Consider the following 40926-nt stretch of genomic DNA (forward strand, 5'->3'; position numbering starts at 1 on the left):
CACAATAACAATTAAAATTGTAAGTTATTTAATTCGCGCTCCTAAATCAGCGTCAATCCATTGTCCGGGGCGGTGAATAAATTCTCTTTTTTTTACCGCAGATGAGGGCAGATAAACACTGATTAACGCAGATGAATTAGATATATTTCGGTGGCGCTGGTGGTGATTGTTGACCTGCTGCGAAGCTGAATGGGCATCGCGGTTGCAGGAATTCATACAATAATTTAGTGAGAAAGTTTCCAGCTTTCTCGCGCAATTTCCCAATCCTCCTGTGTGTGAATTACCAAAATTCTCACCGCAGAATCCACTGCTGCAATATCTCGATCGATCGATGAATGTTGATTTTTCTCCTCATCCAATTTTAACCCGATAAATCCAAAAGCTTCGCAAGCTGCAGCCCGTACAAGAGCAGAATTTTCCCCAACTCCCGCCGTAAAAATTAAAGCATCCAACCCTCCCAAACTCGCCAGCATGGCACCAATTCCGGCACGCAAACGGTGGATGTAAATATCCAAAGCAAGTTGAGCTCTCTGATTACCTTGGGCGATCGCATCTCCAATCTGCCGCAGATCGCTAGACACCCCTGAAATCCCTTTTAAACCTGAATTTCGATTGAGAATACCATCAAGTTTCTCAGCAGTAAAATCGGATTGTTTTAACAGATGAATGAGGATGCCTGGATCGATCGAACCCGATCGACTTCCCATCATCAAACCTTCCAAAGGCGTAAATCCCATCGTCGTGTCAACACTCCAGCCACCGCGAATGGCCGCCAGAGAACATCCGTTGCCCAAATGACAGCTAATCAACCGCAAATCTGCCAAATCTTGACCCAGAATTTCGGCGGCCCGACGCGCGCAATATTGATGGCTAATCCCGTGAAAACCGTAGCGCCGAATCCCATTTTCCAGCCATTCATAGGGGCCGGGATAAACAAAGGCTGCGGGCGGCAATTGTGCGTGAAAAGCTGTATCAAATACTGCTACTTGTGGCACATTTGGGAGGATTTTTTCAACCGCTTCGATACCTTCGAGGTTAACCGGATTGTGAACGGGGGCGAAAACAGATAAACGGGCGATCGCCTTTTTAACATCCGGCGAAATTAACGTACTTTGCTGATAATCTTGTCCGCCGTGTACGACGCGGTGGCCGACAATATCAATCTCTTTTAAATCATTAATTGTTTGAGTTCTTCCCCTCCAAAGACTCTGCAGCATTCGAGAAATAGCATCTTCGCGAGACTCGGATGCAAATTCCTCCTCAAGCCGATCGCCTTTTGCTGTTTTGACTTTCAACTCTGCTATACCCTGCTGGTGAGTCCAATCAATTTGAGCCTCCCAGAGGGGTTGCAAAGGTCGATCGGGGAGGACATCGTTTAACTCGTAAAGACAGCTCTTTTGACTGCTAGAACCCGCATTTAACACCAGTATTTTCATGCTTTATTATGTCCTGTTGATTCGTTCTTTCGATCGCTAGGCGATTGAAATCGCGTCTTGTCAAACTTTCATCCGCCTGCACAGACTAAGAAACCTTGAGATCCTGGGAAAATTATTAAGAAAAATGTCGAAAAATTAACTATTAATGCAATGTGTAGCTAACAGTTGCATTTTTTTGATATATCTTCTATGCACATTTTCATTGACTAAAGTATAAGGAGTCGATCGATGTTTACACCAATTTTACTTGCCGTTGCCCCCAGAACCATAGAGTGGAGCCCCACGATCGGTTTGATTATGATTCTTTGCAATATTTTAGCTATTGCGATCGGCAAATCAACGATCAAGAATCCTAGCACAGGCCCAGCAATGCCCTCATCGAGTATGTTCGGCGGTTTGAGTTTGGGTGCAGTTTTGGGAACTACTGCCTTTGGTCATATTTTAGGAGCAGGTGCTATTTTAGGATTGTCTAACATAGGCGCGATTTAGTTGCAGAATGTAGGTGCGCTCCCGCACCTTACCCGCAATTTCAAGTACCGGGTAAATTGCGGAGAGTTTCATCCATGTACGATCGATCGCCCAAAACTTCCAGCAGCGGCCCGCGAACATCAAACTTGACAATACTGACAGAAGCTGCTAAAGCGGCAATGCGATCGCGATAACGTCCCAAATCAATCCCCAACAGACTGCACAGAATAATCCTAATAGTTGCTTTGTGCGAGACAACCAACACATTTCCATTCTTATATTTTTCCTCAATTTCTGCAATAACTAAGGAAGCTCTACTGGCAATTTGCACCGAAGTCTCGCCGCCGTTTGGTGCATTCCAAGCAGGTTCAGTCAGCCAATTAATATAATCTTCTTCGTATTCTTCTTTGACCTCTTCTACTGTTTTGCCTTCCCACTCACCGTACTTAATTTCCCTCAGTCCGTCGCGAAGCTGCATTTCAATTCCCACAGCATCGCACAAAGGTTTTGCAGTAGCAATTGTGCGTTTCATCGGACTGACATAAACAGCATTCCAAGGCAATTTTGCGTAAGTAGCAGCAAATTGTTCTGCCATTTGAGAACCTACGGGCGTTAATTCTGGATCGATAGCGCCACAGAAGCCACCTGTTTGGCTGTAAGTCGTTTCACCGTGTCGTACAAAGTAGATTTTTAAGCTCATGAGTTAATTGTGTGTGAATTTTACTATGTTAGCAAAAGAGTGTAAAAAACTCCTTCAAATCATTGAGAGCAGGATTATCCCAATCCCAAATATCTTTTTTGTGTTTCATAACATAATCAAACCCAGACATAGTGCATTTTCTGCCAGCTTGTTGCTGTTCGTTATCTGAGCAAGTATCATACCTGAGATAGATGCTCACCCAGAATTTATCAAAACCTTTCTGGTTAATTTGCTGTCCCTGGCTTTCTATGCAAGTTTTCCAGCTATCCAAACAATCAGCATGAGGAGATTCTCTAGCCTTGATTGCCTTTAAAAGCGTTTCCAGTTCGCCTTGACCTTCAAAATTTGTAAAGTAACAAGCCAATTTTGCCTTTGTTCCATTATCTCCACAAATATCGATAAATTGTTTAGTGCTTGACAATGTTTCTTCTGATTCAAACACCTGTTGTATACATTCATTTACGAATTCCAGCCGCTCTGCTTCTGAATAGTTATCAATATCAATAATAATCCCAATTTTTTCTATATCTCTTTTTTGAATGTCTGCTTCTAAAGCTTTTAAAGTAGTGATTAACTTTGTTTCGCTCAAGCCTTCCAAACGTTCATAATCATCTATATAAATAGGTTTTTCTACCTGGACATCGCAGTTTAGTTTCTTAACCATTGCCTGCATAAAAATTGCATCATTTTTACTTTCTACTATGACAATATTACTCACCTCTCACTCCTTTTTGATGCTCTAGTGCGTAATTCAAGGTTTCCAAATCGCGCCGGATGCCGATTATTTGAGCGGTTTTCGGTTTCTTGGCTAGTTCAAAATATGCGCTGCTACATTCCTGATTTGGTTCTAAACCAACATCAGCAAATGCTTGCAGCATCTCTAAACTGTGAGTTGTCGCAAAAATCTGGGTATCCAGTTCAACCGCTAACCGAAATAACACTCTCCAAAACTCCCGCTGGCTTGTATAATGTATGCCATTTTCTATCTCATCGATTAGCAAGATTTTGTATTCACTGTTTACCAGTTTAAGGATTATTTCTGCAACTCTGTTAATGGCATCTCCAAACAATGATAAAGGCAAACGCTTTTCGCCCTTTCTTCTTAAGTATAGCGTGGGTTCCCCAATCGAAAAACTCTCTACTGATTCGATTGTAGGATCGAGAATTTGAAAAGCTTTCAAAACTTCGCTATCTTTGTCATCCAAACGCGCGTTATCGTATGCTTCTGTGAGTTTTTTTCCCGAAATCCTGAGCCAGGAGGGAATGATTGGTACTTCGTCAAGAGAAATGCGAAAATTGAGTAAACCTCCGGCAGCAACCGGTGATAATGACCAAGTAGATTGGTCTTCGTTTCTCATGAACTCAAAATTTATCTTATTTTTAATTGAATTGATTTCTACTTTAATTTCTAATCGATCGGTGTTATTGTTGTCGTCTTTGCCAATAATTACTATAAATCTATCTTTTTTTAGTGCATAAAATAAGTTGTCCCAGGCTCTATCAGGCATAGCTTCTAGGGCTTTTGATGGCTCTCTTCTTAGATCTCTTAGGATTACGAGACTGCTAGCATCGGGAGCAAAATTGAGAAAAATTGCTTCTAGCAAGGCTGTCTTGCCAGCATTATTTTTACCGCCGATTAAATTGACTCTTTCAAACCCAGAAATTTTGATTTGCTCAAAACACCTAAAATTTTGGATTTCTATTTCTTTCAGCATTACAGCTCCTGTTGAATTAATCTAACTCATCTGCGTTAATCTGTGTTAATCTGCCTGTATCTACGGTTAAAAAAAGAGAATTTGTTAACCGCAGATGACAATAGATTAACGCAGATTCACGCAGAGGTCGAGAAGCGATCGCACCTACCCAGGAGCACCCGATCGCACGGCTTGATCTCCTGTCGTTGTCGGATCTTTCGTTTCCTTCGGCGCTTCCGACGAAACCGCGCCCGCGTGCGGCCACTGCCAGTCACGGATTTCCGGCATATCGTCGCCGTGTTCGTTGATATAGTGCCTGTGTTCGATCAGCTTGTCACGGATAGCTTGTTTGCCGTAAGCTGCGACAGAACTCAGTTTGGGAACGCGATCGAGTACATCTCCAACTAAATGGAATCGATCGAGGTCATTAATCACCACCATATCAAACGGCGTCGTAGTCGTTCCCTCTTCCTTGTAACCCCGAACGTGAATATTCGAGTGATTTGTCCGGCGATAAGTCAAGCGGTGAATCAGCCAAGGATAGCCGTGAAAAGCAAAAATCACCGGCTTATCTTTCGTGAACAAAGTATCAAAATCCTTGTCAGACAAACCGTGGGGATGTTCGCTAGCAGGTTGCAGCGTCATCAAATCCACCACATTCACCACCCGTACTTTTAAATCAGGATAATCTCGGCGGAGAATGTCAACCGCAGCCAAAGTTTCCAGCGTCGGAACATCACCCGCGCAAGCCATCACCACATCCGGTTCGCCGCCTTTATCATTGCTAGCCCACTCCCAAATGCCGATGCCGGCGGTACAGTGTTTAATCGCAGAATCCATATCCAAATACTGCAATGCCGGCTGCTTCCCTGCAATAATCACGTTGACATAGTTGCGACTGCGGAGACAGTGATCCGTTACTGACAGCAAAGTATTCGCATCTGGCGGCAAATAAATCCGCACCACTTCCGCTTTCTTGTTAATTACGTGGTCGATAAAACCCGGATCTTGGTGAGAAAAACCGTTGTGGTCTTGTCGCCAAACGTGAGAAGTTAGTAAGTAATTCAGAGATGCGATCGGTCGGCGCCAAGGAATGTGACGAGTAGTTTTCAACCACTTGGCGTGTTGGTTGAACATCGAATCGATGATGTGAATAAACGCCTCGTAACAAGAGAAAAAGCCGTGGCGTCCCGTCAGCAAATAGCCTTCCAGCCATCCCTGACATAGATGTTCGCTGAGGACTTCCATCACCCGGCCGTCGGGGGAGATGTGATCGTCTTCGGGCAAAATTTCCCCCGCCCACACCCGGTTCGTCACTTCAAACACCGGATCGAGGCGGTTTGAGGCCGTCTCGTCAGGCCCGACAATGCGGAAATTGGCGTTTTCCTGATTCAGTGTCATCACGTCTCGCAGGAAGCGGCCGGAAACGCGGGTTGCTTCTGCCATTACAGTGCCCGGTTTTTGCACGTCAACGGCGTAGTCTTCAAATTTCGGCATTTTCAAGTCTCGCAGCAGCAGGCCGCCGTTAGCGTGGGGATTGGCCCCCATGCGTCGAGATCCCTTGGGTGCGAGTTCTGCTAATTCGGGAAGTAACTTGCCGTTTTCGTCGAAGAGTTCTTCCGGCTTGTAGCTTTTCATCCAATCTTCGAGGAGTTGGACGTGTCCGGGCTTAGAAGCCATTTCCGAAAGTGGGACTTGGTGCGATCGCCAATAATCCTCAGTTTTCTTACCGTCAACTTCCTTCGGCCCCGTCCAGCCTTTGGGAGTTTTCATCACAATCATCGGCCATTGGGGACGACCCGAATAGCCCTCTGTCCGGGCTTTTTCCTGAATCGCCTTAATTTCGCCGATCGCGGTATCGAGAGTTGCAGCCATCAACTGGTGCATGGTTTCCGGGTCTGAACCTTCCACCCAATAAGGTTTGTAGCCATAACCGACCATCAAACTTTCCAATTCCTCCTGCGGAATGCGGGCCAACAGCGTTGGATTGGCAATTTTGTAGCCATTCAAGTGCAAAATCGGCAACACAGCCCCGTCCCGAACCGGGTTGAGAAACTTGTTAGAATGCCAGCTAGCAGCCAAGGGGCCGCTTTCGGCTTCCCCGTCACCGACAACAGCCGCCACAATCAAATCGGGATTGTCGAAGACGGCACCGTAAGCGTGGACGAGGGCGTAGCCGAGTTCGCCACCTTCGTGAATCGAACCGGGGGTTTCCGGGGCGACGTGGCTGGGGATACCGCCGGGAAAGGAGAACTGTTTGAATAGCCGTTTGATACCCTCTTCATCTTCGGAAATGTTCGAGTAATATTCGCTGTAAGTGCCTTCGAGATAGGTGTTGGCGACCAAGCCCGGCCCGCCGTGTCCAGGGCCTGCGATGTAGATGGCGTTGAGGTCTTGGGCTTTGATGATCCGGTTGAGGTGAACGTAGATGAAATTGAGGCCTGGAGTAGTGCCCCAATGTCCGAGGAGTCTCGGTTTGACGTGTTCGATTTTGAGGGGTTCTTTGAGTAGGGGGTTGTCGAGGAGATAGATTTGTCCGACGGATAGGTAGTTTGCCGCCCGCCAGTAGGCGTTCATTTTGTGTAGTTCTGAGTCGGAAAGCGGCTTTAATTGCGGGAGATCGGTTGTTCCTAGCATCATCAGCGATTGACTCCTAAGTTGTGGTTGTTTTGTAAAGTGCGATCGAGAAGTGCGATCGATATTAATTTGTTATAGCAGACTTTTTGTATTTAACCTCCATGTCTTCCACGCAAACTATTGAATTCTAGCTCGTTTATGCCTAAATAAAAGTTTAAATCAATGTTAATTTCTGGCTAAATATCGCACGCTTTTGATGGAAGAAAGATGAAAATTTTCGGGGATCAAGGAATTCAGTAATATAAAATAGGATTTACACAAGAGTTTGCGGAGAGTGTGCACTGTGCACCTGATACGTATGTGCAGCGGGTCGCCGGATGTGCTGTGCAAGTCCCCAAAAAGATACTTCTCAAGGTAGAACTCGTAATGATTTATATGTGAATTAAATTTTATTTATGCAGGCGAATTGTCTGCTGACTCCTTTTCTGGTAGAGTTCTGTATGTTTGTCTAGGCTCAGGGTAAAAGGGTGAGCAATTTTTCTAATTTAGAGATTTATCAAGAAATTAAAAAGATAGTACGTCAATTCAAGATTCTTGAATGCGATCGCTGTGCTGTAGCTGTTATGGAATGGCTAGAACAACAAGGCATTCAGGGAAAGATTCTGAGACTGAGAACAAGATATCAGGAGGAAGATTACATTATCAGCGAACGTCTAGAACGTCTGGGAGTTGAAGAATCGATTACAGTGAACGGTAAACATTATGGCGTTGAAGTGGCAGGTCTAGTCTTTGACAACCTGTCAACAGATGGGATGTTAAGGGAAGAATGGGTTAAGGATTTTCACTGTCAGAGTGAGCAATTTGTTGTCGAAGAGTTAGAAAGTTTGTAAAATGGAAGTGTCAAGCTCAAACAAGAGGTAAGGATGAGTGGATTGCTTGAGATTATACAAAAAATAAAAGCTAGACCGGGGATGTATATTGGAAAACATTCGGTTAGCGATTTGTTTATGTTTTTGGCGGGTTATAAAACAGCGAGGCGAGAATTAGGAATTGAGTCAAGCGAACAGGAAAATGAGTTTTTCGGGGAGTTTCAGCCTTGGTTGCAGAGACGGTTTAAGGTACTGTCGGTGAATTCTTGGGCAAAAATTATCATGCTTTACTCAGTGGATGAAAAGGAGGGGTTTGAGTATTTTTTTAAGTTGCTGGATGAGTTTTGGCAGCGGGATAAAACTTTAAAGGTTGATGAGGTTGAGGCTAAAGGGGAGACAGTTATCAGTCACAGATAGATATGACCCATAGATTTTGGCGATCGCACTTTCATCGAGATGTTGAAAAAAGTGCGATCGCCTTTCAATGTTCTTACTTACTTCCTTACCTGCACCAACAGCTAGAAAGTCTGACTGACTCTTTTTAACCATTCATTGCTATTTGGTGTTTTTCCAGTCACACCAAATTCATCTGTTATTTCAGTAGTATCAGTCATGAAAGTACCATCTGGCTTGAGCCTGATGCGGTAAAATTTCCTATACTCGTCGCGCCATAGATTGGCATTTGGTGTCGTTCCTGTGGCATCAAATTGCTCCGTTACAGGAGTCTTTGATTGAGCATTAGCTGGCAGAGATATACTCAATATTAAGAGCGCGATACTACCAACAAAAACTTGATACTTCCGAAGACTGCTAATTCCTTTCTCAAGATATTGACAAACAGACTTTGACTGGTGGGAAATTTGTACTGGGTACTTGATGATGATTCGAGCTTTACAAGATTATATTGAGTAATACTATTTTATCTTGTGGAGCTTTGTCAACAAAATTTATAGGATTTTCTGGTAAATACACGATTATCCGATATTCAGACATGGCATTTTCACGCTTGCCAGCGTCTCCGCGCAACCCGTGAACTCCTTGGCCTGACTCAAGAGCAGGTCACTGAGCAGTTAGAGATCAACTACGACATCACCATGAGCCAGCAGACGCTCTCTACTATCGAAAACGGCAAGCGCAAAGTAGACGCCGAGAGGGAGTTACCCGCCTTCGCCGCCGTCTACAGCAAACCTATCGATTATTTCTACGAAACCCTGGAATTGCCCGCCGCCGCACCCCCAGCCGCACCCGCACCCAAGCGCCGCTCAGTCGTCACCGTTGACATGGAAGCCCTGACTCAGCGCGATAAGTTAGAACTAGCAGCAGAATTAATTCACAACGTTTTGCAAGAAACCTAACTAATAGGGCGATCGCCCTACAATATCAAATATCTATATAATTCCTAAATCCCAAAAATTCTATGACTATCAAAGAATTAGAAGCGCAACTTCTGGCTTTAACGCCAACCGAGAAAGCTCAAATCATCCAATTATTAACCCAGAACTTAGCCAACACCTGGCAAGGAATTAGCAAGACTCCCGGTGTCTGCGGCGGTGATGCTTGTATCAGAAACACTCGCATTCCTGTTTGGGTACTGGAAAGTTTTCGTCGCTTGGGTATGAACGAGTCTCGACTCTTAGATAACTATCCCACACTAACCGCTACTGATTTAGCAAATGCCTGGACTTATGCGGCAGCTTTTCCCGATGAAATTGAAATAGCTATCCGCGAAAATGACGAGGATTGAAATGATGGCGCGTCTTTATGGTGACGAACAATTTCCCAGAGAGGTTGTAGAATTGCTGCGCCAGATGGGGCACAATATTCTGACAGTGCAAGAAGCCGGAAAAGATAACCAAAAAATTCCTGACGAAGAAGTGTTAGCTTTTGCAGTCAATGAAAATCGAGCTGTTTTAACTCTCAATCGCCGTCATTTTATTAGACTGCACAGCTCACAGCCTGACCATGCTGGTATTATTGTCTGTAAGGCCGATGATGACTTAGCAAGAATGGCGACTAACATTAATGAAGCTATTTCCTCACTTGCAACATTAACAGGTCAATTGATTCGCGTCTATCGTTCTGGGTCGCCATCTATATCTTAAGCGATCGCCAAAAAGTAAACTACAGCAATCTCAATCCGAAAATCACTGCATCGGTTTGATTGCTGGCTAAATGCCATCGCCGATATTTCCCGCTGAAAAAACCTAGGAGGCGACTAAAACAGGGCACTCTGAAATCCGGCAAATATTGGACACAGTTGGCTGGTGGGAAACGACTCGCAGTTCGTGAGAATACCGGGGACGCGGGTCATTTTCTAACCAGATGGGCGGTACCATCATCACTTCATAGTAAGCGATCGTATGCAAAACCCCGGGCTGGGACTTCAACTCCACTGTCAAGCCCGCTCGGTACTCAAATGCTTCTTCCCAGTCTAGATTTTCATTCATACCCATAGCGATCGCGCCTCTTAATCTTGTTTCTTTTGTCCATTGTAGAGCGGTACATAAAAGATTGGGTACTTTCTGTTGCTTATGATACAATTTTTAACCTTATATGTTCGATCCATGACAATCTAACAGATAGCCACAATTGTCAATAAGTAAATAGGATGATTTTGCTGACGGGTGACAAGTCAACTGAAAAGGTAGGCTTGACAAGAGTTTGAGTTGAGATGTCTCAAAAAAAATAGGGGCGATGGAACCGCGCAGACGTTTATGAGACAAAGGAAGATCAGAGAATTTTAAGGATTGAAGTACAAACCTATTTTTGCCCTCTTGTCTAGTGTTTTACAAATAAAGAAACCCGGTTTCTTAAAGAAACCGGGTTTCTGGGATGAGTGAAAACTAAACTAATTTCACTTGGTTTTCTACTTTGTCGCAGTCGCCGTATTTTTAGCAAGCGAGATCCTGCTTCATTTCTTTTTGGCAGATGTCTAATACTCAAAGTAAAATATGGCATAATATAAATATTAGTTTCATAGCTTTGCACCTATGACCGCCCAAATCACCCTAAATCTGCCAGATGAAGTCTATCACCAAGCAGAATTGCTAGCGCAGCAACGCCACCGCACCGTGAGTGAGATTCTAGTAGAAACTCTGGAAAATTTTCTCTTACCAACCGCTAAACCAGTATCAGCACTGTCTGATTCAGAAGTAATCACTCAGACTCAACTCCGGCTGCAACCACTCCAAGAACAACGATTGAGTGAATTGCTAGACCGCCAACAATCCGGTACTATCGCATCTGTAGAACGTGATGAATTGCAGGCATTAATCCACATATATGAAACTCGACTATTGCGACAAGCTCAAGCCTTAAATGAAGCTGTGCGGCGCGGCTTGCTGGAACCATTAAAAGGATAAGCAAAATGGCGATTTCCGAACAAGTTCGAGCCAGAGTTCGCGCACAAGCTCAAAACCGATGCGGTTATTGTCGCAGTTTACAAATGTATGTTTTGGGAATACTGGAAATTGACCATATTATTCCTAAAGCGATTGGCGGTACTGACGAGGAAGAAAATCTCTGGCCAGCTTGTAGTCTGTGCAATAATTACAAAGGAACCCAAACTGACGCATTAGATCGGGTCACGCAAAAGCACGTTAAGTTGTTTAATCCGCGCACTCAACAATGGTCACAAAATTTTGCTTGGAGTGAAGACGCTACAGAAATTATTGGACTTACAGATTGCGGTCGCGCAACAGTCACAGCACTACAACTAAACAATAATATTGCTGTTACTGTCAGGCGTCAGTGGGTTAGTGCTGGATGGCATCCGCCCACAGATTCAAGTATTTCATAACAGATATTATTGTCAATATAAAACCGCTGCGGCCGCTCAATGGTCAACTTTCCACTTGATGTATTTGCCAAACTGAGATGCACCCGAATAATTTATATTAGATATCCAGATGTTTAATTGTGGAGCTATAATGGAAAGGTTCAACATTAAATCTGAAGGGGGCATTAATGCTACCAGTTAAGAAAGAAAAGAGTAAGAGTCATAGCAAGAATTTCCTATTTTGAACAGGCAAGATGCCTGTTGCACAATAATTATTGGAGATGTCTAATGATCATTATTAATCAGCCCAATCGTAATACTGAGGTATACCATCCCAAAGAGAATAACCATCTAGATTTCCCCAAAGATAAAGTTCACCATCATCTTTGTACTTCTTTTTTGCTCTGAACACCTTTTCTGCCTTTAAATAGGAAAGAGCAGCAATCCCTGTATCTGGTATCTCGTATCCTCGAAGAGGATCACCAACTATACTGACCTTAGTCGTTGGGAGTTCCATGAGTAAAGCAGCTCCTTTTGACTCTCGAAGAACTATCGCAAAACAGTTCAGAATCATCCCATAGTATTTAGTAGCATGAAAAATCTTACCTTCCAGCCCATCTGTTAAACCATTTAAATTGAGTAAATATTTCAAGTGGTCAGGTTTTACTAGACTAGATTTATCACGAATAATACGCTCGGCGGCGTAAAAAGACCAGCGACTCACCTCATCTGAAGTTGCTAATTTTATCCGTGTCTTTTGTCTAGCGGCGAAGCGTTGAGCACAAGGCAAGTATCGTGAAGTTGTTACAAAGAGTCCTTGATTTGCTCGTTCGTCTTCAACAACAGCACTTAAAGCTTGTACTGCTTGAAGATCGATTGGATTGGATGTGGCGTATCTCTTAGCTTGCACTAGAGTCACAACTTCACCAATCACATCGTTAGAATACAGGCGAATATCTACACCACCGTCAGATCGACCAGAACCAAGTTTAGTGTGATACCCGTTATTACGAAATATCCCATCAAGTAAAACCTCAAACTTCCTGGGATCGAGGTGGTATAAATCATCAGGAGATTTATGAAACCGTTCATAAACCTCTTCATACAGATCCGAAAAATCTGGTTGTACTAAATCGCAAATCCATCGCCATTCAAAGTAGTTACGATATGCTTCTTCTAACTCTTCATCATCAATAACCCAAAATGTAAATACTCGCCATCCCTCATTCTCGAAGTAGAACCCAGTATTCCGAGTTAGTTCGTCAAATTCATCGTATAGTTCATTACATAAGTCATTTAGAATTGCGCCAAGTTGCCCAGAAGCACAGAGAACTAAAACGCATGGATTTTCTGGTGGTTCATCATCAAAATATTCATTCCATGACTTAAATTCGCAATCGTCCCATAATTCTTTTTGTTGCGCCCACGAACGGATAACTGATTTGAGGTCTTCAATATTTTTCTCAAGGCGAACGTCTTGCATATGATTAAAATCAACTGTTCTTATCAATATTATGAATTTTGGCGAGGATCGCCAGAGGGAGGATGCCACCCTGCCCTAACCCATAAACGACGAGCTCTGATAATCGCTCCTTCATTATGATATAGATCGTTAAGGTCTAATCGCTCGCAGGTTCCCCTACCTGTTGGAGTAATACCCCTTATTTCTAAACCATCCGCAGACCAGTTAAAATGCTCAGACCATTGCTGTTGACGGGGGTTAAACAAAGTTACTTCTTGTTCTGTTTCTGGGTCAGTACCAGTGACAAAATTATAGCGATTATTATTACAGCGATGACAAGCTAAAGCTAAGTTTTCAAGCTCATCGCTACCACCAATCGAGCGAGGTAAAATATGATCTATCGTAAATAGAGTAGAGCTACTTTCTTCCGCTGAATGGCAATATTCACAAAGAAAATTAGCTCTACTTCTTACTAAATTTCTAGTAGCGCGGTTTACGGACATGAGGCTGCTATAACTTTAGCGTTAATTAAGGTAAAAATCCGATCTAGTTCTAGTAAGCTTGCTAATTCTACAACCTCTTCGGAAGTTAAAAGATTAGCCTTTTTTCTGTCGGCTAGTTCTTCTAATCGGGCTTGCAGGTTTTCCGTAAATTTGAATAAGTAAAGATTTCTGACTTTCTGAATCGAAATCTCACGATCGATCCAGTAGGAAGGTTGTACCATAAGTTCAGATATCATGGTGATTAAATTACTCCAATTACTACATGGATAGTCTTGATTATATCATGAGAACGAAAGGATTACTTTAGAAAGAGCCGACCTACTTACCCACGGCGCGATCGAAGAAACCGGGTTTTTTACCGAATCTGTCTGCTCAAACAAATTATTGCAAAAAACCCGGTTTCTGACCGTACAGTGCCTAAATCCTGCTAACTTGACTTAGTTGTTTTCTTGGCTGTTGTCGCAGTCGCAGCCTTCTTTGTCGTGGTTTTCTTCGCCGCAGTCTCGGTCTTTTTAGCAGTGGTTTTCTTCGCCGCAGTCTTCTTCGTTGCAGTTTCCGATTTCGCCGCAGTTGTCTTAGTTGACTTCTTCGACTTGCTGCTAGATTTTCCGCCGCCCGCTGCTTCCTTTGCTGCTAACAAATCCAGTGCTTTTTGTAAGGTGAAATTCTCCACAGATTCATCCTTAGCCAAAGAAGCATTGATATCGCCGTGTTTGACGTAGGGCCCATAACGGCCGTCGTAAACATTGATCAGTTCTCCCGATTCTGGATGCGCGCCCAATTCCTTCAAAGGTGTAGCTGTTTTGCTGCTGCCGCGGGCGGCTTTCGGTTGCGCTAACAATTCTAATGCCCGATCGAGCTCGATCGTCAAAACATCATCCGGCGGTTTGATCGATCGATAATCTTTCCCCACCTTACCCTGGTCATGCACCACATAAGGCCCGTACATCCCCAAATTAGCTTGCACCTTCGCCCCCGTCTCCGGGTGAGTTCCCAACAACCGAGGTAAAGTCAACAAACTCACCGCCATATCCACCGTCACGCTATCCTTATCCGTCCCCTTCGGTAAAGAAGCCCGCTTCGGTTTCTTGTTCGTTTCCGAAACATCCCCTAACTGAACGTATGGCCCATAACTGCCAATCAGCACATAAATCGGTTCCCCGGTTTCTGGGTGAAGACCCAATTTTTCCGGGCCTTCCATTTTTTGCTTTAACAGAAACTCCACTTGATCCGGGTCTAAATCTGCCGGCGTCAAATCTTGGGGAATCGATGCTTTTACCAGGCCTTCTTCGCTTTCAGATTCCAGGTATGCGCCGAATTTGCCGATGCAGACTTTAGCAGAAATATTCTCCAGTACCACAGTTCGGGCAACTTTCGCATCAATCTGACTTTCCTGTTCTTTAACTTGGGTTGCGAGTCCGGTTTCCCCTGTATAAAACTTTTGCAAATACGGCAGCCATTTCGCCTCGCCGGTGGCAATTTCATCGAGGGTTTGTTCCATTCGGGAAGTAAAACCGGTGTCTACTAAATCGGGAAAATGTGTTTCCAATAAAGTCGTGACGGCGAAAGCGGTGAATGTCGGAATTAGGGCGTTAGCTATTAATTTCGCGTATCCCCGATCGACAATTGTACCGATAATACTCGCATAGGTACTCGGACGGCCCACACCTTCGCTTTCCAGCATTTTCACCAGAGAAGCTTCCGTGTAGCGGGCGGGAGGTTGAGTTTCGTGGCCAACTGCCTCTAAATCCTTACAATTAGGTTTATCCCCCACCTTCAGCGCCGGCAAAATCACCTCCTGGTCTTCCAACGCCGCATTCGGATCGTCGGAACCTTCCACGTAGGCGCGCAAAAAGCCTGGAAAATCAATGCGTTTCCCGCTGGAACGGAAACCGGCATCTTCTACCTGAGTTAATACAGTGACGTGAGTTTGGCGGGAATCGGCCATTTGAGAAGCGACAGTCCGCTTCCAAATCAAATCATAGAGGCGGAAATCAATCCCATCCAATCCCGTTTGCTGCGGAGTCCGAAAAGTGCTGCCGGCGGGACGGATAGCTTCGTGGGCTTCCTGGGCGCCTTTGCTTTTCGTGGTGTATTTGCGCGGTTGGGGGCTGAGGTATTCGCTGCCGTAAAGTTCTTGCACGCAACTGCGCGCCGCTGTGATCGCCTGTTCGGACAAATGCACCGAATCCGTCCGCATATAGGTGATAAAACCGCGTTCGTAGAGACTTTGGGCAATTCGCATGGTTTCTCGCGCACCCAGCCGGAGCTTGCGGTTAGCTTCTTGCTGCAAAGTCGAGGTCGTAAACGGCGGCGAGGGTTTCCGGGTGACTGGCCGTTCTTCGAGATTGGTGACAGTCCAAGGTTTGTTTTGAATGCGTGAAAGTAAAGCCCGCGCCTGTTCTTCGTTCAGCAAAAGTACACGGCGGCCTGCGATAATTTGCCCGGTATTTTCATCAAAATCGCTGCCATTTGCAACTTTTACATTTCCGACAGTCACGAGTTTGGCATCAAAGGCACCCCCCTGTCCCCCCTTACCAAGGGGGGGATTGTCCGAAGCCCCCCCCTTACCAAGGGGGGGATTGTCCGAAGCCCCCCCCTTACCAAGGGGGGGGTTGGGGGGGGTCAAAGTTGCTTTTAAATCCCAGTAACTACCTTGGCGGAAAGCGCGGCGTTCCCGTTCCCGGCGCACCAACAGGCGTACAGCGACTGACTGCACTCTACCGGCGGACAAACCCCAAGCGATTTTTTTCCACAGTAGCGGAGAGAGTGTGTAACCGACGAGTCTGTCGAGAATCCGGCGAGTTTCTTGGGCTTGTACAACTCGATTGTCGATATCGCGACAGTGAGTCAAAGCATCGCGGATAGCTTCGCGGGTGATTTCGTGAAACACCATCCGCTTGATGGGCACTTTGGGTTTGAGGATTTGCAGCAAATGCCAGGAAATGCTTTCGCCTTCCCGGTCTTCGTCAGTGGCTAGAATCAGTTCTGTGGCGTCTTTTAGGGCGTCTTTGAGTTCTTTAACAATTTTCTTTTTATCTTTCGGGATGACGTAGAGGGGTTCAAAGTCTGCTTCCACGTTTACGCCCAGTTGCGCCCATTTTTCTCCTTTAACGGCTTCTGGTATTTCTTCGGCGGAGGATGGTAGGTCGCGGACATGGCCCATCGATGCCTCTACACGGTAGGTGGAGGGCAGGAAGTTGCGGATGGTGCGGGCTTTGGTAGGAGATTCGACGATGACTAAGGTTGACATGGCATCTTTTAAATATGGATGGCAGCGCAGCTAGAGGGTCTAAGTTAGAGAGTTTAGGTCAGATGTCAAGGTTTCTTTCAACTTTGGGCGATTATTTTCAAACTACCTTAATTTTTAACTTACTGCCGATCGGGTGGCAGGTGACAATATGATGGGATTTTACTGCTTTGGGGGCAGAGGCTGCGAATCGCGTCTCTACAAGATGCACGGGATGATGACCTGACTTTAGCAGAATTGTCGCTAACTGGATGTTGAGACTGCTGGATACGGGCGGATGGTTCCTCAATCTAGTTGTAACTTGAAGGCTGGGGCGATCGATTTTAGATTTTAGATTTTAGATTTTAGATTGGGAAAGATTGACTGAGTAGAGGTTTGGGACTATCGATTTTAGATTTTAGATTTTAGATTTTAGATTGGGAAGAAAGATTTAAAGCAATCACAGAGGATTAAAATTACTGGAGCGATCGCTCAATTCTATCAACAATGCTATGACATTTGAATTCGACCATCTTTTCATCCTTACTGATATTGGTGCTTCGGAAGCTAATCGTTTATCATCCTTCGGTTTAGTTGAGGGTGGATCTCGCATTCATCGCGGACAAGGTACAGCCAATCGCTGTTTCTTTTTCCATAACGCAATGTTGGAATTGTTATGGATTCACGATCCAGAAGAGGCGAAGTCTGAGCCAATTCATCAGACTCGTCTTTGGGAGCGATCGACAAATCGGAATAATGGTGCGTGTCCGTTTGGCATCTGTTTGCGTCCACCCAAAGGTTCTGAGGACACAGTTGCATTTTCTAGTTGGGCATATCGTCCACCTTATTTATCTGAAACGATGAGTATCGCGGTGGCTACAAATAGTGATGTGTTGACTGAGCCCATGCTTTTCCAAATTTCCTTTAGTAAACGTCCCGATCAATACTCTGCTGATAAGTCACAGCCTTTGGATCATGGTGTTGGTTTCCGCGAAATTACTCGCGTAGAATTAGTCAGTCCTGCTGCCAATAATCCGTCACCGGAACTGCAAGCAGTGCTTGAGAGAAATCCGCTAAAGTTACGGATAGGAACCGAGTATTTTGTGGAGCTTGGTTTTGATGGAGAAGTGCAGGGACAACAAATAGATTTTCGGCCGGGATTGCCGCTTATTATCAGTTGGTAAGGTAAGCTGTAGGAATCATACCCGTAAGCTGATGAGCTAGGGCATGAACAATTGCTAAAAATTAGGCGAGTTCCTTCGTGCCATTTGACATGGGACGCTTGTGAAAAATTACTTTTCTGGTTGCTGTATGCACGCCTCTGTATTCAACATCACCCGGATTACCAATACATGAAGCCTCGACGCAAATACTATCTACGATCGGTTTACTTACAGGCATAATTTTTCCTCTTGCCTTAGCTTGATATTTCCCACAAAGTTGGTGGATGCTATTTATAGCAAACTACAAAAAACCTTGTGACATCCTTCTGAAAAATCTGCGTCTGCTTCCTCAAAGTCGATATTTCTCAATGCTAAATGGGTAATTTTTTGCTAATCTTGCCGCAACATTCCCGAAGCTTTCGTCAGTTCCCAAAAGACGCCCCGTAGAACCAACAACCTCCGCAGCCATCGCCGCTAAACTTGTTCCGGTGGCGATATCTAGAACAAGCTTGCCCGATCGCACTTTTGTCAATTCTACTAACCGAGTTGCAGCCTGTTTGTGAAATTCATTCTCGTAGTCGGGGCGGTTGTTGAAGCCCTTGGAAGTCTGCCGTTTGTAGGCACTTAGCGAGTCAGTCATGCCGAATTACTGGTTTAACTTTCTACATTGTGGCAGTTATGGTCGATCGCGACTCTCGTCGGAGGTGACATCAGTCAGCAATCTCTACAATGCCCGCAAATGTATGCAAAACCGCTACCGAGTATCAACTCTCCGGCAACAAACACCCGCCCAATTGGGATCGCGAAGCTGTAATCCGCTACAATCTGTGTTTGGTAAAGAATTTTTACAAGTTCACAGCCCATTACAGCCTTTGCGGCTTGTACTACCCAACCTGCCTGAAAATATGGATTTTGCTACTCTTGCTGCCCAGCTAAATGCTGGAACTATCTTGCCAGAGGGAATTGTCATCATCACCCTCTTGGTGGTTCTCGTCGGCGATTTAATCGTAGGCCGCAGTTCCTCGGGTTGGACTCCCTACGTTGCCGTTGCGGGTTTGTTGGCCGCCGTCGCTGCCTTGTGTTTGCAGTGGGATAACGTTGATACCATCTCGTTTCTGGGCGGTTTTAACAGCGATGCCTTGAGTTTAGTGTTTCGTGGCATTATCGCTTTGACTGCGGCTGTCACTATTTTGATATCCGTCCGCTATGTACTGCAAACTGGTACGGCTTTAGCGGAATTCATCGGCATTTTACTAACCGCTACTTTGGGGGGAATGTTCCTCAGCGGCGCTGATGAATTGGTGATGATTTTTATTTCGTTGGAAACTCTGAGTATCTCGTCTTATTTGCTGACGGGTTACACAAAACGCGACCCGCGTTCCAATGAAGCTGCTTTGAAATATTTGTTAATTGGGGCTTCTTCTTCGGCGGTGTTTCTCTACGGGATTTCGCTGCTGTACGGGTTGTCGGGCGGCGAAACTCAGTTAAGTGCGATCGCGGCTAACCTTTCTACTGTGAATGATGGTCAATCCCTCGGTTTGGTGATTGCTTTGGTTTTTGCGATCGCCGGAATCGCTTTCAAAATCTCTGCGGTTCCCTTTCACCAGTGGACTCCTGACGTTTATGAAGGTTCTCCTACACCCGTTGTTGCCTTTCTTTCTGTCGGTTCCAAAGCAGCCGGTTTTGCCCTAGCAATCCGCTTGCTAACAACTGCTTTCCCCGCACTTATCGAACAGTGGCACTTCGTGTTCACGGCTTTAGCCATTCTCAGCATGGTGTTAGGAAATGTGGTTGCCCTCGCCCAGACTAGCATGAAGCGGCTTTTGGCTTATTCGTCGATCGCCCAAGCCGGTTTTGTGATGCTGGGTTTGATTGCAGGAACAGAAGCCGGTTACTCCAGCATGATATTTTATCTGTTGGTTTACCTGTTTATGAACTTGGGTGCTTTCGCTTGCATCATCCTGTTCTCCCTGCGGACTGGAACCGACCAAATTAGCGAATACTCCGGTTTGTACCAAAAAGACCCGCTGTTAACTTTAGCCTTAAGTATTTGCCTGCTTTCTCTGGGTGGAATTCCGCCCCTGGCTGGATTTTTCGGCAAAATATATCTGTTCTGGGCCGGCTGGCAAGCAGGACTTTACGGCTTAGTTATTCTGGGATTAATTACCAGCGTAGTTTCGATTTACTACTACATCCGCGTTGTCAAGATGATGGTAGTAAAAGAACCTCAAGAAATGTCAGACGCGGTAAAAAATTATCCCGAAGTTCGCTGGAATCTTCAGGGAATGCGGCCTTTGCAGGTCAGCGTTGTACTCACCTTGGTTGCGACAACATTGGCGGGAATTTTGTCTAACCCTTTGTTTAATTTGGCTAATGATGCTGTTACCAAAACTCCCATGTTGCAGTCGGCATTGAGTCATGTGCAACCTGTTGTGGGTGCGAAACTTGAATCTAATTGGGTGTCTCGCCGGGATTAATTTTTCCGGGTTTTGAAATAGTGGAAAACGCCTGACTCTTTGCGGTTGGGCGTTTCTTTTTTGTTGTGATATACTATTAATTATGATTTTTGACCGCAGATGTAGGCAGATCAACGCAGATTAACGCAGATTAAAGTTAGTACAGAGGCAACAATGTTAGTACAAAGTAAGGAAAAGTTTTATACTCCAGATGAGTACCGGGAGTTAGAGGAAACTGCTGAGTTTAGAAATGAATACCGCGATGGAGAAATTGTACAAATGAGTGGTGGTAGTATTAATCACAGCCGGATTATCCGAAATTTGAGTAGAGTCTTGGGAAATTTGCTTGAGGGGCAGCCCTATGAGCTTTTTCACAACGATTTGCGGTTGTGGATTCCTCGGTATCGACGGGGAACTTACCCGGATGTGATGGTGATTGAAGGGGAGCCAGTTTTTACCGAGGGACGCAGTGATGAGATCCTCAATCCGATGCTCATCGTGGAAGTGCTTTCTAAGTCTACCAAAGATTTTAATCGAGAGGATAAGTTTCGGTTTTATCGATCTATCCCTGAATTCTGTGAATATGTGTTAGTCCATCAATCTGAGTTTTTAGTCGCACAATATATTAAAACCGAATCGAATGAATGGTTATTTCGGGAATATGAGGGAGAGACAGCAACAGTTTCTTTTGCTTCCTTGGGAGTGCAAATGTCGATGAGCGAGATTTATGCAAAAGTGGTATTTGAAACCTCTGAAGCAGAAGTACAATAATCTAATTAATTGGTAGGTTTCTGCAAATCCCCGACTGCTGAATAAAATTCATTGGCGATCGAGATTGTAACCAAGAATTAGGGTATTTACTTGGTTTATTCCAGAGTTTCACAAGTTAAATTAAGAGTAAAATTAGATGAATGTAATTTGGTTACTGTTAAAGGCTTCTTGGTTAAATGTTTCCATTGCCATACTCACAGGCTTAATCAGCGGCGGTTGCAGCGCTATGTTAATTTCCCTAATTAACCGTGCAATCAGTGACAATTCCAATGGTAATTTAGTCTGGTATTTTGCGGGATTAGCAATCTTGGCTCTTTTGAGTGGCTTTGTCTCCCAATTTTTGTTAATCTACCTTTCTCAAGAAGCTGTTTACAATCTGCGTCTGAGTTTGAGCCGTGGCATTTTGTCTACTCCTTTGCGGAATTTGGAAGAGTTGGGCGCTAACCGCTTGCTGGCAACTCTGACTGATGATGTGGGAACGCTTTCTAATACTATATTTTTGATTCCTTTTCTTTGTGTTGATATCGCCGTTGTCGTGGGCTGCTTAACTTATTTAAGCACGATTTCTGGGACGGTTTTTGTTGTTGTCTTTGGTTTTCTGGTGCTGACGATTGGCACGGTGCAGTTGTTGCTCAGCAAAATGCGGAAATTCTTCGATTTAGCCAGAGAAGAACAAGATATATTGTTTAAGCATTTTCGCAGTATTACTGATGGAATTAAGGAACTAAAACTGCATTCCTTGCGCCGCCAAGAGTTTTTTACGGAACAATTGCAGGTGAGTGCTGATGCTTCCCGCGATTATAACGTGACTGCTTTGAATACTGGTGCAGTTGCGATGGGAGTTGGGCAGTTGCTGTTTTTTATGCTGATGGGTTTGTTGTTATTTTTTTTACCCAAATTTGTGCCGATTTCTACTCCGGTTTTGTCAGCTTACATTCTGACAAGTACCTATTTGATGTCTCCGTTTAACAATATTTTGCAAAGGTTGCCGGCGCTTTTTCGTGCTAATACTTCGGTGGAAAAGATAGAGAGAATGGGATTGGCTTTGGCGAGTCAATCTGAGATGAATTCAACGGTTAAACCGTTTCAAAATGCTGAGTGGGAGACACTGGAGTTAAATCGAGTAATTCACAGCTATCCGGGAGAAAAAGAAGACAGCAATTTTAGTTTGGGCGAGCTGAATTTGAAGTTTCATCCGGGTCAATTGGTGTTTATAATTGGCGGTAATGGCAGCGGGAAGTCTACTTTAGCTAAGTTGATCACTGGTTTGTACATTCCTGAATCGGGAGAAATTATCCTAGATGGCCAGCCCATTACTGAGGAAAATCGAGAGTGGTACAGGCAGCATTTTTCTGCTATTTTTTCAGATTTCTATCTGTTTGAAAGGCTTTTGGGGATGACTAATCACGATTTGGATAAGCAGGCGGCTGAATATTTGCGAGAGTTTCATTTGGAAAATAAGGTTCAGGTGAAGGATGGAGTTTTGTCAACTACGGCTTTGTCTCAGGGACAGCGAAAGCGGCTGGCTTTGCTGACGGCGTATTTGGAAGATAGACCGATTTATTTGTTTGATGAATGGGCTTCTGATCAAGATCCGTTTTTCCGGGATATTTTTTACAAGCAGTTGCTACCGGAGTTGAAGCGGCGGGGGAAAACGGTGTTTGTGATTAGTCACGACGATCGCTATTTTGATTTAGCCGATCGCGCAATTAAACTAGATTACGGTAAAGTAGAGTATGACCGATAAAATGGATAACTACCGAATTGTCGAAACTTTGACCGAAAGCCAGGTTTCCGACTTGATGGATTTGTACAAAAACGAGTTTTGGAGCGACAAGCGGACGCGGGAGGATGTTGTGAAAATGCTGGCGGCGACTGATGTTATCATTGGTTTTGTCGATGAGAGCGATTCCCTGCGGGATAGCTACGCTTCACGACTAATTGGCATTACCCGCGTCATCACCGATTTTGTCTACAGAGCGATGATTTTTGATGTCATTGTCAAGCCGACGCACAGAAAGATGGGACTGGGTGCGAAGTTGATGGATGCAGTTTTAAATCATCCAGAATTGCAAGCTGTCGAGAACTTTGCTCTTAATTGTTTGCCAAACATGATGCCGTTTTACGAGCGTTGGGGTTTCACAGATGATGTGGGCGAAATTAAGTTTATGCGGCGAACAGCAGGCTGAACTCAGCCCTTTGAAAGCCCCAATCTTTCTAGAATTACGTCTTCTTTGAAACCTACTAAAACAGCCGTTCCATCTTTAACGAAAAGAGGACGTTTCAGCAGCATCGCATCCTTTGCAAAAGCCTCTACCCACTCTTCGCTAGTCCAATTATTCTTGTGCTCGCCCAAAGCGCGGTAAGATTGACCGGAAGTATTTCGCATGGGTTGAAAACCCACAGCAGCTACCCAGCTTTGAATTGTTTCGCGAGTCGGCGGCTGTTCTTTTGTGTTAATGAACTCGTAATTAACATCGCTATCTTTGAGCCACTGGAAAGCTTTTTTGCAGGTGCCGCAGTTCGGTATTCCGTAAACTTGAATTGACATAATAATGACTGTTGACTGTTGACTGTGGACTGTTGACTGTTGCCTAATAACAACTAGCAAATGACTACTGACTAATGACTACTGACTAATGACTACTGACTAATGACTACTGACTAATCTAGCTTGTTGAACCCATTTTTGCACGCGATCGACTGAAGGAGTCAAGTCATTGCGCTGCATTGTCGCTACGTGCAGCCTTAAAACTTGTTGGTGCAATCTCTCCACGGGCATTTGAGCCAATTGAGCCGGAGAAGCAACGCCGGCGTGCAGTAACAGCCCGCAATACTGACACCCTACACTTGGAATTCGAGCCAAATTTGCCATCGCTACCCATTTATTAATATATTGAATGTTAATCTGTAATTGATTGGCTAGCAACACTTTCGCCGCTTGCGTTTTCGTCAGGCGAATTAGTTGTCCGGTTGTGGTGATGCTGCACTCTTCCAGTTGAGATTGGTTTTCCTTGCTCAATCCCGGTAAATGTGCGATCGGCCAGTCGCGTACTTGCACAGAAGTTTGAGGAGTTTTGTGAGAAATTTTCATGTTTTTTCACTTAATTTTACTTATACTTTAAAGTCTCATATATCAAACAGTCAATAGAGGCGATCGCTCATGTCACAAAATCAACCACAACCAAACAAACGAATTTGGCTGGTGGCGGCTGTTGCCGCCTTGCTGCTAATTGTCGGTGGAGTAGCACTTTCAGCCTTTTTGTCCTCGCGCCCAGACAGCATCCCGGCCCAAGAAAAGCAGGATGATGATGACGACAAAGACGATAAAAAAGACAGCAAGCAAGACGATAGCCAGAAAGAAGATAAAGATTAGACTTTGTGAAAAATGGCTGCTAATTTTGAAGTCTGGACTTTATTTATTTAATGCCAAGAATTGAATGACTGAAGTCCTTACTGCAAACCCAAGTCTAAATAATCGGTTTTTACCCATGAAAATTACAAACAGCGATAAATTGTTAGCAAATAGTTTACACCAACGGCGGCAAAAACTGGCCGGTTTAATTAATTTTCCGGTAATTTTATGGTCGGGGCGCAGCATTCCTCGCAATTATCCGGCACTTACTTATCCCTTTCGTGCCAGTAGTCACTTTCTATATTTTGCTGGTTTGCCCTTAGAAAATGCTGCCATTCGCTTAGAATCGGGGAAATTAGAATTGTTCTTAGATGACGCACCTGCTAGCAGCACTCTTTGGCACGGAGAAATGCCGAAAAGAGCAGAAATTGCCGAAATAATTGGGGCTGATGCTGCTTTTCCAATGGCCGAATTGAAAGCGCGATCTACAAATGCAGCAACAATAGCCGTTCAGGATTCTTGGACTCAGTTGCAACAGTCTCAAATTCTCGCTCGCCCTCTGGCATCGCCGAAATCGCCAACAGGAATCGACCTAGAATTAACCAAGGCAATTATATCTCTGCGCCTGAGCCACGATGCAGCCAGTTTGGTCGAATTGCGTCAAGCTGCGGCTGTTACTGTAGAAGCTCACAAAGCGGGGATGGCGGCAACTCGAAATGCTCAAATTGAAGCAGGGGTGCGCGCTGCAATGGAAAGTGTCATCATCTCAGAAAACATGACCTATGCCTATCCCAGTATAGTTACAGTACACGGGGAAGTTCTGCACAGCGAACATTATCACAATCCCCTACAAACCGGAGATTTGTTGTTAGCAGATGTTGGTGCGGAAACATCAACGGGATGGGCGGCTGATGTGACTCGCACTTGGCCGGTTTCTGGCAAGTTTTCTCCGACTCAAAGAGCGATTTATGATGTAGTTTTGGCAGCACACGATGCTTGTATTGATAAAGTTAGTCCGGGCGTGGAATATCAAGATATTCATTTGTTAGCTGCTCGGATTATGGCGGAAGGATTGGTTGATTTAGGGATTTTGCGGGGGAATGTTGAAGATTTGGTAGAAATGGATGCTCACGCGCTATTTTTTGTACATGGTATCGGGCATTTAATTGGTTTAGATGTTCACGATATGGAAGATTTAGGAGATTTGGCGGGCTATCAAGAAGGAAGAACAAGAAGCAGTCGGTTTGGGTTGGGATTTTTGCGGCTGAATCGAGTTTTGCGTCCGGGAATGCTAGTATCGATCGAACCGGGATTTTATCAAGTTCCGGCAATCTTAAATAACCCCGAAAATCGTGCCAAATATGAAGATTTCGTAAACTGGGACGAGTTGGAAAAATTTGCCGATGTGCGGGGGATACGCATAGAAGATGATATACTTGTCAGCGAAAAGGGGAGAGAAGTTTTGACAGGCAAATTGCCGACCCAAGCTCCGCAGATTGAGGAGTTAGTTGCAGTAACTAAGTAAGTATAGCCGAGTTCGATCGCACATAGGCAGTTCCATTAAAGGTGAAAATAAATAAATAAAGATGAAGAAAGGTTGGCAAACAAGTCTTTTGATATTAGTTAAAAAAGTGATCTCGCAAGTCAGAAAATTCGCAGCAATAATACTTCCACGCAGTGTTCGTAAACCTATATCCTCGCGGCCTCCGATGCAAGCTGCACCTTTGCCCAGCAACGAAGAAGAGAGGCTAGAAGCACTTCACCGCTACAACATTCTCGACACAGAAGCCGAAGCAGCTTTTGATGACCTAACAGCTTTAGCATCTTATATTTGTGGCACTCCGATTGCTTTAGTAAGCTTAATAGATTCTAACCGACAGTGGTTTAAATCCAAAGTTGGTCTGGAAGCGCCCGAAACTCCGAGAGAGTTAGCTTTTTGCGCCCACGCTATTTTAAATCCCAACGAATTGCTAGTTGTACCCAATGCTCTAGATGACGATCGCTTTGTCGGCAATCCGCTAGTAACTTCCGATCCAAATATTCGGTTTTATGCTGGAGCCCCGCTAGTAACTCCTGACGGTTATCCGATCGGCACTTTGTGCGCGATAGATACAGTTCCTCGTAATCTCACCCCACAACAGCTAGAAGCGCTGCGGACTTTAGGACGGCAAATTATCAACCACATGGAGTTGCGAATAAATATAACTAAATTAAAGCGCGCACAGATCAAGAACAAACAAGTAGAAGAAAAACTCCGTTCTACAGACGAGCAAATTGTCAATTTTTTAGAAGGAATGAGCGATGCTTTTTTTGCTTTCGACACCCAGTGGCGATTTACTTACGTCAATTACAAAGGATCGCAATTTTTGAAGCGATCGCAGGAAGAACTTTATGGTAAAAATTTTTGGGAAGAGTTTCCCGAATTCGTGAATTCTGATTTTTATAAAGAGTATCATGAAGCTGTAGCTAAACAAATTGGAGTTGCTTTTGAAAAATATTATCGTCCCTTAAAAGTGTGGTTGGAAGTCAGGGTTTTCCCTTCTCATGACGGCATTTCTGTGTTTTTTCATGATATAACTAAGCGCAGGCAGATGGAATCTGCACTCAGAAAAGAACAGAAAAAAACTGAAAGTTTACTGCTAAATATTTTGCCAGAACCGATCGTCGATCGGTTGAAGCACGAACCGGGGGTGATTGCAGACAAGTTTGAAAGAGCAACAATTCTTTTTGCTGATTTGGTGAATTTTACCCAAATTTCTACCACCATGTCCGCAACTAAATTAGTGTACTTGCTGAATGAAATTTTCTCAGCTTTTGACCAACTGAGTGAGAAGCACGGCTTAGAAAAAATCAAGACGATCGGGGATGCTTACATGGTAGCAGCCGGTATTCCCATTGAACGCCCAGACCACGCAGAGGCGATCGCCGAAATGGCGCTGGATATGCTAGCAGCAATTAAGGAATTAAATGTGAAGCTAGACGCGAAATTTGACCTCCGCATCGGGATTAATAGCGGCCCGGTGGTAGCGGGGGTAATCGGCACTAAAAAATTCATTTACGATTTGTGGGGAAATGCGGTAAATACAGCCAGCCGTATGGAATCTCACGGCATAACAGGTCGCATTCAAGTCAGTCACTATACTTATGACTTACTGCAGGATAAATATGAATTTGAAGATCGTGGCGAGATCGAGATTAAAGGTAAAGGGGAAATGCGGACTTATTTGCTGACGGGCAGGAAAATAGCAAGCGATCTGAAAATCTCAGCGTAAATAAAACTAAGACTTGAAAGTACCTGATTGTTGAGGGAAACTCCCCAGGCTGCGATCGATCGCCTCGAAGGCGCGATCGTCCGCTCGGCAGAACGGCTGCTGCAGATCAACCAAATAAGATTATGCTAGAGACAGAGATATCGGAGCAATCCTAGGCGCGGTACTCGACATTATATAAATACTAAGTTGAAGTCGTCGGAGCCTTTAATAATGGTTCAATTTCATATTCAAACCGATAGCGATATTCCAGCATCCACCCAACTATTCAATCAAATCAGGTTTGCGATCGCCTCGCGACAATTTCCGCCCGGACACCGCTTGCCCAGCACCAGACAGCTAGCCATGCAGACGGGTTTGCACCGCAACACCATCAGCAAAGTATACCGCCAGCTCGAAAATACCGGACTCGTAGAAGCCCAAGCAGGATCGGGCATTTACGTCCGCGCTCAAGGCAACGAAGTTGTAGGCAACAAACTCAAATCTCCGATCCTCGAAGAATATCCCCTTGCCAACAAAATAGTACAAGGAAGTATCGATCAACTGCTGGAACAGGGCTGTACCCTCAACCAAGCGAGGGAATTATTTTTGGCCGAAATTGACTGGCGGCTCAGGTGCAGCGCCCGCGTGGTCGTCACAGCCCCCACAGAAGACATCGGCGTGGGTGAACTGATGGCGAAAGAACTAGAACAAGCTCTCCGCATTCCCATACAGTTAGTGCCGATGGAACAGCTAGGTACTTTTTTGGATCAAATCTCTTCGGGAACTGTGATCACGAGTCGATATTTTATCGGAGAAGCAGAATCGATTTCGGCACCGCGTTCGGTGCGAGTTATTCCCGTAGACATCTATGACTACAGCCAGGAAATCCAGCTAGTCGGGAGTTTGCCGAAAGACAGTTATTTGGGTCTCGTTAGCCTGAGTCCGGGAATGCTGCGATCGACCGAAGTCATCATCCACAGCATCCGGGGAGAGGATTTGCTGGTGATGACGGCCTTGGTGTCAGACGAGTACAAGATTAACTCGATCGTGCGATCGGCCAGAACAATTTTTTGCGACCAACCGAGTTTTGCTACAGTAAAAGCTGCCATCAATGCGGCTAGAGAAGATATTATTCGTCCTCCGCAACTGATATGCTCCGAAAATTACATCGGATCTAAGTCGATTAATTTGCTCAAGCGTGAGTTGGGCTTGGGGTAAGTCAGTTGACAGTTGACAGTTGACAGTTGACAGTTGACAGTTGACAGTTGACAGTTGACAGTTGACAGTTAGCAGTTAGCAGTTGACGGTTGACCGTTGACCGTTTGCAGTTGATAGTTGTTGTTCTAATTTCCAATCACCAATTCTCAATTACCAATTACCAATTACCAATTACCAATTATCCATGACAATTGAAATCCAACCTTCAATTAATGTTAAAACGGCGATCGAAAGCCGGCGGGCCGCGCGCAGCTTTCAACCCGATCCGATTCCCCCAGCAATCTTGGCAGAGATTTTGCGATTGGGAGTGCGATCGCCCTCTGGTTACAACTTGCAGCCTTGGCGGTTTATCGTACTTCAAAACGCAGCCAGCAAAGAAAAATTAAAAGCTTGCGCCTTCGATCAGCGCCAAGTGGTAGAAGCCCCAGTAGTATTAATCTGTTGTGGCGATCGGCGCGCCGCCAGACCCGAAAACACCGAAGCCGTCATCGAATTGGGCAAAACCACAGGCGCAATGAATGACAATTTAGCAGGTTATATGCGACAAGCAATCCCGCAATTGTTCGAGAACCGTCCCTGCTTCGAGTCCCTAGAAGCTTGGACAAACAGACATACAATGCTCGCAGTAGCCCACTTAATGATTGCAGCTAAAAGTTTTGGGGTAGACAGTTGTCCGATGGAAGGTTTTGTCAGCGCTAAGGTGAAAGAAGCCTTTCAAATTCCCGAAGAAGTAGATGTTTGCTGTTTGCTGCCGCTTGGTTATGCAGCAGCACCTTTGAAACAATATGGCGGGCGTTTTGACGTGACTCAAGTTTATTACAGCGAAAGTTATGGACAGGCTTTGCAAGCTGAGATTTGAGAGTTAAGATTTTGAGAGTTAAGATTTGAGAGCTGAGAGTTGAAGGAGTCGGTACAAGTTCAAACCAATCGGAAATACCGACGATTTCGCAATCCGAAATCTAAAATCTAAAATCTAAAATTTCAAGTGGTGAGATCAGACAGAGGAGAAAATATGACAGCAGCAACGATCCAAAGCAACGCCCAAATTCTCGAAGTAAAATTGCAGCAGCACTTGCAAGCAGCCGGATTTAAAAACTTACCGCTTTATATTAGTTGTGATTTTCGAGATGAATCTTTAACGGTTGTGGGAGAACACCCGCGCAGTTTAGTTCTCAAAGCCAAACCGACTTTTGCGGTGCTAGAAGCAGCAATTCTCGAAATAGAACCAGAATCTATTCAACAGATTGGACTTTGCCTAAAAATTACCGGGCAAAAACAGCCTTATGCTTTCCATTCTTTTACCATGCACCACCCTGTTTTGTCAAGACCAAAAACAGTGCTGTTGTTCAAAAAAACCGAGAATCTCCCTGCTGAAGAAACGGGGATAGTCTTAACAGAAAATGTGGCCGAGACGGCGGATGTAGAGGAGGAGATACCCTTAGAAACGGATGATAAAGATGCGTGGGATGAAGAATATTTCCCCAATTTGTCGGAGAGTTCCAGCAATTCCGATCCGATCGCCTTTAGGGTAGCTGCAATCCCGGCAGATATTGGAGACAATCCCTTCAATCCGCTGGATATGGAAGCGGTAACAGTTCCCCAAAAACCCAAGCATTCACCTTTTGCGATGCTGGCTGCTGCAGGAATGGTCAGTGTCGCCGCGCTAGTTTTGGCCGGCGGTTATTATATGCTGAGCCGGCCCTGCGTCATCGGAGGATGTAGTGCATTAGCTAATGCCAAACAGTTGAGCGAGAATTCGACGAAGACGCTGAAAACGTCAAAAGTTGCCAACAGCCCCCAAGAAGCGCAGAAACAGTTAAAACAGGCGATCGCCCTTTTGGAACCGATTCCCTCATGGTCAATTCATCGCGGTGAAGCTCAAAACGCTCTGGAAAGCTACCGTTCGCAAAATCAGAATTTAAACTCTGCGATCGATGCAGCGCGCCTCGCACAGTCAGCAGCCCAGAAAACCCAAAATCCGCCTTATTCTGCCGAGGACGGGCAGGAAGCGCAAGCTCTGTGGCAAAGTGCGATCGCCGAACTCGGAGAAATCCCCAAAGACAGCCCAGTTTATCCCTTTGCTCAGAGAAAGACAAAAGAATACCGGAAGAATGTAGCAACAGGAAATCGGCAGTTAAGCACAGAGAAAAAAGCCGAAAAAACGCTGCTCGCGGCCAAAAATACAGCCCAAATAGCAGAAGCTCGCGAAGCCGTAGCTCAGACAGCCGAGACTTGGGCTCAAGTGCAATCAGGTTGGGAAGAAGCCCTCGTAATCCTATCAGAAATTCCCACGGGCACGACATCTTACCAACAAGCTAAACTGCTAGTTCCCAAATACGAAACCAAACTTTCAGAAGCTCGCGAGCGCAAAAATGTCGAAGGAATTTCGGAAAATGCGTATACTCAAGCTGTGACTTTAGCAGCGGAAGCTCAAATTTTTGAGGGCAAAAACGCCTGGTTTAAAGCATCAGAATCCTGGCGAAGAGCTTTGAGTTACGCGGAGCAAGTGCCGGCGGCAACTGCCTATTCTCAGAAAGCCCAACCGCTGATAGCTTCCTACAAAACTTCATTGCAGCAAGCAGAAGTAAGGTTGCAGGAAGAAAGGAACCTGCAAAAAGCCCGCACTGATTTAGATAGAACTTGCAAAGGCAACCCCAAGATTTGCGACTATACTGTTAGCAAAGGTTTGATTGCCGTGCAGATGACTCCAGGTTACGTGCAGAAGCTGCAACAAACCTTCATCCAAGCAAACAACAACAATGCTGTGAAGACTCGCCAAGCTGTAGAAAACCACGTTCAAACATTGCAAAAAGCTTTGGAGGCGATCGCCGAAAATGCCAAAATCCCGATGCAGGTGTACGATGGCGAAGGCAAGCGGATTGGGAGTCACGAACCGAAGTAGTTGTAGTTGTAGGGTGCGTGAGGGCGAAAAATTTGTCAGAGCGATCGCAATATTTACACTCACGCATCGCCAGCAATTTCACCGGGGGTCAATCCAGCTTGAAAAACTTGTTTCGCCGTCAAATTCAACTCAGGAAAAGTGGGCGACTCTATTGTCTCATCTCCCCGAAATAGACTAACTTCATACTCACCATCAACCAACTGATAAATCGAAATAGTCGGTTGCTTGGGATTCCCGATAAACCTACGGCCGCCCAAACCGAGATGATCCACAATCCAATATTCAGGAATCCCGATTAGTTCGTATTCGCCTACTTTTTTGATGTAGTCATCTTGCCAATTCGTGCTAACGACTTCAACAACAAGCGGAATTGATGCCCCTTGAGTCACAGTGGAGAAATTTTCCCACAGAGGTTCTGATGCTAAATTGGTTTCATTTAAGATCAGAATATCAGGTAAATAAGCTGACTCATTTTCCAGTGGCTTAACTAATGCTTGTTTAGGGATGAAGTATGGAAGGTTTAATCGATCGAATTGCGCGGTCAATTTTCTGGCTGAAAAACCGACAACTTTTTCATGCTTTCCTAATGGCTGTGACATTTCAACAATCTCTCCATTGTGCAGTTCATAACGTCCGTTTTCTGGCTTCCATTCCGCAAATTCTTCAAAAGTTAGCGTTTTAGTTGCTGTTTGAATCATGGTTATTCTCCTTAGTGATGGCTAGGGCGGGCTAGAAGCCCACCCCACAAGATAACTCACTCTTTGTGGAACAGGCATCTTGCCTGTTCATAAAAATACTGCCACATACAAGTTCCTACCTACATTATATTATCAATTCCCAATGCCCAATGCCCAATGCCCAATTCCCAATTCCCAATTAGCATTTGATCAATTGTGCATCTTGATTGAAAAACTTCCGGGACAATCCCTCAGTCAACAGCAGAGTTGCGATTACAGTTGCCAGCGCTAACACAAACATAATCAAAATCTGGTAAGATGCTGCATCGAGAGGACTGACACCGCTCAACATTTGACCTGTCATCATTCCGGGTAAAGTCACGATTCCTACCACCGTCATTGTATTTAAGAGGGGGATTAATCCAGCTTTGATGGCATCTTTGCGGTATTGTTTGACTGCTTGCTGCGGCGTCGAACCTAAACTTAAATGGGTTTCTATTTCTAAGTGGCTGCTATTAACTGTACTCACAAGTCTTTCGCCCGCGATCGCCCCGGAATTCATGGCATTGCCCAATATCATACCCGCTAAAGGAATCAGGTATTGCGGTTCGTACCAAGGGTCAGGTTGCAAAATTAGCAAGTTTGTATAGGCAAGAGTCAAGGCCGTACTGATAAAAATTGAACCCCAAACTAAGGGCAGTAAGTTCTTGATTTTTTTGCTGATGCGGTTGCTGGCAACCATGCTAGCAGTTGTCAGCATGATTGCTAAAACTGCTAAAACCAGCCAAGGATTTTTCCCCTCCGGGTCAAATACGACAGCGAGCACGTACCCGACTAAGATTAGCTGGATCAGGGTGCGCCCCGCCGCGATCGCGATCGCCCCCTCCAGCCCCAATCCCTGCCACGCCGAAAGCCCGATCGCGATCGCCACCATCCCCAAAGCCCAACCCAAATCTGTAAAATCTAGCTCAATTAACACCGGCCCACCCTTTAGATAACGTGATTGTTTGCCTGTCCAAATATAAGATATTTGAATAAACGTTTCAGGGAAACAGTTTTGCTGCAAGAATTTGCTTTGATAATGCTTGAAATTTATGGTGTGAAGAGTGAATAATGTTCCCCCCCTCGACTTAACCCGCCAATACGCGCAGATTGGCGACGAGATAACCGCTGCGGTGCAAAAAGTGCTTGCCTCTGGCGGCTACGTAGGCGGCCCGGCCGTGAAGAGTTTTGAACGAGAGTTCGCCGACTACACTGGAGTTTCCGAGTGCGTTGGCTGCAACTCCGGCACTGATGCGCTGATTTTGGCTTTGCGAGCTCTCAAAATTGGCCCTGGCGATGAAGTGATTACCACTCCTTTTACCTTTTTTGCTTCGGCTGAGACAATTAGCGCCGTCGGTGCAACTCCGGTGTTTGTCGATATTGACAGCGAGACTTTTAATCTGGATGTCGAACTCCTCGAAGCGGCAATTACCGACAAAACCAAGGCAATTATGCCCGTCCACATCTTCGGCCAACCGGTAGACATGACTCGGCTGATGGAAATTGCGACTCGACACAATTTAGCCGTAATTGAAGATTGCGCCCAGTCTGTCGGGGCCGAGTGGCAGTCTCGAAAAGTCGGCAGCATCGGCCATGTCGGCTGCTTCAGTTTTTATCCGACCAAAAATTTAGGCGCTTGCGGTGACGGTGGCGCGGTGACGACAAACGATCCAGCCCTCGCAGCAGAAATGCGAATGCTCAAAGAACACGGACAGTCTTCTAGGTATTTCTACGAAGAAATCGGCTACAACAGCCGTTTAGATGCCCTGCAAGCGGTGATTCTCAGCATTAAATTGCGGTATCTCGACAGTTGGAACGCCCAGCGACGGGAGAAAGCGGCACTTTACAGCGAATTTCTCTCGCGCGTGCCCGGAGTTGCCGTCCCCAAAGAATTGCCGTTCGCAAAAGGAGTTTGGAATCAATACACGATCCGGCTGACAAGTCCAGAAGACGGGCAAAATCTCTCTGGCGATTTTCGAGATTGGATGCGGGCTCAGTTGCAGGAATGCGGCATCGGTTCGATGGTTTACTATCCGTTACCTTTGCACCTGCAACCTGTTTACAAATCTTTGGGTTATCAAGCAGGTCAGTTGCCAAAGGCTGAGCAAGTTTGTCGCGAAGTCTTGTCTTTGCCGATGTTCCCGGAACTGTCGAGGGATCAACAAGAGCGGACGATTTATGGTCTGAAAGATTGCTTGGCAAAGGCCGATCGCATCCGGTAGCTGTGGCGCGATGGCATCAGTGAGGGAAATGCAGGAGGAGAAAAAAATTGCAGGGTTGCATTGCTGTGAGAATGTGCAGCGTTCAGGGAGAGCTGTTAAGTATTTTGACCGATCACTTGTACTTTTATGTACTATATTTAATGAAAAGAAACAAATTTAGGCTAGCAATCCGCCTCGCACGGGTGCATTTTCCGCTCGCCTAAACCTTGCAGTGCGATCGGTCAATGATGAAGAAGGAAGTTCGGCAACGGATTCTGTAACGGATGTAACGGATGTAACGGATGTAACGGATGTCAGGAAGAGGAAAGAGGGAAGAGGGAAGAAGGAAGAATAATTAATGTTTTAACTTTGAATTTTCGACTTTCAATCCCCGATGCTTTTATGCCCGATGGCCGATGGCCGATGGTCGATGGCCGATGGCCGATGCCCAATTCTCAATTTAACCTGTAATTTTCAGAAGATAAGAGGAAAATAAACGAGTGCCTCAGTATCAATTCACTCAGGCTAGACGCTACGATCCACAAGCGATCGCTCAGTATTACCGCAAACGTCCTTGGAAAGCAATTTGGCGCGCAATTACCGTTATTTGGTCTTTTGCAGGCTTTGTGCTGGGGATGCTGTGGGACAGTTGGCAGCATGAAGTCGCAGCACACCAGCCGGAACGGGCCACCCACCTGCGACAAATACTTACTCGCTTGGGCCCCACTTTCATTAAAGTCGGCCAAGCCCTTTCTACCAGACCGGATTTGATCCGCAAAGACTTTCTCGAAGAATTGATCAAACTTCAGGATCAATTGCCGCCGTTTGACTCGGTGCGCGCTTTCGAGATTATTGAAGCGGAACTCGATCGCCAAATTAGCGAAACCTACAGCGAAATCTCCCCCGAACCTGTCGCCGCGGCAAGTCTCGGTCAAGTCTACCGAGCTCGCCTCCTCACCGGGGAAGCAGTAGCAGTCAAGGTTCAGCGACCGAATTTGCTGCCAGTCTTGAGCCTTGACCTTTACTTAATGCGCTGGGCGGCTGGATGGTTGGGCCCCTTGCTGCCGCTGAATCTCGGTCACGACCTTTGTTTAATAGTCGATGAATTCGGTATCAAATTGTTCGAGGAAATTGATTATATCAATGAAGGACGCAACGCCGAGAAATTTGCTACAAATTTTGCCGACGACCCGACAGTAAAAGTTCCGAGCATTTACTGGCGTTATACTTCAAATTGCGTTCTCACTCTCGAATGGATTGACGGCATCAAGCTGACAGATATGGCAAGTGTTAAAGCCGCAGGTTTGGATACCGATAGTTTAATTGAAGTCGGAGTCCGTAGCGGTTTGCGGCAGTTGCTGGAACACGGATTTTTTCACGCTGACCCCCATCCGGGAAATCTGTTTGCCTTAGCGGACGGCCGCATGGCTTACATTGATTTTGGGATGATGGATCAGATGGAAGAAACAACTAAAGAAACTTTGGTTGATTCTGTCGTTCATTTGATCAACAAAGATTACTTACAGTTAGCCAAGGATTTTGTCAAACTTGGCTTTTTGACGCCAGATACAGATATTATGCCGATCGTCCCGGCGTTGGAATCTGTACTGGGTGATATTGTCGGCGAAAAGGTGTCAGATTTTAACTTCAAGACGATTACAGACCAGTTTTCGGAGTTGATGTACGATTATCCTTTCCGAGTGCCGGCGAAATTTGCCTTAATTATTCGCTCTCTGGTGACAGAAGAAGGTTTGGCCCTGACGCTGAATCCGAATTTCAAGATAGTCGAGGTGGCGTATCCTTATGTAGCACGGCGTTTGTTGAACGGAGAATCTCCGGCACTGCGGCGGCGTCTGATTGAGGTATTATTCAAAGATGGCAAATTCCAGTGGAACAGGTTAGAGGACATGATCGCGATCGCCCGATCCGATCGCAGTTTCGACTTGCTCCCCACAGCACAACTAGGCTTGCAATTTTTGCTGTCCGAGGAAGGGTCGTTTTTGAGACGCCAGCTAATGTTAGCTTTGATTGAGGACGATCGAATCCACACCGAAGAAGTTGGCAGCCTGTGGAACTTAGTCAAGGAAGACTTGCAGCCCAGTCGCCTATTCAACGTTGCTCTAGGCGCTTTGACGGAGTTTTCCACAGCAGGAGCAGCCGCGCTAACTCGATTTTAGTCATTAGTCATTGGTCATTAGTCATTAGTCATTGGTTATTTATTGGTTGTTAGTTGTTGGTTCTAATAACTAATTCCCCATACCCAATGCCCAATGCCCTGTTTGGCCAATGCCCCATGCCCAATTCCCCATTTCCTATTACCCAAATTAAGGAATTATTCGTGTATTATTTTCCAGAACCTCCCTATTTTTTAATGTCGGCTGGATTACTAGCAGGTATGGCCTCCGGCGTAGCATTTGAAGCAACTCTCAAACAATCCGTACAACAGTGGTCTAAAAATCGTTCTACTCGCACCTTGGCTAACCTGCCAAGGCTGCAATTGGTCATACCTTTTCTGGGAATGGCTGGCGGTATTTGCGTATTTTTAGCTTCGGGGATGGAGATTTTTGGCTTCCCCAAACTACTTTGTTATGCCCTAGCTTTGCCACTGACGGTACTGACTGGCTGGCTAGTTTGGACTCAGCTAGGTAAGCTTTTGATCGAGTTAGAACGCGGAGGTTCCCAAGCGCTGGATTTAGATTCTTTTGAACAATGAAAGTTAACTATCAACCTCTTTTGTGAGAAGCAAAGGGGTTGATAGTTATCTAAGATTATCCTAACTTGAGGCTTTTTGAACCGCAGAGAACGCAGAGAACGCAGAGGAAGAGAAAGAAGAAGATGACAACTTAGGCAATAATTTGTGTAATTTTTTTAAATCTAAAATCTAAAATCTAAAATCTAAAATCTAATGAGTATTGTTATTGTTACGGGTGCGGCGGGATTTATTGGCTCTAACTTAGTAGAAACTCTTTTAAATCGAGGGGACACTGTGATCGGTGTTGATGAGTTCAACGATTATTACGATCCGGAGATCAAGCGCAAGAATATTGCACGATTTGAAAAGTATCCTGGTTTTGAATTGGTGGAAGGCGATATTGTGTCTCTAAATTGGCGATCGCTTTTATCCGATGCTAAGGTAATATTTCATCAGGCGGCGCAAGCGGGAGTTCGTGCTAGCTGGGGCGACGGTTTTCGCAGCTATACCGATCGCAATATTAACAGCACTCAAGTATTATTAGAAGCAGCCAAAAATGCGCCAAAATTGAAAAAGTTTGTCTATGCTTCTTCTTCTTCTATTTACGGCAATGCTGAATCTTTTCCCACGAATGAAAACGCTTGTCCGCAGCCGGTTTCTCCCTACGGAATTACGAAATTAGCCGGTGAACGTTTGTGCGGACTTTATTACAAAAATTTTGGTCTTCCGACTACTTCGCTGCGCTATTTTACCGTTTACGGGCCCAGACAGCGCCCCGATATGGCTTTTCACAAGTTTTTTAAGTCGATTTTGTTTGACGAGGCAATTTCAATTTTCGGCGACGGATTGCAAACGCGGGATTTTACGTTTATCAGCGATTGCGTGGCGGCGAATTTAGCGGCGGCTGAGGTTGCGGAAGCTGCGGGGGAAGTTTTTAATATTGGTGGGGGAAGTCGGGTAGTTTTAAAAGAAGTTATTGATACAATACAAAGGATTGTCGATCGACCTATTCGGATAGATTTTACCGAAGCTGCGAGGGGAGACGCGCGGCACACTAGCGCGGATGTGTCTAAAGCCCAGAAAATCTTAGGTTATCAGCCGCAGGTTGCTTTAGAAGAAGGTTTAAGGCGCGAATGGGAGTGGATTCAGTCTGTGTACGGTTAGAGTACAGTTAGATGCTATCTATCCCAGAAATTCCGCAACTTAAATTGAACATTGTTGATTTTTTGAATTCGCCAACTTGTGAGATTTCTCTGCCAGCGAAATGCTGCGATTATATCATTATTTTTTAGGAAAAATCGCACTTTTTGTGAGTAGTAATGGCTTCGATAATTTTATTCAAAACTTTTTTAGAATCAGTCATTGTACTTAGCCAATAACTGCCTGAATGTAGCCGATGATAATAACTTAAATTACTCACAGCATACAAGCTGGCGCCACTTTTTAACCACAAATAATTGAAAGCGGCGACATCGGAAGCTTGCACGCAAATATCTTGATTATCCTCGGCACAATCCAGGTATTTCTGTACATTGACGAAGTAGTTTCCATCATTAATAAAATTGCGAAATAATTTAGGATTGGGATTATTTAGAATTAATTCTCGTGCTTTTTCAAGATTGATTTCTGTATCAGAAAATAATTTAAAGTTAAAGTAGGGATTTGCGGATGTCGGACAGTAAATTAGGTTGGGATTCCATGCAGTTATGTGGTAGAGTCTATCGACATAAGTTTCGCTCAAGGCATTGTCAGAGTCAAGAATAATTGCCCACTCATTTTTGCAGTGGGAAATCGCCATAATTTTGCTTTTATACGCACCAAAATTTTGCTCACCTCTGCGGATAGAAATCTTAGGTGACAAGTTTGCTATATTTGCTTGCATCCTAGAAAACTCTTCGGGAGAGGAAGCATCATCGTAAATAATAATATCATCAATCCGATCGTCATACAAAGCATTGCACAATGCCCCTACAACCAAACTAGAACGGTTAAAATGGGTAATAGCTAGAGATATTTTACTTCTGTTGGCCACAGACGGACGCCGAATTGAAGTTAAGCGAACGCCTAGAAGGCTTGTCCGCAAGTCCATCATAATTTTGTAATACTGTTGGTAAACTTTATTTTCGAGTTGTAAACTGCGAATTTTTCTGCCAGCTTTTCGGAAAATATTCATTTCTGTATTTGCCAATCTATACCTAAAGTTGATATTTTTTTGCCTGACAAAGGTTTTGGCATTTCTGTATCCGCGCACTAGCAAACTTGGGGATGTGAGTTTGGGGCATTTTTCCGGCGACTTCAAATAACGGTAATGCAGAAATACATCTCGGTAGGGAATCTCCACATCTTCACCAGCACACAATCGAGTAAACTTTGCAGCCGAAATACTCATGTAATGCAAATAAGTCAACCGTCGCCCTTTGTCATATAGAACATAATCTATCACATCAAATTGAGAAGACCAATGATTCCCCGTCACCTGTTCGGGTTGAGTATATGCAAAGTTGTAAAAAGATATTTTGCTGCGGGCAACTAAATAGTTAAGTAAAGATTGGTCAGCGCCCCGCAAAGACATAATTTCCGCTTCTCCTGATGTTAATTTTTCTATAAATTGAGAAGCATTATTTCGACTAAAAACCCCTATTTTTGACGCAAACCAACCCGCACAAAAAGTATGAGATTGCAGTTCCTCCAAGTTTAAAACTTGAGGTAATTTGGGGGAGGAAAAATCAAATATATAATTGAGGTCGGATTTGTATTGAAAATCGTTTGCTACCCAATCAAAATCATCGAGTTTTTGATAAATGTAATCTAGAGAACCCATTAACAGAGTGTCTGCGTCAAAATAGATGAATTTATCAAAAGGGCCGTCGAAACAACATAATTTTCGGTGCATCTCCAAACATTGAACAGGTTTCAAACCTTTAGATTGCCAAACTGTTTGAGCTTTTGCATGAGTTTTCCAAACTAGAGTCGCAAAGTCTTCCCAGAAATGGAGGGAATCGGTATTTTCAAACAGGGTGACATGAGGACGAGTTGCAATTTCTACTTGCACTTTTTTCATCCTGTCATCGTAGGGAATGATGCAAATAGGAATATTTTTTGCCCCGTTGACTTCGAGGCTGTTTAATAAAGCGACTAAGTGGTCGAAAACAACATCGTTTGCCAGAATATAAATGCCGTCAGCCATAGTTTTTTAGTTAATAAGTAACCCAGCGCATATATATTGCTTTTTAGGTGCGGGCAAGATGCCCACACCACAAGAAATAAAATTTATTGATTGTGGAACAGGCATCTTGCCTGTTCTTCAAAGCTTGTTGGCTGTCAGAAAAACGCCAAAATTTATGAATTGTGGAACAGGCATCTTGCCTGTTCTTCAAAGCTTGTTGGCTGTCAGAAAAACCCCCGAATTTATGAATTGTGGAACAGGCATCTTGCCTGTTCTTCAAAGCTTGTTGGCTGTCAGAAAAACCCCCGAATTTATG

Annotated in this window: 44 protein-coding genes; 25 read left to right on the forward strand and 19 right to left on the reverse strand. The window is 44.8% G+C overall.

Annotated elements, in window-relative coordinates:
- Window positions 1-24: 24 nt before the first annotated feature.
- Together QUB11_RS14245 and QUB11_RS14250 are read right to left on the reverse strand one after the other, a co-directional pair.
- Window positions 25-216, reverse strand: a complete 192-nt coding sequence (locus QUB11_RS14245; RefSeq protein WP_333390919.1) for a hypothetical protein — start codon at window positions 214-216, stop codon at window positions 25-27.
- A gap of 8 nt (window positions 217-224) precedes the next feature.
- Window positions 225-1436, reverse strand: coding sequence for an acetate kinase (locus QUB11_RS14250; protein WP_333390921.1), 1212 nt, complete (start codon window positions 1434-1436; stop codon window positions 225-227).
- A gap of 228 nt (window positions 1437-1664) precedes the next feature.
- Between QUB11_RS14250 and psaK the strand changes: the two genes are divergently transcribed.
- Window positions 1665-1925: a photosystem I reaction center subunit PsaK gene (psaK, locus tag QUB11_RS14255; RefSeq protein WP_333390924.1), complete on the forward strand. Its 261-nt coding sequence runs from the start codon at window positions 1665-1667 to the stop codon at window positions 1923-1925.
- Between the two features lie 40 nt (window positions 1926-1965).
- Here psaK and QUB11_RS14260 read toward each other — a convergent pair whose 3' ends face one another.
- The 4 genes from QUB11_RS14260 to QUB11_RS14275 all read right to left on the reverse strand — a co-directional run bounded on the left by QUB11_RS14260 (window position 1966) and on the right by QUB11_RS14275 (window position 6938).
- A complete protein-coding gene (locus QUB11_RS14260) occupies window positions 1966-2604 on the reverse strand; it encodes a histidine phosphatase family protein (RefSeq protein ID WP_333390927.1) in 639 nt (212 codons plus the stop codon).
- A 28-nt stretch (window positions 2605-2632) separates the two neighbouring features.
- Window positions 2633-3322, reverse strand: coding sequence for a DUF3226 domain-containing protein (locus QUB11_RS14265; RefSeq protein ID WP_333390930.1), 690 nt, complete (start codon window positions 3320-3322; stop codon window positions 2633-2635).
- Window positions 3315-4319, reverse strand: a complete 1005-nt coding sequence (locus tag QUB11_RS14270; protein ID WP_333390933.1) for an AAA family ATPase — start codon at window positions 4317-4319, stop codon at window positions 3315-3317. Before QUB11_RS14270 ends, QUB11_RS14265 begins: the two co-directional genes overlap by 8 nt.
- A gap of 144 nt (window positions 4320-4463) precedes the next feature.
- Window positions 4464-6938: a phosphoketolase family protein gene (locus tag QUB11_RS14275; RefSeq protein WP_333390936.1), complete on the reverse strand. Its 2475-nt coding sequence runs from the start codon at window positions 6936-6938 to the stop codon at window positions 4464-4466.
- A gap of 464 nt (window positions 6939-7402) precedes the next feature.
- On the opposite strand from QUB11_RS14275, the gene QUB11_RS14280 reads away from it, so the two are divergent.
- The 6 genes from QUB11_RS14280 (at window position 7403) to QUB11_RS14305 (ending at window position 9846) form a co-directional block, all read left to right on the forward strand.
- Window positions 7403-7765 carry a papain fold toxin domain-containing protein gene (locus QUB11_RS14280; RefSeq protein ID WP_333200827.1) on the forward strand — a complete coding sequence of 121 codons (363 nt, stop codon included), beginning with the start codon at window positions 7403-7405 and terminating at the stop codon, window positions 7763-7765.
- Between the two features lie 33 nt (window positions 7766-7798).
- Window positions 7799-8161: a hypothetical protein gene (locus QUB11_RS14285; protein ID WP_333200825.1), complete on the forward strand. Its 363-nt coding sequence runs from the start codon at window positions 7799-7801 to the stop codon at window positions 8159-8161.
- Between the two features lie 2 nt (window positions 8162-8163).
- Window positions 8164-8289, forward strand: a complete 126-nt coding sequence (locus QUB11_RS14290; protein ID WP_333200823.1) for a hypothetical protein — start codon at window positions 8164-8166, stop codon at window positions 8287-8289.
- Window positions 8290-8727: 438 nt separating this feature from the next.
- A complete protein-coding gene (locus QUB11_RS14295; RefSeq protein ID WP_333390955.1) occupies window positions 8728-9099 on the forward strand; it encodes a helix-turn-helix transcriptional regulator in 372 nt (123 codons plus the stop codon).
- A 62-nt stretch (window positions 9100-9161) separates the two neighbouring features.
- On the forward strand, window positions 9162-9488 hold the full coding sequence (locus tag QUB11_RS14300) for a DUF433 domain-containing protein (RefSeq protein ID WP_333144268.1): 327 nt from the start codon (window positions 9162-9164) through the stop codon (window positions 9486-9488).
- 4 nt (window positions 9489-9492) lie between these two features.
- Window positions 9493-9846, forward strand: a complete 354-nt coding sequence (locus QUB11_RS14305) for a DUF5615 family PIN-like protein (RefSeq protein ID WP_333025693.1) — start codon at window positions 9493-9495, stop codon at window positions 9844-9846.
- 102 nt (window positions 9847-9948) lie between these two features.
- On the opposite strand, the gene QUB11_RS14310 is transcribed toward QUB11_RS14305, so the two are convergent.
- Window positions 9949-10191, reverse strand: coding sequence for a hypothetical protein (locus QUB11_RS14310; protein ID WP_333256437.1), 243 nt, complete (start codon window positions 10189-10191; stop codon window positions 9949-9951).
- A 543-nt stretch (window positions 10192-10734) separates the two neighbouring features.
- Between QUB11_RS14310 and QUB11_RS14315 the strand changes: the two genes are divergently transcribed.
- Window positions 10735-11106 carry a hypothetical protein gene (locus QUB11_RS14315; protein WP_333200819.1) on the forward strand — a complete coding sequence of 124 codons (372 nt, stop codon included), beginning with the start codon at window positions 10735-10737 and terminating at the stop codon, window positions 11104-11106.
- A gap of 5 nt (window positions 11107-11111) precedes the next feature.
- The gene (locus QUB11_RS14320) at window positions 11112-11543 is read left to right on the forward strand and encodes an HNH endonuclease signature motif containing protein (RefSeq protein WP_333200817.1); all 432 of its coding nucleotides are present in this window, start codon (window positions 11112-11114) and stop codon (window positions 11541-11543) included.
- Window positions 11544-11820: 277 nt separating this feature from the next.
- Here QUB11_RS14320 and QUB11_RS14325 read toward each other — a convergent pair whose 3' ends face one another.
- From QUB11_RS14325 to topA, 4 genes are all read right to left on the reverse strand, one after another.
- The gene (locus tag QUB11_RS14325; RefSeq protein ID WP_333200815.1) at window positions 11821-13005 is read right to left on the reverse strand and encodes a restriction endonuclease; all 1185 of its coding nucleotides are present in this window, start codon (window positions 13003-13005) and stop codon (window positions 11821-11823) included.
- 29 nt (window positions 13006-13034) lie between these two features.
- Complete coding sequence (locus tag QUB11_RS14330) at window positions 13035-13487, reverse strand: HNH endonuclease signature motif containing protein (protein ID WP_333200814.1); 453 nt, start codon at window positions 13485-13487, stop codon at window positions 13035-13037.
- Complete coding sequence (locus tag QUB11_RS14335; protein ID WP_333200811.1) at window positions 13478-13723, reverse strand: hypothetical protein; 246 nt, start codon at window positions 13721-13723, stop codon at window positions 13478-13480. The genes QUB11_RS14330 and QUB11_RS14335 overlap by 10 nt, the downstream gene beginning before the upstream one ends.
- A 191-nt stretch (window positions 13724-13914) precedes the next feature.
- Complete coding sequence (gene topA / locus QUB11_RS14340) at window positions 13915-16740, reverse strand: type I DNA topoisomerase (RefSeq protein WP_333390940.1); 2826 nt, start codon at window positions 16738-16740, stop codon at window positions 13915-13917.
- A 488-nt stretch (window positions 16741-17228) separates the two neighbouring features.
- Here topA and QUB11_RS14345 point away from each other — a divergent pair, with 488 nt between their 5' ends.
- Window positions 17229-17900, forward strand: a complete 672-nt coding sequence (locus QUB11_RS14345) for a VOC family protein (RefSeq protein ID WP_333390941.1) — start codon at window positions 17229-17231, stop codon at window positions 17898-17900.
- Between the two features lie 61 nt (window positions 17901-17961).
- Here QUB11_RS14345 and QUB11_RS14350 read toward each other — a convergent pair whose 3' ends face one another.
- Together QUB11_RS14350 and QUB11_RS14355 are read right to left on the reverse strand one after the other, a co-directional pair.
- Complete coding sequence (locus tag QUB11_RS14350) at window positions 17962-18117, reverse strand: hypothetical protein (RefSeq protein WP_333200805.1); 156 nt, start codon at window positions 18115-18117, stop codon at window positions 17962-17964.
- A gap of 111 nt (window positions 18118-18228) precedes the next feature.
- Window positions 18229-18519 carry a hypothetical protein gene (locus QUB11_RS14355; RefSeq protein ID WP_333200802.1) on the reverse strand — a complete coding sequence of 97 codons (291 nt, stop codon included), beginning with the start codon at window positions 18517-18519 and terminating at the stop codon, window positions 18229-18231.
- A gap of 265 nt (window positions 18520-18784) precedes the next feature.
- Between QUB11_RS14355 and QUB11_RS14360 the strand changes: the two genes are divergently transcribed.
- From QUB11_RS14360 to QUB11_RS14375, 4 genes are all read left to right on the forward strand, one after another.
- A complete protein-coding gene (locus QUB11_RS14360) occupies window positions 18785-20356 on the forward strand; it encodes an NAD(P)H-quinone oxidoreductase subunit N (protein ID WP_333200940.1) in 1572 nt (523 codons plus the stop codon).
- Between the two features lie 153 nt (window positions 20357-20509).
- Window positions 20510-21106, forward strand: coding sequence for a Uma2 family endonuclease (locus QUB11_RS14365; protein WP_333200801.1), 597 nt, complete (start codon window positions 20510-20512; stop codon window positions 21104-21106).
- A gap of 136 nt (window positions 21107-21242) precedes the next feature.
- Window positions 21243-22853, forward strand: a complete 1611-nt coding sequence (locus QUB11_RS14370) for a cyclic peptide export ABC transporter (RefSeq protein WP_333200799.1) — start codon at window positions 21243-21245, stop codon at window positions 22851-22853.
- Window positions 22843-23295 carry a GNAT family N-acetyltransferase gene (locus QUB11_RS14375; protein ID WP_333200797.1) on the forward strand — a complete coding sequence of 151 codons (453 nt, stop codon included), beginning with the start codon at window positions 22843-22845 and terminating at the stop codon, window positions 23293-23295. The genes QUB11_RS14370 and QUB11_RS14375 overlap by 11 nt, the downstream gene beginning before the upstream one ends.
- A 2-nt stretch (window positions 23296-23297) precedes the next feature.
- Here the strand turns inward: QUB11_RS14375 and QUB11_RS14380 are convergent, their stop codons facing one another.
- Both QUB11_RS14380 and QUB11_RS14385 read right to left on the reverse strand, forming a co-directional pair.
- Window positions 23298-23657: a Spx/MgsR family RNA polymerase-binding regulatory protein gene (locus tag QUB11_RS14380; protein WP_333200795.1), complete on the reverse strand. Its 360-nt coding sequence runs from the start codon at window positions 23655-23657 to the stop codon at window positions 23298-23300.
- Between the two features lie 99 nt (window positions 23658-23756).
- Entirely contained in the window at window positions 23757-24200 is a 444-nt protein-coding gene (locus tag QUB11_RS14385; RefSeq protein WP_333200793.1) for a DUF4332 domain-containing protein, read from the reverse strand.
- A 69-nt stretch (window positions 24201-24269) separates the two neighbouring features.
- On the opposite strand from QUB11_RS14385, the gene QUB11_RS14390 reads away from it, so the two are divergent.
- From QUB11_RS14390 to QUB11_RS14415, 6 genes are all read left to right on the forward strand, one after another.
- Window positions 24270-24482, forward strand: a complete 213-nt coding sequence (locus QUB11_RS14390) for a hypothetical protein (protein WP_333200791.1) — start codon at window positions 24270-24272, stop codon at window positions 24480-24482.
- Window positions 24483-24597: 115 nt separating this feature from the next.
- Complete coding sequence (locus QUB11_RS14395; protein ID WP_333200790.1) at window positions 24598-25986, forward strand: aminopeptidase P family protein; 1389 nt, start codon at window positions 24598-24600, stop codon at window positions 25984-25986.
- A gap of 184 nt (window positions 25987-26170) precedes the next feature.
- A complete protein-coding gene (locus tag QUB11_RS14400) occupies window positions 26171-27733 on the forward strand; it encodes an adenylate/guanylate cyclase domain-containing protein (protein ID WP_333200788.1) in 1563 nt (520 codons plus the stop codon).
- 210 nt (window positions 27734-27943) lie between these two features.
- Complete coding sequence (locus tag QUB11_RS14405) at window positions 27944-28930, forward strand: GntR family transcriptional regulator (protein WP_333200786.1); 987 nt, start codon at window positions 27944-27946, stop codon at window positions 28928-28930.
- 184 nt (window positions 28931-29114) lie between these two features.
- A complete protein-coding gene (locus tag QUB11_RS14410; protein ID WP_333154114.1) occupies window positions 29115-29789 on the forward strand; it encodes a nitroreductase family protein in 675 nt (224 codons plus the stop codon).
- 153 nt (window positions 29790-29942) lie between these two features.
- A complete protein-coding gene (locus tag QUB11_RS14415) occupies window positions 29943-31832 on the forward strand; it encodes a hypothetical protein (protein WP_333200784.1) in 1890 nt (629 codons plus the stop codon).
- A gap of 59 nt (window positions 31833-31891) precedes the next feature.
- Here QUB11_RS14415 and QUB11_RS14420 read toward each other — a convergent pair whose 3' ends face one another.
- Window positions 31892-32530: a Uma2 family endonuclease gene (locus QUB11_RS14420; RefSeq protein WP_333200782.1), complete on the reverse strand. Its 639-nt coding sequence runs from the start codon at window positions 32528-32530 to the stop codon at window positions 31892-31894.
- Between the two features lie 178 nt (window positions 32531-32708).
- Entirely contained in the window at window positions 32709-33488 is a 780-nt protein-coding gene (locus QUB11_RS14425) for an ABC transporter permease (RefSeq protein ID WP_333200780.1), read from the reverse strand.
- 127 nt (window positions 33489-33615) lie between these two features.
- Here QUB11_RS14425 and QUB11_RS14430 point away from each other — a divergent pair, with 127 nt between their 5' ends.
- The 5 genes from QUB11_RS14430 to QUB11_RS14450 all read left to right on the forward strand — a co-directional run bounded on the left by QUB11_RS14430 (window position 33616) and on the right by QUB11_RS14450 (window position 38608).
- Window positions 33616-34773 carry a DegT/DnrJ/EryC1/StrS family aminotransferase gene (locus QUB11_RS14430; protein WP_333200778.1) on the forward strand — a complete coding sequence of 386 codons (1158 nt, stop codon included), beginning with the start codon at window positions 33616-33618 and terminating at the stop codon, window positions 34771-34773.
- 211 nt (window positions 34774-34984) lie between these two features.
- On the forward strand, window positions 34985-35107 hold the full coding sequence (locus QUB11_RS14435) for a hypothetical protein (RefSeq protein ID WP_333200776.1): 123 nt from the start codon (window positions 34985-34987) through the stop codon (window positions 35105-35107).
- A gap of 145 nt (window positions 35108-35252) precedes the next feature.
- Window positions 35253-36929: an AarF/ABC1/UbiB kinase family protein gene (locus tag QUB11_RS14440; protein WP_333200773.1), complete on the forward strand. Its 1677-nt coding sequence runs from the start codon at window positions 35253-35255 to the stop codon at window positions 36927-36929.
- A 116-nt stretch (window positions 36930-37045) separates the two neighbouring features.
- The gene (locus tag QUB11_RS14445; protein ID WP_445300361.1) at window positions 37046-37465 is read left to right on the forward strand and encodes a hypothetical protein; all 420 of its coding nucleotides are present in this window, start codon (window positions 37046-37048) and stop codon (window positions 37463-37465) included.
- A 192-nt stretch (window positions 37466-37657) separates the two neighbouring features.
- Window positions 37658-38608, forward strand: coding sequence for an NAD-dependent epimerase/dehydratase family protein (locus QUB11_RS14450; RefSeq protein WP_333200771.1), 951 nt, complete (start codon window positions 37658-37660; stop codon window positions 38606-38608).
- A gap of 124 nt (window positions 38609-38732) precedes the next feature.
- Here the strand turns inward: QUB11_RS14450 and QUB11_RS14455 are convergent, their stop codons facing one another.
- Window positions 38733-40631, reverse strand: a complete 1899-nt coding sequence (locus QUB11_RS14455; RefSeq protein ID WP_333200769.1) for an Npun_R2821/Npun_R2822 family protein — start codon at window positions 40629-40631, stop codon at window positions 38733-38735.
- 43 nt (window positions 40632-40674) lie between these two features.
- The coding region (locus QUB11_RS14460) for a hypothetical protein (RefSeq protein ID WP_333390945.1) at window positions 40675-40926 on the reverse strand (252 nt) is incomplete at its 5' end.

Source organism: Microcoleus sp. B6-A1 (genome assembly GCF_036705085.1).
Classification (GTDB): Bacteria; Cyanobacteriota; Cyanobacteriia; order Cyanobacteriales; family Microcoleaceae; genus Microcoleus.

What these genes read in the sequence shown, in the direction of transcription:
- QUB11_RS14245 (WP_333390919.1), bottom strand. Translation starts at nt 216, where the DNA reads ATGAATTCCTGCAACCGCGATGCCCATTCAGCTTCGCAGCAGGTCAAC.
- QUB11_RS14250 (WP_333390921.1), bottom strand. Translation starts at nt 1,436, where the DNA reads ATGAAAATACTGGTGTTAAATGCGGGTTCTAGCAGTCAAAAGAGCTGT.
- psaK (WP_333390924.1), top strand. Translation starts at nt 1,665, where the DNA reads ATGTTTACACCAATTTTACTTGCCGTTGCCCCCAGAACCATAGAGTGG.
- QUB11_RS14260 (WP_333390927.1), bottom strand. Translation starts at nt 2,604, where the DNA reads ATGAGCTTAAAAATCTACTTTGTACGACACGGTGAAACGACTTACAGC.
- QUB11_RS14270 (WP_333390933.1), bottom strand. Translation starts at nt 4,319, where the DNA reads ATGCTGAAAGAAATAGAAATCCAAAATTTTAGGTGTTTTGAGCAAATC.
- QUB11_RS14275 (WP_333390936.1), bottom strand. Translation starts at nt 6,938, where the DNA reads ATGATGCTAGGAACAACCGATCTCCCGCAATTAAAGCCGCTTTCCGAC.
- QUB11_RS14285 (WP_333200825.1), top strand. Translation starts at nt 7,799, where the DNA reads ATGAGTGGATTGCTTGAGATTATACAAAAAATAAAAGCTAGACCGGGG.
- QUB11_RS14290 (WP_333200823.1), top strand. Translation starts at nt 8,164, where the DNA reads ATGACCCATAGATTTTGGCGATCGCACTTTCATCGAGATGTTGAAAAA.
- QUB11_RS14300 (WP_333144268.1), top strand. Translation starts at nt 9,162, where the DNA reads ATGACTATCAAAGAATTAGAAGCGCAACTTCTGGCTTTAACGCCAACC.
- QUB11_RS14305 (WP_333025693.1), top strand. Translation starts at nt 9,493, where the DNA reads ATGGCGCGTCTTTATGGTGACGAACAATTTCCCAGAGAGGTTGTAGAA.
- QUB11_RS14310 (WP_333256437.1), bottom strand. Translation starts at nt 10,191, where the DNA reads ATGAATGAAAATCTAGACTGGGAAGAAGCATTTGAGTACCGAGCGGGC.
- QUB11_RS14315 (WP_333200819.1), top strand. Translation starts at nt 10,735, where the DNA reads ATGACCGCCCAAATCACCCTAAATCTGCCAGATGAAGTCTATCACCAA.
- QUB11_RS14320 (WP_333200817.1), top strand. Translation starts at nt 11,112, where the DNA reads ATGGCGATTTCCGAACAAGTTCGAGCCAGAGTTCGCGCACAAGCTCAA.
- QUB11_RS14325 (WP_333200815.1), bottom strand. Translation starts at nt 13,005, where the DNA reads ATGCAAGACGTTCGCCTTGAGAAAAATATTGAAGACCTCAAATCAGTT.
- QUB11_RS14330 (WP_333200814.1), bottom strand. Translation starts at nt 13,487, where the DNA reads ATGTCCGTAAACCGCGCTACTAGAAATTTAGTAAGAAGTAGAGCTAAT.
- QUB11_RS14335 (WP_333200811.1), bottom strand. Translation starts at nt 13,723, where the DNA reads ATGATATCTGAACTTATGGTACAACCTTCCTACTGGATCGATCGTGAG.
- topA (WP_333390940.1), bottom strand. Translation starts at nt 16,740, where the DNA reads ATGTCAACCTTAGTCATCGTCGAATCTCCTACCAAAGCCCGCACCATC.
- QUB11_RS14345 (WP_333390941.1), top strand. Translation starts at nt 17,229, where the DNA reads ATGACATTTGAATTCGACCATCTTTTCATCCTTACTGATATTGGTGCT.
- QUB11_RS14350 (WP_333200805.1), bottom strand. Translation starts at nt 18,117, where the DNA reads ATGCCTGTAAGTAAACCGATCGTAGATAGTATTTGCGTCGAGGCTTCA.
- QUB11_RS14355 (WP_333200802.1), bottom strand. Translation starts at nt 18,519, where the DNA reads ATGACTGACTCGCTAAGTGCCTACAAACGGCAGACTTCCAAGGGCTTC.
- QUB11_RS14360 (WP_333200940.1), top strand. Translation starts at nt 18,785, where the DNA reads ATGGATTTTGCTACTCTTGCTGCCCAGCTAAATGCTGGAACTATCTTG.
- QUB11_RS14365 (WP_333200801.1), top strand. Translation starts at nt 20,510, where the DNA reads ATGTTAGTACAAAGTAAGGAAAAGTTTTATACTCCAGATGAGTACCGG.
- QUB11_RS14370 (WP_333200799.1), top strand. Translation starts at nt 21,243, where the DNA reads ATGAATGTAATTTGGTTACTGTTAAAGGCTTCTTGGTTAAATGTTTCC.
- QUB11_RS14375 (WP_333200797.1), top strand. Translation starts at nt 22,843, where the DNA reads ATGACCGATAAAATGGATAACTACCGAATTGTCGAAACTTTGACCGAA.
- QUB11_RS14380 (WP_333200795.1), bottom strand. Translation starts at nt 23,657, where the DNA reads ATGTCAATTCAAGTTTACGGAATACCGAACTGCGGCACCTGCAAAAAA.
- QUB11_RS14385 (WP_333200793.1), bottom strand. Translation starts at nt 24,200, where the DNA reads ATGAAAATTTCTCACAAAACTCCTCAAACTTCTGTGCAAGTACGCGAC.
- QUB11_RS14390 (WP_333200791.1), top strand. Translation starts at nt 24,270, where the DNA reads ATGTCACAAAATCAACCACAACCAAACAAACGAATTTGGCTGGTGGCG.
- QUB11_RS14395 (WP_333200790.1), top strand. Translation starts at nt 24,598, where the DNA reads ATGAAAATTACAAACAGCGATAAATTGTTAGCAAATAGTTTACACCAA.
- QUB11_RS14400 (WP_333200788.1), top strand. Translation starts at nt 26,171, where the DNA reads ATGCAAGCTGCACCTTTGCCCAGCAACGAAGAAGAGAGGCTAGAAGCA.
- QUB11_RS14405 (WP_333200786.1), top strand. Translation starts at nt 27,944, where the DNA reads ATGGTTCAATTTCATATTCAAACCGATAGCGATATTCCAGCATCCACC.
- QUB11_RS14410 (WP_333154114.1), top strand. Translation starts at nt 29,115, where the DNA reads ATGACAATTGAAATCCAACCTTCAATTAATGTTAAAACGGCGATCGAA.
- QUB11_RS14415 (WP_333200784.1), top strand. Translation starts at nt 29,943, where the DNA reads ATGACAGCAGCAACGATCCAAAGCAACGCCCAAATTCTCGAAGTAAAA.
- QUB11_RS14420 (WP_333200782.1), bottom strand. Translation starts at nt 32,530, where the DNA reads ATGATTCAAACAGCAACTAAAACGCTAACTTTTGAAGAATTTGCGGAA.
- QUB11_RS14445 (WP_445300361.1), top strand. Translation starts at nt 37,046, where the DNA reads ATGCCCAATTCCCCATTTCCTATTACCCAAATTAAGGAATTATTCGTG.
- QUB11_RS14450 (WP_333200771.1), top strand. Translation starts at nt 37,658, where the DNA reads ATGAGTATTGTTATTGTTACGGGTGCGGCGGGATTTATTGGCTCTAAC.
- QUB11_RS14455 (WP_333200769.1), bottom strand. Translation starts at nt 40,631, where the DNA reads ATGGCTGACGGCATTTATATTCTGGCAAACGATGTTGTTTTCGACCAC.